54 protein-coding genes, 1 tRNA gene and 2 pseudogenes (2 of these 57 cut by a window edge) are annotated in these 54,723 nt (G+C 72.8%); 32 read left to right on the top strand and 25 right to left on the bottom strand.

Translation table 11 applies throughout. From position 1 onward, the window contains the following. Both ACIPK4_RS01620 and ACIPK4_RS01625 read right to left on the bottom strand, forming a co-directional pair. Window positions 1–423 carry the 5' end (the start) of an MFS transporter gene (locus ACIPK4_RS01620; protein ID WP_402308455.1) on the bottom strand. Its footprint begins 912 nt before the window's first position, so only the first 423 of its 1,335 coding nucleotides appear in the window; the start codon lies at window positions 421–423; its stop codon lies off the left edge, out of view. 464 nt (window positions 424–887) lie between these two features. After that, a complete protein-coding gene (locus ACIPK4_RS01625) occupies window positions 888–2,441 on the bottom strand; it encodes a potassium/proton antiporter (RefSeq protein ID WP_402308456.1) in 1,554 nt (517 codons plus the stop codon). Between the two features lie 193 nt (window positions 2,442–2,634). Here ACIPK4_RS01625 and ACIPK4_RS01630 point away from each other — a divergent pair, with 193 nt between their 5' ends. Continuing rightward, on the top strand, window positions 2,635–5,487 hold the full coding sequence (locus tag ACIPK4_RS01630; protein WP_402308459.1) for a penicillin acylase family protein: 2,853 nt from the start codon (window positions 2,635–2,637) through the stop codon (window positions 5,485–5,487). Between the two features lie 31 nt (window positions 5,488–5,518). On the opposite strand, the gene ACIPK4_RS01635 is transcribed toward ACIPK4_RS01630, so the two are convergent. Further along, complete coding sequence (locus tag ACIPK4_RS01635) at window positions 5,519–6,097, bottom strand: 5-formyltetrahydrofolate cyclo-ligase (protein ID WP_402308461.1); 579 nt, start codon at window positions 6,095–6,097, stop codon at window positions 5,519–5,521. Between the two features lie 131 nt (window positions 6,098–6,228). Here ACIPK4_RS01635 and galU point away from each other — a divergent pair, with 131 nt between their 5' ends. The 7 genes from galU (at window position 6,229) to ACIPK4_RS01670 (ending at window position 11,669) form a co-directional block, all read left to right on the top strand. Further along, entirely contained in the window at window positions 6,229–7,131 is a 903-nt protein-coding gene (galU, locus tag ACIPK4_RS01640; RefSeq protein ID WP_054226649.1) for a UTP--glucose-1-phosphate uridylyltransferase GalU, read from the top strand. A 4-nt stretch (window positions 7,132–7,135) separates the two neighbouring features. Beyond that, window positions 7,136–8,476, top strand: coding sequence for a gephyrin-like molybdotransferase Glp (gene glp, locus ACIPK4_RS01645; protein ID WP_402308463.1), 1,341 nt, complete (start codon window positions 7,136–7,138; stop codon window positions 8,474–8,476). Between the two features lie 74 nt (window positions 8,477–8,550). Continuing rightward, the gene (moaC, locus tag ACIPK4_RS01650) at window positions 8,551–9,063 is read left to right on the top strand and encodes a cyclic pyranopterin monophosphate synthase MoaC (protein ID WP_054226651.1); all 513 of its coding nucleotides are present in this window, start codon (window positions 8,551–8,553) and stop codon (window positions 9,061–9,063) included. A 77-nt stretch (window positions 9,064–9,140) separates the two neighbouring features. After that, window positions 9,141–9,686, top strand: a complete 546-nt coding sequence (locus tag ACIPK4_RS01655) for a molybdenum cofactor biosynthesis protein B (RefSeq protein WP_402309058.1) — start codon at window positions 9,141–9,143, stop codon at window positions 9,684–9,686. A gap of 17 nt (window positions 9,687–9,703) precedes the next feature. Further along, window positions 9,704–10,312, top strand: coding sequence for a GNAT family N-acetyltransferase (locus ACIPK4_RS01660; RefSeq protein ID WP_054226652.1), 609 nt, complete (start codon window positions 9,704–9,706; stop codon window positions 10,310–10,312). Between the two features lie 155 nt (window positions 10,313–10,467). Next, window positions 10,468–11,520, top strand: a complete 1,053-nt coding sequence (locus ACIPK4_RS01665) for a hypothetical protein (protein ID WP_402308468.1) — start codon at window positions 10,468–10,470, stop codon at window positions 11,518–11,520. A 75-nt stretch (window positions 11,521–11,595) separates the two neighbouring features. Continuing rightward, window positions 11,596–11,669, top strand: a tRNA-Ala gene (locus tag ACIPK4_RS01670). A 134-nt stretch (window positions 11,670–11,803) separates the two neighbouring features. On the opposite strand, the gene ACIPK4_RS01675 is transcribed toward ACIPK4_RS01670, so the two are convergent. The 4 genes from ACIPK4_RS01675 to ACIPK4_RS01690 are packed head-to-tail and all read right to left on the bottom strand — an operon-like array spanning window position 11,804 to window position 18,150. Continuing rightward, the gene (locus ACIPK4_RS01675; protein ID WP_402308469.1) at window positions 11,804–12,535 is read right to left on the bottom strand and encodes a hypothetical protein; all 732 of its coding nucleotides are present in this window, start codon (window positions 12,533–12,535) and stop codon (window positions 11,804–11,806) included. After that, the gene (locus tag ACIPK4_RS01680) at window positions 12,528–17,177 is read right to left on the bottom strand and encodes a putative T7SS-secreted protein (RefSeq protein ID WP_402308472.1); all 4,650 of its coding nucleotides are present in this window, start codon (window positions 17,175–17,177) and stop codon (window positions 12,528–12,530) included. The genes ACIPK4_RS01675 and ACIPK4_RS01680 overlap by 8 nt, the downstream gene beginning before the upstream one ends. Further along, complete coding sequence (locus tag ACIPK4_RS01685; protein ID WP_054226656.1) at window positions 17,177–17,740, bottom strand: hypothetical protein; 564 nt, start codon at window positions 17,738–17,740, stop codon at window positions 17,177–17,179. Before ACIPK4_RS01685 ends, ACIPK4_RS01680 begins: the two co-directional genes overlap by 1 nt. Next, window positions 17,740–18,150 carry an SseB family protein gene (locus ACIPK4_RS01690; protein ID WP_402308475.1) on the bottom strand — a complete coding sequence of 137 codons (411 nt, stop codon included), beginning with the start codon at window positions 18,148–18,150 and terminating at the stop codon, window positions 17,740–17,742. The genes ACIPK4_RS01685 and ACIPK4_RS01690 overlap by 1 nt, the downstream gene beginning before the upstream one ends. Before the next feature lie 127 nt (window positions 18,151–18,277). Here ACIPK4_RS01690 and ACIPK4_RS01695 point away from each other — a divergent pair, with 127 nt between their 5' ends. Beyond that, window positions 18,278–19,636, top strand: a complete 1,359-nt coding sequence (locus ACIPK4_RS01695; RefSeq protein ID WP_402308478.1) for a CoA transferase — start codon at window positions 18,278–18,280, stop codon at window positions 19,634–19,636. 18 nt (window positions 19,637–19,654) lie between these two features. On the opposite strand, the gene ACIPK4_RS01700 is transcribed toward ACIPK4_RS01695, so the two are convergent. Further along, the gene (locus ACIPK4_RS01700) at window positions 19,655–20,149 is read right to left on the bottom strand and encodes a GNAT family N-acetyltransferase (protein ID WP_402308480.1); all 495 of its coding nucleotides are present in this window, start codon (window positions 20,147–20,149) and stop codon (window positions 19,655–19,657) included. A 38-nt stretch (window positions 20,150–20,187) separates the two neighbouring features. Here ACIPK4_RS01700 and ACIPK4_RS01705 point away from each other — a divergent pair, with 38 nt between their 5' ends. Beyond that, complete coding sequence (locus ACIPK4_RS01705) at window positions 20,188–20,991, top strand: exodeoxyribonuclease III (RefSeq protein WP_402308482.1); 804 nt, start codon at window positions 20,188–20,190, stop codon at window positions 20,989–20,991. Here ACIPK4_RS01705 and ACIPK4_RS01710 read toward each other — a convergent pair. Continuing rightward, window positions 20,973–21,635, bottom strand: a complete 663-nt coding sequence (locus tag ACIPK4_RS01710; protein ID WP_054226661.1) for a MerR family transcriptional regulator — start codon at window positions 21,633–21,635, stop codon at window positions 20,973–20,975. The genes ACIPK4_RS01705 and ACIPK4_RS01710 overlap by 19 nt on opposite strands. A gap of 203 nt (window positions 21,636–21,838) precedes the next feature. Here ACIPK4_RS01710 and ACIPK4_RS01715 point away from each other — a divergent pair, with 203 nt between their 5' ends. The 5 genes from ACIPK4_RS01715 (at window position 21,839) to ACIPK4_RS01735 (ending at window position 26,624) form a co-directional block, all read left to right on the top strand. Further along, window positions 21,839–23,482: a flavin-containing monooxygenase gene (locus ACIPK4_RS01715; protein ID WP_402309059.1), complete on the top strand. Its 1,644-nt coding sequence runs from the start codon at window positions 21,839–21,841 to the stop codon at window positions 23,480–23,482. Continuing rightward, the gene (locus ACIPK4_RS01720) at window positions 23,479–24,402 is read left to right on the top strand and encodes an alpha/beta fold hydrolase (RefSeq protein ID WP_402308485.1); all 924 of its coding nucleotides are present in this window, start codon (window positions 23,479–23,481) and stop codon (window positions 24,400–24,402) included. The genes ACIPK4_RS01715 and ACIPK4_RS01720 overlap by 4 nt, the downstream gene beginning before the upstream one ends. Then, window positions 24,399–25,292: an SDR family oxidoreductase gene (locus ACIPK4_RS01725; RefSeq protein ID WP_402308487.1), complete on the top strand. Its 894-nt coding sequence runs from the start codon at window positions 24,399–24,401 to the stop codon at window positions 25,290–25,292. The genes ACIPK4_RS01720 and ACIPK4_RS01725 overlap by 4 nt, the downstream gene beginning before the upstream one ends. Window positions 25,293–25,367: 75 nt before the next feature. Then, the gene (locus ACIPK4_RS01730; RefSeq protein ID WP_402308489.1) at window positions 25,368–25,541 is read left to right on the top strand and encodes a hypothetical protein; all 174 of its coding nucleotides are present in this window, start codon (window positions 25,368–25,370) and stop codon (window positions 25,539–25,541) included. 147 nt (window positions 25,542–25,688) lie between these two features. Then, window positions 25,689–26,624, top strand: coding sequence for a potassium channel family protein (locus tag ACIPK4_RS01735; RefSeq protein WP_402308491.1), 936 nt, complete (start codon window positions 25,689–25,691; stop codon window positions 26,622–26,624). Here the strand turns inward: ACIPK4_RS01735 and ACIPK4_RS01740 are convergent. Next, window positions 26,605–27,006, bottom strand: a complete 402-nt coding sequence (locus ACIPK4_RS01740; protein ID WP_402308493.1) for a peptidase inhibitor family I36 protein — start codon at window positions 27,004–27,006, stop codon at window positions 26,605–26,607. The two genes, ACIPK4_RS01735 and ACIPK4_RS01740, sit on opposite strands and share 20 nt — an antisense overlap. Before the next feature lie 185 nt (window positions 27,007–27,191). Then, window positions 27,192–28,808: an MFS transporter gene (locus tag ACIPK4_RS01745; protein ID WP_054222917.1), complete on the bottom strand. Its 1,617-nt coding sequence runs from the start codon at window positions 28,806–28,808 to the stop codon at window positions 27,192–27,194. 117 nt (window positions 28,809–28,925) lie between these two features. On the opposite strand from ACIPK4_RS01745, the gene ACIPK4_RS01750 reads away from it, so the two are divergent. The 3 genes from ACIPK4_RS01750 (at window position 28,926) to ACIPK4_RS01760 (ending at window position 31,829) form a co-directional block, all read left to right on the top strand. Further along, window positions 28,926–29,594 carry a TetR family transcriptional regulator gene (locus tag ACIPK4_RS01750; protein WP_054222916.1) on the top strand — a complete coding sequence of 223 codons (669 nt, stop codon included), beginning with the start codon at window positions 28,926–28,928 and terminating at the stop codon, window positions 29,592–29,594. A gap of 177 nt (window positions 29,595–29,771) precedes the next feature. Then, window positions 29,772–30,911, top strand: coding sequence for an alpha/beta hydrolase (locus ACIPK4_RS01755; RefSeq protein WP_402309060.1), 1,140 nt, complete (start codon window positions 29,772–29,774; stop codon window positions 30,909–30,911). Window positions 30,912–30,977: 66 nt separating this feature from the next. Beyond that, window positions 30,978–31,829, top strand: a complete 852-nt coding sequence (locus tag ACIPK4_RS01760) for a DUF4429 domain-containing protein (protein ID WP_402309061.1) — start codon at window positions 30,978–30,980, stop codon at window positions 31,827–31,829. 113 nt (window positions 31,830–31,942) lie between these two features. Here ACIPK4_RS01760 and ACIPK4_RS01765 read toward each other — a convergent pair whose 3' ends face one another. Next, entirely contained in the window at window positions 31,943–32,962 is a 1,020-nt protein-coding gene (locus ACIPK4_RS01765) for an aldo/keto reductase (RefSeq protein WP_402308496.1), read from the bottom strand. Next, window positions 32,959–33,354, bottom strand: coding sequence for a MerR family transcriptional regulator (locus ACIPK4_RS01770; protein WP_376194247.1), 396 nt, complete (start codon window positions 33,352–33,354; stop codon window positions 32,959–32,961). The genes ACIPK4_RS01765 and ACIPK4_RS01770 overlap by 4 nt, the downstream gene beginning before the upstream one ends. Before the next feature lie 52 nt (window positions 33,355–33,406). Here ACIPK4_RS01770 and ACIPK4_RS01775 point away from each other — a divergent pair, with 52 nt between their 5' ends. Further along, complete coding sequence (locus ACIPK4_RS01775) at window positions 33,407–34,243, top strand: serine hydrolase domain-containing protein (RefSeq protein ID WP_402308499.1); 837 nt, start codon at window positions 33,407–33,409, stop codon at window positions 34,241–34,243. 45 nt (window positions 34,244–34,288) lie between these two features. Here the strand turns inward: ACIPK4_RS01775 and ACIPK4_RS01780 are convergent, their stop codons facing one another. Further along, entirely contained in the window at window positions 34,289–34,942 is a 654-nt protein-coding gene (locus tag ACIPK4_RS01780; RefSeq protein ID WP_402308502.1) for a pirin family protein, read from the bottom strand. A gap of 81 nt (window positions 34,943–35,023) precedes the next feature. Here ACIPK4_RS01780 and ACIPK4_RS01785 point away from each other — a divergent pair, with 81 nt between their 5' ends. The 5 genes from ACIPK4_RS01785 to fabF all read left to right on the top strand — a co-directional run bounded on the left by ACIPK4_RS01785 (window position 35,024) and on the right by fabF (window position 39,918). Next, window positions 35,024–36,229, top strand: coding sequence for a CdaR family transcriptional regulator (locus ACIPK4_RS01785; RefSeq protein ID WP_054222911.1), 1,206 nt, complete (start codon window positions 35,024–35,026; stop codon window positions 36,227–36,229). An 89-nt stretch (window positions 36,230–36,318) separates the two neighbouring features. Then, on the top strand, window positions 36,319–37,242 hold the full coding sequence (locus ACIPK4_RS01790) for an ACP S-malonyltransferase (protein WP_402308505.1): 924 nt from the start codon (window positions 36,319–36,321) through the stop codon (window positions 37,240–37,242). A gap of 19 nt (window positions 37,243–37,261) precedes the next feature. Further along, window positions 37,262–38,266, top strand: a complete 1,005-nt coding sequence (locus ACIPK4_RS01795; RefSeq protein WP_054222909.1) for a ketoacyl-ACP synthase III — start codon at window positions 37,262–37,264, stop codon at window positions 38,264–38,266. Window positions 38,267–38,324: 58 nt separating this feature from the next. Beyond that, on the top strand, window positions 38,325–38,573 hold the full coding sequence (locus ACIPK4_RS01800) for an acyl carrier protein (RefSeq protein WP_030227178.1): 249 nt from the start codon (window positions 38,325–38,327) through the stop codon (window positions 38,571–38,573). A gap of 79 nt (window positions 38,574–38,652) precedes the next feature. Next, a complete protein-coding gene (gene fabF, locus ACIPK4_RS01805) occupies window positions 38,653–39,918 on the top strand; it encodes a beta-ketoacyl-ACP synthase II (RefSeq protein ID WP_402308508.1) in 1,266 nt (421 codons plus the stop codon). 175 nt (window positions 39,919–40,093) lie between these two features. Here the strand turns inward: fabF and ACIPK4_RS01810 are convergent, their stop codons facing one another. Next, complete coding sequence (locus ACIPK4_RS01810) at window positions 40,094–40,588, bottom strand: DUF3145 domain-containing protein (protein WP_054222907.1); 495 nt, start codon at window positions 40,586–40,588, stop codon at window positions 40,094–40,096. A 249-nt stretch (window positions 40,589–40,837) separates the two neighbouring features. On the opposite strand from ACIPK4_RS01810, the gene ACIPK4_RS01815 reads away from it, so the two are divergent. Beyond that, a complete protein-coding gene (locus ACIPK4_RS01815; protein WP_402308510.1) occupies window positions 40,838–41,734 on the top strand; it encodes an SGNH/GDSL hydrolase family protein in 897 nt (298 codons plus the stop codon). Between the two features lie 78 nt (window positions 41,735–41,812). Here the strand turns inward: ACIPK4_RS01815 and ACIPK4_RS01820 are convergent, their stop codons facing one another. Then, a complete protein-coding gene (locus tag ACIPK4_RS01820; protein ID WP_402308513.1) occupies window positions 41,813–42,463 on the bottom strand; it encodes a hypothetical protein in 651 nt (216 codons plus the stop codon). A gap of 138 nt (window positions 42,464–42,601) precedes the next feature. On the opposite strand from ACIPK4_RS01820, the gene ACIPK4_RS01825 reads away from it, so the two are divergent. Next, window positions 42,602–43,315 (top strand): carbon-nitrogen hydrolase family protein, encoded by a 714-nt coding sequence (locus ACIPK4_RS01825; RefSeq protein ID WP_402308516.1) that lies wholly within the window; start codon window positions 42,602–42,604, stop codon window positions 43,313–43,315. 90 nt (window positions 43,316–43,405) lie between these two features. Here the strand turns inward: ACIPK4_RS01825 and ACIPK4_RS01830 are convergent, their stop codons facing one another. Continuing rightward, window positions 43,406–43,984, bottom strand: coding sequence for a DUF1707 and DUF4190 domain-containing protein (locus tag ACIPK4_RS01830; RefSeq protein ID WP_402308519.1), 579 nt, complete (start codon window positions 43,982–43,984; stop codon window positions 43,406–43,408). A gap of 130 nt (window positions 43,985–44,114) precedes the next feature. Between ACIPK4_RS01830 and ACIPK4_RS01835 the strand changes: the two genes are divergently transcribed. Then, window positions 44,115–44,840, top strand: a complete 726-nt coding sequence (locus ACIPK4_RS01835; protein ID WP_402308522.1) for a hypothetical protein — start codon at window positions 44,115–44,117, stop codon at window positions 44,838–44,840. Between the two features lie 30 nt (window positions 44,841–44,870). Here the strand turns inward: ACIPK4_RS01835 and ACIPK4_RS01840 are convergent, their stop codons facing one another. Further along, window positions 44,871–45,200: a helix-turn-helix domain-containing protein gene (locus ACIPK4_RS01840; RefSeq protein ID WP_054222902.1), complete on the bottom strand. Its 330-nt coding sequence runs from the start codon at window positions 45,198–45,200 to the stop codon at window positions 44,871–44,873. 97 nt (window positions 45,201–45,297) lie between these two features. On the opposite strand from ACIPK4_RS01840, the gene ACIPK4_RS01845 reads away from it, so the two are divergent. Next, window positions 45,298–46,188 (top strand): NAD(P)-dependent oxidoreductase, encoded by an 891-nt coding sequence (locus ACIPK4_RS01845; protein WP_402308528.1) that lies wholly within the window; start codon window positions 45,298–45,300, stop codon window positions 46,186–46,188. 15 nt (window positions 46,189–46,203) lie between these two features. On the opposite strand, the gene ACIPK4_RS01850 is transcribed toward ACIPK4_RS01845, so the two are convergent. From ACIPK4_RS01850 to ACIPK4_RS01860, 3 genes are all read right to left on the bottom strand, one after another. After that, window positions 46,204–47,232 carry an EI24 domain-containing protein gene (locus ACIPK4_RS01850; RefSeq protein ID WP_402308534.1) on the bottom strand — a complete coding sequence of 343 codons (1,029 nt, stop codon included), beginning with the start codon at window positions 47,230–47,232 and terminating at the stop codon, window positions 46,204–46,206. A gap of 64 nt (window positions 47,233–47,296) precedes the next feature. Next, entirely contained in the window at window positions 47,297–47,719 is a 423-nt protein-coding gene (locus ACIPK4_RS01855) for an organic hydroperoxide resistance protein (RefSeq protein WP_054222900.1), read from the bottom strand. A 64-nt stretch (window positions 47,720–47,783) separates the two neighbouring features. Continuing rightward, complete coding sequence (locus tag ACIPK4_RS01860) at window positions 47,784–48,803, bottom strand: NADP-dependent oxidoreductase (RefSeq protein ID WP_402308538.1); 1,020 nt, start codon at window positions 48,801–48,803, stop codon at window positions 47,784–47,786. 114 nt (window positions 48,804–48,917) lie between these two features. On the opposite strand from ACIPK4_RS01860, the gene ACIPK4_RS01865 reads away from it, so the two are divergent. Then, window positions 48,918–49,340 carry a MarR family winged helix-turn-helix transcriptional regulator gene (locus ACIPK4_RS01865; RefSeq protein WP_054222898.1) on the top strand — a complete coding sequence of 141 codons (423 nt, stop codon included), beginning with the start codon at window positions 48,918–48,920 and terminating at the stop codon, window positions 49,338–49,340. Between the two features lie 40 nt (window positions 49,341–49,380). Here the strand turns inward: ACIPK4_RS01865 and ACIPK4_RS01870 are convergent, their stop codons facing one another. Next, a complete protein-coding gene (locus tag ACIPK4_RS01870) occupies window positions 49,381–50,118 on the bottom strand; it encodes a hypothetical protein (protein ID WP_402308541.1) in 738 nt (245 codons plus the stop codon). A 78-nt stretch (window positions 50,119–50,196) separates the two neighbouring features. On the opposite strand from ACIPK4_RS01870, the gene ACIPK4_RS01875 reads away from it, so the two are divergent. After that, window positions 50,197–50,778, top strand: coding sequence for a hypothetical protein (locus ACIPK4_RS01875; protein ID WP_376194271.1), 582 nt, complete (start codon window positions 50,197–50,199; stop codon window positions 50,776–50,778). Between the two features lie 289 nt (window positions 50,779–51,067). On the opposite strand, the pseudogene ACIPK4_RS01880 reads toward ACIPK4_RS01875, so the two are convergent. Both ACIPK4_RS01880 and ACIPK4_RS01885 read right to left on the bottom strand, forming a co-directional pair. After that, a pseudogene (locus tag ACIPK4_RS01880) lies at window positions 51,068–52,090 on the bottom strand (GAF domain-containing protein); the annotation flags it as partial. After that, window positions 52,087–53,124, bottom strand: a complete 1,038-nt coding sequence (locus ACIPK4_RS01885) for a rod shape-determining protein (protein ID WP_054222894.1) — start codon at window positions 53,122–53,124, stop codon at window positions 52,087–52,089. The pseudogene ACIPK4_RS01880 and the gene ACIPK4_RS01885, both read right to left, overlap by 4 nt. Window positions 53,125–53,345: 221 nt before the next feature. On the opposite strand from ACIPK4_RS01885, the gene ACIPK4_RS01890 reads away from it, so the two are divergent. Both ACIPK4_RS01890 and ACIPK4_RS01895 read left to right on the top strand, forming a co-directional pair. Next, window positions 53,346–53,945: an esterase/lipase family protein gene (locus ACIPK4_RS01890; protein WP_402308545.1), complete on the top strand. Its 600-nt coding sequence runs from the start codon at window positions 53,346–53,348 to the stop codon at window positions 53,943–53,945. After that, a pseudogene (locus ACIPK4_RS01895) lies at window positions 53,840–54,400 on the top strand (sensor histidine kinase); the annotation flags it as partial. The gene ACIPK4_RS01890 and the pseudogene ACIPK4_RS01895, both read left to right, overlap by 106 nt. 260 nt (window positions 54,401–54,660) lie before the next feature. Here the strand turns inward: ACIPK4_RS01895 and ACIPK4_RS01900 are convergent. After that, window positions 54,661–54,723 carry the end of an Lrp/AsnC family transcriptional regulator gene (locus ACIPK4_RS01900; protein WP_054222892.1) on the bottom strand. 378 nt of this gene lie beyond the right edge of the window, so 63 of the gene's 441 nt are visible here — the last part of the coding sequence; the start codon falls outside the window, past its right edge — the gene reads right to left on this strand; the stop codon is at window positions 54,661–54,663.

Consider the following 54,723-nt stretch of genomic DNA (forward strand, 5'->3'; position numbering starts at 1 on the left):
GGCGGCCCAGCGGGCCCGGACCATCGGACCGACCTGCGGGACGGACGCTCCGGCGGGGACCGCGGCCAGCCCCAGCGCCCAGACGGGGGCGCCGAGCAGGGCGAACGCCACGAGGGCGCTGACGGCGACGGCGTGCGTGAGGACGACGGGGACCAGGACGGCGCTCTGGCCGTGGCGGTCGGTGAGCTTGCCCATCACCGGGGCGGACAGCGCCATCGAGATGCCGGTGACGGCGGCGACGATGCCGGCGCTGCCGTAGGAACCGGTGGTGTGCTGGACGAGCAGCAGGATGCTGATGGTCAGCATGCCGAAGGGGAGCCGGGCGGCGAATCCCGGGAGAACGAAGCCGAGGGCGCCGGGCGTGCGCAGGAGCTGCCCGTAACCGGGGCGGGCGGACGTGTCGGTCGTGACCGCGGATGTCACGGCCTGGCCTTTCCGCTGCCTGGTAGAGCGTCCCCGTCTGCGGACGGTGTGCCGCCTCGTGAGCGACCGCACCCGTACATGTGGGAGCCCCGAGAGCTGTCCTCTTGCGCAGAACCGAGTGATACCTGGGCGCCCACTGCGGGAGGGTGCCACGGCCGCTTTGCGGTCGCGCCAGCTCTGCGTCAGGCAGAGTTGGTTCGATGTGGTGTGCCTTTATCGTACAGGCAGACCGCTCACGTGTCCTGTGATTCCGGCGACAGGGTGTGCCTTCACCTGCGATTAACTGGAATTTTGCATTCCGCAGGGCGTAAAAGCGGGGTGAAGCGGCCCGCATGCCGCGAAAACACAGATTTAGAACGACGATCTAACGCTCTGTTGAAGTGCGCACGGGCCCGCTCGACCCGGACCCCACCCCGTCCCGGCCCCTGCCGCGCCCCCGGCCCGACGCCCGCGACGGCCCCGGCTCACCCTCCGTTCGAGCCCGTCCCGAGCCATCCCGCCAGCTTGCCGCCGCGCGCCACCGCCCGCAGCCGGGCCTCCGCCGCGTCCCGTACCGGATCCGTGGCCACCACCAGCAGCTCGTCCCCGCGCCGCAGCACCGTCGACGGCAGCGGTACGAAGCTCTTGGCGTCCCGGACCACCAGCGTCACCGAAGCCCCCGGCGGCAGCCGCAGCTCGCTCACCTCGACGCCGTGCATCCGCGAGGCGGCCGGGATGGCGAACGACAGCAGGTGCCCGCGCAGCTTCTCCAGCGGCGCCGACTCGATCCCGAGGTCGGCGGGGCCCGCGTCGGAGTCGCCGAGCTGCAGCTTGCGCGCGAGCCAGGGCAGGGTCGGCCCCTGGACCAGGGTGTAGACGACGACCAGCACGAAGACGATGTTGAAGACGCGGTCGCTGCCCTCGATCCCGGTCACCATGGGGATGGTCGCCAGGATGATGGGCACGGCGCCGCGCAGGCCCGCCCACGACATCAGGGCCTGCTCCTGCCACGGGATCCGGAACGGCAGCAGGCTGATGAAGACCTCCAGGGGCCGCGCCACCATCGTCAGCACCAGCCCGATGACCACCGCGGGCCAGAAGTCGTTCACGAGCTCGTGCGGGGTCACCAGCAGGCCCAGCAGCACGAACATGCCGATCTGGGCGATCCAGCCGAGCCCGTCCGCGAAGCCCCGGGTCGCCGGCCAGTGCGGGAGCTTGGCGTTCCCGAGGACCATGGCGGCCAGGTAGACGGCGAGGAAGCCGGAGCCGTGCGCCATCGCGCCGGCCGCGTACGCCGTCACGGCGATGGCCATCACGGCGATCGGGTAGAGGCCGGAGGCGGGCAGGGCCACGTGCCGCAGCCCGTACGCCCCCAGGAAGCCCACCGACAGGCCGATCGCGACGCCGATCGCCAGCTCCAGGGCGATCTTGGCGACGAGGACGTACCCCGGGTCCACGGGGCCCACGGTCGCGAAGGCGACGACCAGGATGACGACGGGGGCGTCGTTGAAGCCGGATTCCGCCTCCAGCACGCCCGTTATCCGGGCGGGCAGCGGCACCTTGCGCAGGACCGAGAAGACGGCCGCGGCATCGGTCGAGGAGACGACCGCGCCGATCAGCAGCGCCTGCCGCCAGTCCAGCCCGACCAGGTAGTGCGCTCCGGCGGCCGTGACCCCGACGCTGATCGCGACGCCGACCAGTGACAGCACGATCGCGGCCGGCAGGGCCGGCCTGATCTGTTTCCACTTGGTGCCCAGACCGCCCTCGGCGAGGATCACGACGAGCGCGGCGTACCCGATGACCTGGGTCAGCTCGGCGTTGTCGAAGACGACGTTGCCGATCCCGTCCTGTCCTATGGCGATGCCTATGCCGAGGTAGATGAGCAGGCTGGGAAGGCCGCTGCGTGAAGAGATGCGTACCGCCGCGACGGCGACGAGCAGCACGAGCGAGCAGACCAGCAGGAGCTCATTGAGCGTGTGGACGGTCAGCGGGCGGCCCTTTCCTCGAGTCGCCAGGCGGAACGTTCCTCCGGGCGACAAGTCCGGCAAGATCGGCAGGTACTTCGTTACCTTACCTAATATTTGACGAGCCCTTTACGCGATAACCACATTGTGAAACGCCTGATCGGCCCTGTCCTCGTCACCTCGACCCCTGGCGGATCAACGGACCCGGTCCTGCGCCTATGGTTGCTCCCAGCACTCCCAGGACCACCCTGCCCCTCTAAGGACAGCGATGCCCGCCAACGAAACCGCCCCTTCCGTCAAGAAGAAGGGACGACGCGCCCGTCTGATCGTGCTCGTGCTGGTCCTGGCGCTCCTCGTGGGCTTCGGGTACGGGACGTACTGGAGCATGGACAACATCCGTGCCTCCTTCCCGCAGGCCACCGGCACCCTCAAGGTCCCCGGCCTGACCGGGACCGTCGAGGTCAAGCGCGACTCCCACGGGATTCCGCAGCTCTACGCCGACAACGACGACGACCTCTTCCGCGCCCAGGGCTTCGTCCACGCCCAGGACCGCTTCTGGGAGATGGACGTCCGCCGCCACATGACCTCGGGCCGCCTCTCCGAGATGTTCGGGGCCGGCCAGGTCGAGACCGACGCCTTCCTGCGCACGCTCGGCTGGCGCCAGGTCGCGCAGGCCGAGTACGACACGAAGCTCTCGCCCGAGACGAAGAAGTACCTCCAGGCCTACGCCGACGGGGTCAACGCGTACCTGAAGGGGAAGTCGGGCAAGGACCTCTCCGTCGAGCACGCCGCCCTCAAGCTCAGCGACGACTACCAGCCCGAGCAGTGGACGCCGGTGGACTCGGTGGCCTGGCTCAAGGCGATGGCCTGGGACCTGCGCGGCAACATGCAGGACGAGATCGACCGCGCGCTGATGTCCAACAAGCTCACGCCGCAGCAGATCGACGAGCTCTACCCGCCGTACCCCTTCGACCGGAACAAGCCGATCGTCGACGCGGGCAAGATCGAAGGCGGGAAGTACACCCCCGGCACCGCGGCCGCCGGCTCCCCGGGAACGGGAACCGGCAAGGCGTCCGGCGGTACCGGCACCGGCTCGCAGGCCTCCACCGCGTCCACCACCCCGGCCGACCTCGCACCCTCCAGCGGTCTCGCGGACGACACCACCGCCCAGGGCGCGACCGTGGGCCTGCGCACCTCGCTGACCTCCCTCGCCAAGACCCTGGACCAGGTCCCCGCGATCCTCGGCCCCAACGGCAGCGGCATCGGCTCGAACTCCTGGGTCGTCTCGGGCCAGTACACGACGACCGGCAAGCCGCTGCTCGCGAACGACCCGCACCTGTCGCCGCAGATGCCCTCGGTCTGGTACCAGATGGGCCTGCACTGCCGCGCGGTCTCCAGCCAGTGCAAGTACGACGTCGCCGGCTACACCTTCTCCGGCATGCCCGGCGTGGTCATCGGCCACAACGCCGACATCGCATGGGGCATGACCAACCTCGGCGCCGACGTCACCGACCTCTACCTGGAGCAGGTCAAGCCCGAGGGCTACGTCTACGACAACAAGGTGGTCCCCTTCACGACCCGTGAAGAGGTCATCAAGATCGCGGGCGGCAAGAGCAAGAAGATCACCGTCCGCACCACCAACAACGGCCCGCTGATCTCCGACCGCAGCGAGGAGCTCGGCACGGTCGGCAGCCGTGCCCCCGTCTCGAGCTCGGCCCCCGACCGCGGCAACGGCTACGCCGTCGCCCTGCGCTGGACCGCGCTGGACCCGGGCAAGTCGATGGACGCGGTCTTCAGCCTCGACCGGGCCAAGGACTTCGCGGGCTTCCGCGCCGCGGCCCGCGACTTCGAGGTGCCGTCGCAGAACCTGATCTACGCGGACAACAAGGGCCCCGTCGGCAACATCGGCTACCAGGCCCCGGGCCGCATCCCGGTCCGCGGCGCCGGCGACGGCCGCATGCCGGCCCCCGGCTGGGACTCCAAGTACGCCTGGAAGGGCGGCAAGGACGGCAACGCCGGCTACGTCCCGCAGGACGAGATGCCGTACGACTACAACCCGGCGCGCGGCTACATCGTCACCGCGAACCAGGCCGTCGTGGAGAGCGGGACCGGTGCGGGCAAGTACCCGTACGTGCTGACCACCGACTGGGGCTACGGCGCCCGCAGCCAGCGGATCAACGACCTCATCGACGCGAAGATCAAGGACAGCGGCAAGATCTCCACGGACGACATGCGCGGCATGCAGATGGACAACAGCAGCGAGATCGCCGCGCTGCTGACCCCGATGCTGTCCAAGATCGAGGTCTCGGACCCGGACGTGCGCTCCGCGCAGAAGCTGCTGGAGGGCTGGAACTACACGCAGGAGCCCGACTCGGCGGCGGCCGCGTACTTCAACGCGGTCTGGCGCAACGTCCTCAAGCTGGCCTTCGGCGACAAGATGCCGAAGGAGCTGCGGATCGAGGGCAGCTGCATGAACGTCCGGGAGACGAGCAGCGGTCCGGTCGACGACCTGGCCAAGACGGTCCGCGAGTGCGGCACGCGCGGCCCCGACTCGGCGCAGCCGGACGGCGGAGACCGCTGGTTCGAGGTGGTCCGCCGCCTGGTCAAGGACGAGAAGTCGGCCTGGTGGCAGACGCCGGCCGCCCGCAACCAGCCGGCGACCGCCACCCGTGACCAGCTGTTCGCGCGGGCCATGAAGGACGCCCGCTGGGAGCTGACCGCCAAGCTCGGCAAGGACCAGTCCACCTGGAGCTGGGGCCGCCTGCACCAGCTGACGCTGAAGAACCAGACCATCGGCACCGAGGGACCCGGCTTCCTGCAGTTCCTCCTCAACCGCGGCCCGTGGAACCTGGGCGGCGGCGAGGCCACCGTGAACGCGACCGGCTGGAACGCCTCCAGCGGGTACGGGGTCACCTGGGTCCCGTCGATGCGGATGATCGTGAACCTCAGCGACCCGGACAAGTCCCGCTGGATCAACCTGACCGGGGCCTCGGGCCACGCCTACCACGACAACTACTACGACCAGACGGACCTGTGGGCCAAGGGCGAGCTGCTGGACTGGCCGTTCGGCAAGGAGGCCGTGGACAAGGCGACGGTGGAGACGCTGACGCTCAAGCCGTGACCCTCACGCCGTGACCTTCACGCCGTGACCCTCACGCTGTGAATCTGACCACCCCCGACGGGGTGGCCACCGCCTGAACGGGGTGGTCGTGCGGTTCCTCCGGGACCCGCGCGACCACCTCTTCGTCGTAGAGGAGCACGACCAGTGCGGGATGCGCCCCGGCCCGTGCCAGGCGCGCCAGCACCCGGTCGTACGAGCCCCCGCCGCGGCCCAGGCGCATCCCGCGGCCGTCGACGGCCAGCCCGGGCAGCAGGACGGCGTCGGCGGCGGTGACGGCGTCCGGCCCGAGCCGCGGCCCGGCCGGCTCCAGCAGCCGCATCCTGCCGGGGTGGGCGGCCTCGGTGAGGCTGCCGGGGCCTTCGTACCCGGCCCAGTCGAGATCGTTGTCGGGCAGCAGGAGGGGCAGCAGCACCCGCTTGCCGGCCGCGCGCAGGGCGTCGAGCAGATCGCGCGTGCCGGGTTCGGAGCCGACGGAGACGTACGCGGCCACCGTTCGCGCATCGGCGAGTTCGGGCAGTTCGAGGGCGGAGCGGGAGAGCGCGAGGGCCGACGTACGCAGGGATTCGGGGGACAAGGCGCGGCGGGCGGCGAGCAGTTCTCGGCGCAGCAAGGCCTTTTCGGACGGGTTCGGCGGGTTCCCTACCAAGCTGATTCTGATTTCCTTTCAAACCGGTGCATTATCGGATCTACTTACCGGAAACAAACCCGGAGTGGTCTGCGCGACCCACTATCGTTCTGCCCATGACTCAGTTGCACCCTGTGATCAAGAAGGCCGTGATCCCGGCCGCAGGTCTCGGTACCCGCTTCCTTCCGGCGACGAAGGCGACGCCCAAGGAAATGCTCCCGGTCGTGGACAAGCCGGCCATCCAGTACGTCGTCGAGGAGGCCGTGTCGGCCGGCCTGGACGACGTCCTCATGATCACAGGACGTAACAAGCGCGCCCTCGAAGACCACTTCGACCGCAACTACGAGCTGGAGTCGGCGCTCATCGCCAAGGGCGACGACGACCGCCTCAAGAAGGTCCAGGAGTCCAGCGACCTGGCCACCATGCACTACGTCCGCCAGGGCGACCCCCGCGGTCTGGGACACGCCGTCCTGTGCGCCGAGCCGCACGTCGGCAACGAGCCCTTCGCCGTCCTCCTCGGCGACGACCTGATCGACCCGCGCGACCCGCTGCTGCGCCAGATGACCGACGTCCACGCCCGCACCGGCGGCACCGTCATCGCCCTCATGGAGGTCGACCCCGCCAACGTCCACCTCTACGGCTGCGCGGCAGTGGAGGCCACGGACGAGGACGACGTCGTCAGGATCACCGGCCTCGTCGAGAAGCCCGACCCGGCGGACGCCCCCAGCAATTACGCGGTCATCGGACGGTACGTACTCGACCCGGCGATCTTCGACATACTGCGGGAGACCGAGCCGGGCCGCGGCGGGGAGATCCAGCTCACCGACGGCCTGCAGAAGCTGGCCGCCGACGAGTCCGTGGGCGGCCCGGTGCACGGCGTGGTCTTCCGGGGCCGTCGCTACGACACCGGGGACCGCGGGGACTACCTGCGGGCCATCGTCCGTCTCGCGTGCGAGCGTGAGGACCTGGGCCCGGAGTTCCGCACCTGGCTTCACCGTTACGTCACGGAGGAGATGTAGGACCTTGAGCAGCCGCGCACCGCAGGACACCGGCCACGGCACCCAGCGCCTGTGGTCGGTCGACGAGCACCTCGCGGACGTCCTCGCCGCGATCCGGCCGCTGGAGCCCATCGAGCTCCAGCTGCTCGACGCCCAGGGCTGTGTCCTGGTCGAAGACGTCACCGTGCCCGTCGCGCTCCCGCCCTTCGACAACAGCTCCATGGACGGTTACGCCGTCCGCACGGCCGATGTCCAGGGTGCGAGCGAGGAGTTCCCCGCGGTGCTCACGGTGATCGGGGACGTGGCGGCGGGCAGCGGCGAGCTGCCCACCGTCGGCCCCGGCGAGGCCGCCCGCATCATGACCGGCGCCCCGCTCCCGCCGGGCGCCGAAGCCGTCGTCCCGGTCGAGTGGACCGACGGCGGTACGGGCGGCGGCGCGGCCGCCGGGATGACCCCGGCCAGCGCGGCCCCCGAGGGCGCGGCCGGCGAGGTGCGGGTGCACCGCGCCGCCGAGGCGCGGGCCCACGTCCGGGCGCGCGGCAGCGACGTCCAGGCCGGGGACCTCGCCCTGGCCGCCGGGACGGTGCTCGGCCCGCCGCAGATCGCGCTGCTCGCCGCCATCGGGCGGGGCGCCGTACGGGTCCGCCCCCGTCCGCGCGTGGTCGTGATGTCCACCGGCAGCGAGCTCGTCCAGCCGGGCGAGTCCCTGGCCGCCGGGACGATCTACGACTCGAACAGCTTCGCCCTGGCCGCCGCAGCGCGCGACGCCGGGGCGATCGCCTACCGGGTCGGAGCCGTCTCCGACGACGCCGAGACCCTGCGCTCCACCGTCGAGGACCAGCTGATCCGGGCCGATCTGCTCGTCACGACGGGCGGCGTCAGCGTCGGCGCGTACGACGTGGTCAAGGAGGCGCTGTCCTCCGTCGGCGGCGACGAGGACGGGTCCGGCGGCGGGCGGATGGACTTCCGCAAGCTCGCGATGCAGCCCGGCAAGCCGCAGGGCTTCGGCACCATCGGCCCGGACCACACCCCCCTGCTGGCCCTGCCCGGCAATCCGGTGTCCTCGTACGTCTCCTTCGAACTGTTCGTACGGCCCGCGATCCGCGCCCTCATGGGCCTGCCGGACGTCTCCCGGCCCAGCGTGCGGGCGACCCTGGCGGCCGACAAGGCGCTCGGTTCCCCGGCGGGCCGCCGCCAGTTCCTGCGAGGCGCGTACGACCCGGAGAGCGGCACCGTCCGCCCGGTCGGCGGATCCGGCTCCCACCTGATCGCGGCGCTGGCCCACGCCGACTCCCTGATCGTCGTTCCGGAGGACGTCACCTCGGCGGAGCCGGGGGCCGACCTCGAAGTGGTCCTGCTCGGCTGAAGTCCGGCCGGTGCGGGTAGCGTGTTGCACCACACAGGCCCTTGCGGGGCCCGGAGCGGGAGCGGCACGAACCTATGGCAGCGTTTTCCCGGGGGGAGACCCCCGGAACCCCTGAGCACAGCAGGCTGACGCACATCGACGAGGCCGGCGCGGCCCGCATGGTGGACGTCTCGGAGAAGGACGTCACGACGCGGACGGCGCGGGCCAGCGGGCGCGTGCTCGTCTCCGCCCGGGTGATCGAACTGCTGCGGGGCGAGGGCGTGCCCAAGGGCGACGCCCTCGCCACCGCGCGGATCGCCGGGATCATGGGCGCGAAGAAGACCCCCGACCTGATCCCGCTCTGCCACCCGCTGGCCGTGTCCGGGGTGAAGCTGGACCTCTCCGTCGCCGACGACGCCGTCGAGATCCTCGCCACCGTGAAGACGACCGACCGCACGGGCGTCGAGATGGAGGCGCTGACCGCCGTCGCGGTCGCCGGGCTCACCGTCGTCGACATGGTCAAGGCCGTCGACAAGGGCGCTGTGATCACGGACGTCCGGGTGGAGGAGAAGACCGGCGGCAAGTCCGGCGACTGGACGCGCGCGTGAACGCCCCGCGCGGCGGCGACGCCTTCAGCCACGTCCCCGCATCCGCCCCGGAACCCGCCGCCCCCGCCCCCGCACCCGTGCGGCAGGGGGCCGACGAGGCCCGGGAGCCCGGGCGCGCCCCGCGCGGGCTCGTGGTGACCGCCTCGAACCGCGCCTCGGCGGGCGTTTACGCCGACCGGGGCGGTCCGCTGCTGGCCGAGGGCCTGGAGAAGCTCGGGTTCACGGTGGACGGGCCGCGGGTCGTCCCGGACGGGGACCCGGTCGAGCAGGCGCTGCGCGAGGGCGTGGCCGCCGGGTACGACGTCATCCTCACCACCGGTGGCACCGGCATCTCGCCGACCGACCGCACCCCGGACGCCACCGCGCGGGTGCTGGACTACGAGATCCCCGGCATCCCGCAGGCCATCCGCGCCGAGGGCCTGGCGCACGTGCCGACCGCGGCGCTGTCCCGGGGGCTGGCGGGCGTGGCCGGCCGTACGTTGATCGTGAACCTGCCCGGCTCCACGGGGGGCGTCCGCGACGGCCTCGCGGTCCTCACGCGGATCCTGCCGCACGCGGTGGACCAGATCCGCGGCGGCGACCACCCCGCGCCCGCGAACAGATCCGCCGGGAGCCCGAGCTGAACGGACCCTCCTGGCCCGTGGTGCTGACCGACGGCGACGTCACGCTCCGGCCGATAAAGCTGCGTGACCAGAGCGCCTGGCGCGAGGTCAACCGCCGCAACCGCGACTGGCTCCGGCCGTGGGAGGCGACGATCCCGCCGCCCGCGCCGTGGGGGCCGGTGATCCAGCGGCCGACGTACCGGCAGATGGTCCGCCATCTGCGGGCCGAGGCGAACGCGGGGCGGATGCTGCCCTTCGTCATCGAGTACCGGGGCCGCCTCGTGGGCCAGCTGACGGTCGCCGGGATCACCTGGGGCTCCATGTGCGCGGGCCACGTCGGGTACTGGGTGGACCGCGAGGTGGCGGGCCGGGGCGTGATGCCGACGGCGGTCGCGCTCGCCGTGGACCACTGCTTCACCAAGGTCGGACTGCACCGGATGGAGGTGTGCATCCGGCCGGAGAACGGGCCGAGCCGGCGGGTGGTGGAGAAGCTGGGCTTCCGCGAGGAGGGGCTGCGGCCGCGCTACCTCCACATCGACGGCGCCTGGCGCGACCACCTCGTGTACGCGCTGACGGCGGAGGAGGTCCCGGAGGGGCTGCTGCGCCGCTGGCACCGGTCCCGCGCGCAGGGCACCACACCCCCGTAAACGAATAACTGTTCGAATTATCGGGGGGCGGGAACCGATTCGCCCATAATCTGATCCGAAGAATCACAAAAAAAGTCCGTGATATCAGCCAGTTCGTGCGACACACCGGTCCAATTGGCGGATCCGCCCGGCCGCGCCCCTCTACGGTGTGAGGTGTGAGCAGCAGCGGCCTCATCTACGCAGTCATTGTCGGGGCCTGGGCCGCCTACTTGGTGCCCATGTGGCTCCGGAGGCAGGACGAGCTGAACGAAGCCCGTCCGACGGAACGCTTCTCCACTGCCATTCGGCTGCTTTCCGGCCGGGCGGGAATGGAGCGCCGTTACGCCAAGGGGCTGCGTGAACGCGGCGACCAGGAGGCCGGGCCCCAGTACCGCGCGGACCCGGACGCCGCGACGGAAACGGTGAATTCCGTGGACGCCGACGGCCGGGTCATCGGCGTGCCCCCGACCAGGGCGGAACCGAGGTCGGCCGTGGTGGAGCGGCACCGGCGCGAGCAGCGCCTCCAGGTGCTCGCACGTCGCCGTCGCACCACCGCACTCCTCTTCCTGATCTTCACGCTCGGCGCGGTCGTCGCCGCCGTCGGCGGTTTGGGCTACCTCTGGGCCCCCGCCGTGCCGGCCCTGCTGCTGAGCGCGTACATCGTGCACCTGCGGGTCCAGGAGCGGCGCCGCTACGAGTTCACCATGGACCGGCGCCGCGCCGAGGCCGCCGCGCGGCAGCTGCGCGAGAACCGCCCGCGCCGCCGCGAGCCGGAGGCCGCCGCCGGATCCGAACCGGACCCTGCGCCACCGGTCTCCCCGCAGGAGGCCGGACGGCGCGCGCTGGTCGAGCAGACCGACCACGCCGAGTGGGTGGACCAGCAGCGCGAACGCGAACGCGGCCCCGCCCGCGGTGACAGCTGGGAACCGGTCCCGGTCCCGCTGCCGACGTACGTGACGGCCCCCGTCGCCCCCCGCGCCACCGGGCCGGTGGCGCCGGACGCCTGGAGCGCGACCCGCTCCAGCGCCGCCGAGCCGACGGACCCCCGCCTGCGCGCCCAGCCGGGGCCGACGGGCCCGAAGGCCGAGCCGAAGGCGGATCAGAAGGCCGAGCAGAAGCCGGACCAGAGGGCCCATCCGAACGGCCGCCTGCGCGGCCAGGGCCGCGGCCGCACGCCCCTGTTCGACCAGTACGAGAGCGACGACCGCCCCCGCGCCGCGAACGAATGACCGACCTGCGCGGACGCTCCCCGGTATCGGTTTTGGAGCACCCGCGCGGGGATGCTAATGTTTCACACGTCGCAAGGGCCTGTGGCGCAGTCTGGTAGCGCACCTCGTTCGCATCGAGGGGGTCTGGGGTTCAAATCCCCACAGGTCCACAGACGACAGTTCGCGAGTAGCTCTCGGGAACGTCACGAGATCCCGCCCGGTCGAAAGACCGGGCGGGATCTCGGCGTTTGAGGAGCCTTCCCCGGTGCGGGACCCGAACGGGCCCTGCACCGGGGTGCTTTGATCAGCCGGCCGCCCGGTCCAGCAGCGGAGCCGCCCAGGCCGGCAGGGCGGACGCCGCCGGGCGGGCCGGGCGCGGGTCCGCCGTGATGCCGATCCCGCCCGCGGGATCGCCGTACGTGAAGCTCGCCGACCACCACAGCCAGGAGCGGACGAACAGGTTGGCGCTCCACGCCAGGGCGAGGGCGCCGCGCTGCTCCGGGGTCTCGTACCAGTAGCTGGTGAGCACCACCGCGCGGGAGACCGCCACGTCCGTGTCGGCCGGGCGCGAATCGGCGGAGAGCCCGGCCCCCAGTACGGACGCGGTGAACCGGTTGTCCGTGAGCAGCCCGCCGGCGTCGCGGACGACCGCGTCCACGAGGTCCGGCGGCAGCTCCAGGGCGTACCGCTCCAGCCGTGCCGGCACCTCGGACAGCGCCGGGTCGGCGGCCGTCTCCGGTCCCGGGACCACGCGCAGGTCGCCCAGCAGCCGGGCATCCGCGGCCCCGGCGGCCAGCGCGTGCACACAGGCCAGCGCGCGCAGGGTCTGCCAGCGGCACATCGTGTCCAGCAGGGCCATCCGCGAGGCGCGGAAGGCCAATCGCACCGGCCAGTCGGCCGCCCGGACCTCCTGCCCGAGGGCCCGCAGCTCCGCGGGCACCGGGCCGGGGAAGACCAGGCTCTGGCCGGGGTCGTAGGACGGCTTCGAGCGGTAGCCCGGCCACTGCCCGGCCCCGGTGGGGTTCTCGCTACTCATTGATCTCATCCGGTTTCGGGGTTCGCCACTTCGCCGCGTCCTTGCCGTCCCGCGGGGTGATGTAGTTCGAGATGTCCTTCTCCTCGACGTGGTAGGCGTGGATCATATGGTCCTGGCGGATGATCACCACCGGGTTGCCGTTCCCGTCCCTGAGGCTGCGGTCGATGACGATCCGGGCCCCCGACGCATCGTCCACGTAGTTGGCCGGTGCGCGCAGCTGGCTGTTCAGGTACTTCTCCAGCTTCGCCTCGTCGCCCCCGATGCCGGACAGGTAGTGGTTCGCCTTGCCGCTCTCCGCCTCGTTGAGCTGGTGGTCGACGCCCTGCGCCGTCCGGGTGCTGTCCGAGTACGGAGCCAGCCCGAACGGGTCGCACCAGCGGTGCGGGTTCGAGACGTACGCCGCCGGGTTCTGCGCCGGCGCGAGGCCCAGCGGGTCGGGGCTCAGGTAGCGGGCGGTCTCGGGGTCGTACGTGCGGAAGTAGTTGTGGTGCAGACCCGATTCGGGGTCGAAGTACTGGCCGGGGAAACGCAGCGGGGTGTAGGCGGTCGCGTCCCGGTTCCAGGCCGTGGACCCCCACAGCGTCGACCGGCTGCGCCAGGCCAGGCCGCCCTGCTCGTCGACCAGCTCGGTGGGCGCGCCCACCAGGTCGGTGACGATGGCGTAGAACCGTTCGTCGACCACCTCCTGGGCCGCCGTCAGGATCCGTTCCGTCTGGGCCAGCGGGTGCAGGCCCCGGTGGTCCCAGGTCACGGCGACCTCGTGGGCGCCGTCCGCCGTGGTGGTGGCCTGCTCGCACAGCACGTTCCCGTCCCAGGTGAAGACCGTGCGCTCGGCCACCTCCAGGCCGTCGGCCGTCATCCGCTCCTTCGCCGTGCGCCGGCCCAGCGCGTCGTAGGCGTACCGCCATCGCGTGCCGTCGGGGGTGGTCACGGCCGTGATGCGGTCGTCGGCGTCCCACTCGTACCGCCAGGTCTCGGGCTTGCGCGAGAGCCGTGCCCTGCGGCGCAGCACGACCCGCCCCAGGGCGTCGTACTCGTGGCGCACCCGGCCCGCGGTGAGCAGCCGGGTGCCCTCGTAGGCGCGGGGGCCCGTGGCGTCCTGGCCGCCGGGGTGGGAGCCGGGCCAGGAGGCGGAGGACTGGTTGCCCGCCTCGTCGTAGGCGTAGCGCTCGGTCCAGTTCTCGGCCTGCACGGCCGTCACCCGGCCGCGCGGGTCGAGACCGAAGGTCCGCGGGCCGGCCAGCAGGTCGTCGATCGCGGTCAGCGCCCCGTCGGCCCGGTAGGTGTACCCGCGGCGCTGCAGGACGCTGCGGCCGGAGCCGGTCAGCAGCTGGTCCGTCAGCCGGCCCGCCTCGTCCCAGCCGCTGCTCAGGGTGATCACGTCGCCGTAGGTGCGGGTGAGCTCCCGGCCCGCCGCGTCGTGGGTGAAGCCGATCCGCCGCCCCGCGGTGGTCAGGGTGCCCGGGCGGCCCGCGTCGTCGTACGACCAGGTGGCGGTGGCCCCCGTCGGGGTGGTCCGGCCGGTGCGGCGGCCCGCGGCGTCGTACGCGTAGGTGAGCGTGCGGCCGTCGACGGTCTCCTCCAGCAGGCGGCCCGTCCGGTCGCGCAGCCGGGTCAGCACGGAGTCCCCGCGCACCGCGACCGCGAGCTGGTCGAAGACGTCGTACTCGAACGTCGTCACCTCGCCGGCCGCGTCCTTGCGGACGGTCTGGCCCAGCGCGTTGCGCTCGTACGCGATCGTCTGCCCGAGACCGTCGGTCCGGCCGGTGAGCCGGTCCGCGGCGTCGTACGCGTACCGCAGCGTCCGCCCGTCGAAGTCCGTCTCCGTGACCAGCCGCCCCGCCGCGTCGTAGACGTACTCCCAGGTCAGGCCCTGGGGGTTGCGTACCCCCGTGAGCCGCAGCGCGGCGTCGTACGTGTACTCGTGGCGCGTGCCGTCGGCGTCGGTACGGGCCGTGAGGACGTCGAAGTGGCCGTACTCGAAGCGCACCGGTCCGCCGCCGTGGGCATCCGTACGGGACAGGCAGTTGCCCTCGCCGTCGTAGGTCCAGGAGCGCCGGCCGCCGTCCGGGGCGGTGCGGCGCAGCGGTTTCCCCTCCACCGACCACTCGGTGCGCGTGACCGCACCGAGCGGGTCGGTGACCGCGGTCGTACGCCCGAAGGCGTCGCGTTCGTACGTCGTCGTGGCACCGTGGCGGTCGGTGACCGCGAGCGGCAGCCCGGCCCGGTCGGTGCGGACCCGGGTCACCGCGCCCAGCGGGTCCGTGACCGCGCTGAGGTGGCCCCGCTCGTCGTACGCGAAGCGGGTGACGGACCCGTCGGCCCGGGTGACGGACGTACGGTTGCCGCGCTCGTCGAAGGTCTGGCGGGTGACGGTGCCGTCCGGGGCGATCACCCGCACCGGGCGGCCGAGGCCGTCGTACTCCGCCCGCGCCTCCCGGCCGTCCGGGCGGACCACCGAGACGAGCAGGCCCCGGTCGTCGTACGTGCTGTGCGTGGTGTGGCCGAGCGGGTCGGTGACCGACGTCCGCCGGCCCCGGGCGTCGTACCCGTAGCGGGTGACGGCACCGAGCGGGTCGGTCTCGGCGACGACGCGGCAGCGCTCGTCGAACAGGTAGCGGCGGGTGTGGCCGTCGGCGGTGGTCATGCGCGTCGCCCGCAGGCCGGTCGCCGCGTCCGGCTCGTCGTAGCCGAAGGTGAGGGCGTAGTGGCCCGCCTCACCGGCCTCGGCGACACAGCGGTCCAGGTCGTCGTACGCGTACTCGTACCGGCTGCCGTTGGTGTCGGTCCAGGAGGTGATGCGCCCACGGTCGTCGTAGGTGAGGCGCAGCGGCAGACCGGAGGAGTTGGTGACCTCGGTCAGGTGCCCGTCGGTGTAGCCGTAGGCGAGGATCCGGGGGCCGCCGCTCAGGTGCAGGGCGGTGATCCGCCCGCCGGCGGTCTCGAAGCGCAGGTGGTAGCCGCCGGAGTGGGCGATTCCCAGGGGGGTGCCGTGGACGTCGTACTCGAAGGTGATCAGGTTGCCGTTGCGGTCCTCCAGCTGGGACACCGGCGCGATGCCGTCCTCGGCGCCGTCCACCGGCGGGGCGAAACGGCGGGTGTGGCCCGTGGCCGGGTCGGTCAGCGTCCAGTCGCCGTCCGGGGTGCGCTCCAGCGGGTGCTGCGGGGCCGACGCGGACAGGGGCGCCACCGGAAGGCCGGGCGCCGGGTGCGGGTAGGCGACGACCAGGCCGTCCTCCGTCACCAGGACGACGCCCTCGGCATCGACCTCCAGGTGCTGGTCGACCGTGGACGACCAGGCCGGTCCGAACCATCGGCCCGCCGTGTAGCCGGATTCCGCGCGGCGCGTGAAGACGAGCGGCAGCGCGCCGGGCAGGACCACGTCCGTCTGCGGCAGGTACATCCGGCCGGTGGCGAGGTCGACGGGGTCGGTGTACTTGCTGGGCTTCTCCAGGTCGGGCCGCTCGCCCGGGTGCGGTCCGTGCTCGCCCAGACCGGTGCGGCCCGGGCCCTTCTTGACGTCGTCGAGGTGTTCGAGGTCCCTGACGCCCTTGGCGCCCGCGCCGAGTTCGCCCAGGCCCTTGTCCGCGAGGAGCTGGGGGATCAGCTTGCCGACGCCCTCCGAGGGGTCCTTCATGAACTCGTCGAGCATCTGCTTGCCCGCACCCCAAGGATCGTTGACGGCGGTGACCAGGCCCGCGGCCGTGGAGTTCAGGTTCGTCAGGTACTCGGCGGGGTGGGTGATGTTGTAGATGTCGTATGGGTTCAGCGCCCGGGCGAAGTTGACCATGTCGGCCGTGCCCTTGACGACACCGCCCGCGAGGTGCGTCTGGGCGAGGTCCAGATAGTCCAGGCCGTCGCCGAGCTGCTTGGCGTACGAGGGTTTCGGCGGAGCGGCGTCGCGGGCCGCGCGGACGGCCGCACTGGCCGTCTGTGCGACCTCGTTGCGCTGTTTGCGTGCGCGGTCGAGCTTGTCCTGGGCGGCCGTGGCCATGGCCTTGCCGGGATCCTGGAAGTCCCCGGTCGGCTTCGGCGGCAGCGGGTCCTTCTTCGCCTTGACGGCGTCCTTGTAGGCGTCGATCTCGTTGTTGTGCGCGGTGCGGGCGTCGGTGGAGGCCTTCTTGGCCTTCTCGTAGTCCTCCAGGGCCTCCTTGGCCTGGCCCTGCGCCCACTCCACCGTGTCCGCGAACCGGCTCATCGCGTCCGCGGCCTTCCCGAAGGACTCCGCCGCCTTGAACCACCGCGGCGGCTCCTTGGCCACCTTCTCCCGGAAGGTGTCCGCCGTCCTGCCCTTGAGGCCGTCGGGCTCCGCGATGCCCTTGAGACCGTTGCCGACCAGCGTGAACGAGCGCTCGAAGTCGCTCAGGTGCGAGACCTGGGCCCGGATCTTGGAGACACTGCCGTAGACGAGCTTCTTCGGGTCGTCCGTCTGCCCGAGCTCCAGCTCGGAGACGTCCGCCCCCAGTTGGTTGGCGGCCGAGCGGCTCTTGTCGCGGATCCAGTCGCCCGCCTCGTCCAGGCCCACCTTGTCGGCCAGCCCGGCCAGTTTGTCGCCGGTCCACTCGATCGCGTCGCCGACGTCCTCGACGCGGTCCTCGACCCAGTCCTCGACCGGATCGGGTATGAAGTCGCCCAGCCCCATCAGCCGTTGCCCCCCTTGCCGTCGGCCTGGTCCAGCAGGTCCTTCAGCGAACCGATCTTCCCGGTGGACGTCACGGTGTCCTTCGTGTCCGACCAGGTCTTCCTGATGTCCTCGGCACCCTTCTCGAACGACTCCGCGCTGTAGTCCGGCTTGTAGACGTCGGCCGAGAAGATGTCGCCCCAGCCCTTCTTCGCGATCTCCTCGTCGGAGGCGTGCGGATTGCCGTACGCGGCGTTCACGGCGACCTTGAAGGCGCCCTGGACGTACTGGTCCTCCTCCCACACCGTGCCGGCCGCGATGCCGAGGGACTGCGCGAGGGTGCTGGCGTTCTGCACGAGGCTGCGCACGCCCCACTCCCAGCGCTCGCAGAAGTCCTCGAAGTCCTTGGACAGGCCCATGTGGCCCGCCTCCATGCCCGTCATGGCCAGGTCGCTGAAACCCGCGCCCTGCGAGGCGCCCGCGGCGTCCGAGGACTCGCGCAGCTCCGAGATCGCCGCGCGCAGGCCGTCCTGCACCGCCTTGACCGCTTCGGGGGAGACCTCGAGGTCCCCGTCCCCCGCCATCAGGCCGCGCCCGTACGGTCGATGTCCACGGCGTACGCGTCGGGGACGATGCCCGAGACGGGCGGGAAGAACATCGAGCCGTCCTCGTCGGCCACGTTGACGGCCACGCCCGCCGGTCCGTCGACCGTCGGGACCACGGCGTCGGTGAGACGGGCGCCGAGGATCGCGAGGTACTCCCACGAGCGGTCGGCGTCCTGGCGCGCCACCGCGAACCGGGCCAGGGCCTGCTCGTCGGTGAAGGCGTAGAACCAGCGGATGCCGCCCATCACGGCCGACATCAGGCCGTCGTGGGTCCCGTCGTCACCGACGGCGAGCGGGACGAACAAGACGGCACGGCGGAACTCGCCCACCAGACGCGCCGGGTCACCCCGGCCTCCGCGGATCGCGGCGATCTCTGCGGTCAGTTCCACGACGTAAGCCCCCTTCGTGAGATCCGATCTCTGTGTAGGACACGTTCCCCGCCCCACGGCCGGTTCCTCGCGCCGGCCGGACCTCCCCGGCCGTGCGAGCGGTGAGCGTACTGCGGAGAATGGGCCCATGACGGTCGTCGACGGTGGGACGCGGCAGGCGTGGGGTGCGCTCGGCGGGCCGGACGGGCCGGACGGGCCGCCGGGCCGGGTGGCCTACCGGGGCGCGAGCGGCCTGGGGGAGGGGCCGCTGCCCGTACGGGAGCTGGCGCGGGCCACCGTCGGGGTGTGCGCGCTGGCCGCCGCCGAGCTGGCTGCCGTACGGGCCGGGCGCCCTGCGGAGGCGGTGGAGCCGCTCGTGGTGGACGAGGGGGCGGTGGCCACCGCGTTCGTCAGCGAGCGGCACCTGCGGGTGCAGGGGCGCGAGCCGGTGAACTTCGCCCCGCTGTCGGGGTTCTGGCGGGCGGCGGACGGCTGGGTGCGTACGCACGCCAACTACCCGCACCACCGGGCCGCCCTGGTAAGGGCGTTGGGGCTGCGCTCCGCGAGCCCCGCGGAGCTGCGGGACGCCGTGGCGCGGCGCACGGCCGCCGAGGTGCAGGAGGCGGTGTACGCGGGGGGCGGGCTGGCCGTCGCCGTGGCGCAGGCGTACGGGGATCCGCAGCCGCTGGTGGAGGTGCGGGCGTCCGGGGGCGCCGGGCGGGAGCTCGGGCCGGGGGCGCTGCCGGCCGCCGGGGTGCGGGTGCTGGACCTGACCCGGGTCATCGCGGGACCGGTCGCGACGCGCACGCTCGGGCTGCTGGGGGCGGACGTGCTGCGGATCGATCCGCCGCGGCTGCCGGAGTCGGACGACGCGTACGCGGACACCGGGTTCGGGAAGCGGTCGGCGCTGCTGGACCTGGCGGACCCGGCGGACCGGGCCGTCTTCGAGCGGCTGCTGGCCGGGGCCGACGTGGTGGTGAGCGGGTACCGGCCGGGGGCGCTGGAACGGTACGGGCTCGGGGCGGACGAGCTGCTGGAGCGCCGGCCGGGGCTGGTGGTGGCGCAGCTGTGCGCATGGGGGTGGAGCGGGCCGTGGGCGCCGCGGCGCGGGTTCGACTCGCTGGTGCAGGCGCGCTACGGGCTGGCCGCGGCGTACGGCGACGGAGGGGTCCCCGGCGTGCTGCCGGCGCAGGCGCTGGACCACGGGACCGGGTACCTGGTCGCCGCGGGCGTGCTGAGGGCGCTGGCCTGCGGGGGCGGGCGGTCGCTGCGGTTCTCGCTGGCGGGGACGGCGTCGTGGCTCGTACGGGACGTGCCGCGGGCCGGGCCGGCAGCCGCGCCGCCGCCCGCCGGGGCGGGGTACGCGGCCGCGCCGTGGCTGAGGGAGACGGATTCGGGGTACGGGGCGCTGCGGTACGCGGCGTCTCCGCTGCCGTTCGGGGACTGGCGGCGGGGCCCGTCGCGGTGGGGGACGGACCGGGCGCAGTGGCTCCCGCACCCGCGGTAGGGCGCGGAGCGGGGTGCGCTACGGCTTGAGCGGTTTGGCCATGCAGCGGCTGGACTCGTACGTGCGGTAGTGGCCGAACTTCGCCGCCGGGGTGTAGCCCGACGAGAGGTAGAGGGCTATGGCCTCCGGCTGCTGGTCCCCCGTCTCCAGGGCCATGCGGGTGCGGCCGGCCGCGCGGGCGTCGGCCTCCAGTGCGGCCAGGATGCGGCGGGCCAAGCCCAGCCCGCGGGCCTCGGGGACCACGTACATGCGCTTGAGCTCGGCGTCGCCGTCCGAGTAGCCCTCGTCGTTCTCGTCCTGGCTGCGCCAGCCGCCGCTGGCGACCGGCGTGCCCGAGGCGTCGTACGCCAGCAGGTACAGGCCGTTCGGCGGGGCGAACATCGCCGGGTCGAGGAATGTGACATCCCCCTCACCGCCGTAGCGCGCCTGGTACTCGAGCTGGACCCGGTCGTTGAGTTCGACCGCGTCCGGGTGGTCGTAGGGCATGACGCGGAGCTGTATCCCGTGAGACATCGGGACATCGTACGGAAGGCTCCCGTTATGGTGCGGGGATGCTCACCGTGACCTCCGTGAATGTGAATGGGATCCGCGCCGCGGCCAAGAAGGGGTTCTCCCCGTGGCTGGCCGGGTCGGATGCCGATGTGGTCTGCCTCCAGGAGGTGCGGGCCGAGGAGGGCCAGATTCCGGACGAGGTGCGCACGCCCCAGGGCTGGCACACGGTGTTCGCGCCGGCCGCCGCCAAGGGGCGGGCCGGGGTCGCGCTGTACACGCGCCGTGCGCCCGAGCGGGTGCAGGTGGGGTTCGGGAGCGACGAGTTCGACGCCGCCGGGCGCTACCTGGAGGTGGATCTTCCGGGTGTCACCGTCGCCAGCCTGTACCTGCCGTCCGGGGAGGCCGGGACCGAGAGGCAGGACGAGAAGTACCGCTTCATGGCGGAGTTCCTCCCCTACCTCGTCGGGCTGAGGGCGCGCGCCGCGGGTGAGGGCCGGGAGGTCGTCGTGTGCGGCGACTGGAACATCTGCCACCGTGAAGCCGACCTCAAGAACTGGAAGACCAACCGCAAGAACGCCGGCTTCCTGCCCGAGGAGCGGGAGTGGCTCGGGAAGGTGTACGAGGAGGCCGGGTACGTGGACGTGGTCCGCGAGCTGCACCCCGACACCGAGGGGCCCTACTCCTGGTGGTCCTACCGCGGGCGGGCCTTCGACAACGACGCCGGCTGGCGCATCGACCTCCAGGTCGCCACGCCGGGGCTGGCCGCCAGGGCCGTCAAGGCGTTCGTCGAGCGGGCCGGGACGCACCCGGAGCGCTGGTCCGACCACGCGCCCGTGACCGTGGTCTACGAGTCGGCGTCCTGAGCCCCTGAGGCCAGGAGGCGGTCCATGGCCATGCCGAGCTCGGCCTCGACCACGCTCTTGGCGAGGGGGCGCAGCCGCGGCAGGGCCTCCTCCGTCAGGTGCGCGGAGATCAGCTCCGTGAACAGGGCCGCCATGGCGTCCGCGTGCTCGCGGACCCGGCGGCCCGTCTCCAGCACGGCCGAGAGCGGGACCCCCTCGCGGACCAGTGCCGAGGAGACGTCGAGCAGCCGGCGGCTGACGTGCACGATCTCGTCGCCGTCGGTGGCGAGGTAGCCGAGGTCGAGGGAGGCCGCCAGGTTCTCCGGGGTGACCTCGCCCTCGAAGTAGTCGGCGAGCGCCTCCGGCGTCAGGCGCACGGGGGTCTCCTCGGACCAGCCGATGCCGAGCAGTTCGCCGAGCTGGCCGACGTCGCGCCCGTTCTCGAAGGCCGCGGTCAGCTCGGCGATGCCGCCGAGGGTGTGACCGCGTTCGAGCAGGGCGGCGATGGTGCGCAGCCGGGCCAGGTGGTGGTCGTCGTACCAGGCGATCCGGCCTTCGCGGCGCGGCGGCGGCAGGAGCTTGCGCTCGCGGTAGAAGCGCAGGGTGCGGACGGGGATGCCGGCCGCCTCGGCCAGTTCCTCCGTACGGTATTCGCGCACTGTCATCCCCGCTCCCGTGTCTGCCACACGCGCAGCCTATGGCGTACCGGCAGTAACTTTCCGGCCGCGACCTCTACCCATGAGTACGGAGCTGCTCTACCCTCCCGATTGTGCCAGTGATTGCTGGCAGCTTTGAGCGTGGTTGTGGTTGTGGTTGTGACGGGCTTGGCTTGGCTGGACTGCGGAGGGCGGCGGGCATGAGTGGTGGCATGGGCGAGCGCGAGCACGTACGAGTGGCGGTGATCGGGTCCGGTTTCGGCGGGCTGGGCGCGGCCGTGCGGCTGCGCCGCGAGGGGATCACGGACTTCGTCGTACTGGAACGGGCCGACTCCGTCGGCGGGACCTGGCGCGACAACAGCTACCCCGGCTGCGCCTGCGACGTCCCCTCCCATCTGTATTCGTTCTCGTTCGCGCCCAACCCCGACTGGCCGCGGACGTTCTCCGGGCAGCCGGCCATCCGCGCGTACCTGGAGCACGTCGCCGACACCTTCGGGCTGCGCCCGCACATCCGGCTGAACTCCGAGGTCAGGACGGCGCGCTGGGACGCCGACCGGCTGAGGTGGGAGATCGCGACCGCGACCGGGGACCTCACGGCCGACGTGGTGGTCTCGGCCACCGGACCGCTGTCCGACCCGAAGACGCCGCAGATTCCCGGGCTCGCCGAGTTCCCCGGCAAGGTCTTCCACTCCGCGCGCTGGGACCACGACTACGACCTGCGCGGCAAGCGAGTCGCCATGATCGGCACCGGCGCCTCGGCCATCCAGATCGTCCCGGCCATCGCGCCCGACGTGGAGCGGCTCACGCTGTTCCAGCGGACCCCGCCGTGGGTGATGCCGCGCACCGACCGCGCCATCAGCGGCGCGGAGCGCTGGCTGCACCGTCAGCTGCCGTTCACCCGGGCGGCCCGGCGCGGGCTGCTCTGGGGGATCCGGGAGCTCCAGGTCAGCGCGTTCACCAAGCGGCCGAACCAGCTCGGGCTCATCGAATCGCTGGCCAAGGCCAACATGGCCCGCTCGATCAAGGATCCGGCCCTGCTGGCCAAGCTGACGCCCTCGTACCGGATCGGCTGCAAGCGGATCCTGCTCTCCAGCGACTACTACCCGGCGCTCGCCCGGCCGAACGTGGATGTGGTCGCCTCCGGGCTCGCGGAGATCCGCGGCTCGGTGCTGGTCGCCGCCGACGGGACGGAGACCGAGGTCGACGCGATCGTCTTCGGCACCGGCTTCCACGTCACGGACATGCCGATCGCGGACCGGGTGGTGGGCGAGGAGGGCCGGACCCTCGCCGACCACTGGAAGGACGGGATGCAGTCGCTGCGCGGGGCGACCGCGGCCGGCTTCCCGAACTGGATGACGATCATCGGTCCGAACACCGGACTCGGCAACAGCTCGATGATCCTGATGATCGAGTCGCAGCTGAACTACATGGCGGACTACCTGCGCCAGCTGAGCGTCCTGGGCGGGCGCGTCGCGCTCTCGGCCCGGCCCTCCGCCGTGAACCGGTGGAACCGGCAGGTCCAGACCCGCATGGAGCGGACGGTGTGGAACACCGGCGGCTGCACCAGCTGGTACCTCGACGCGCAGGGCCGCAACACGACGGTCTGGCCGGGCACCACCGGCGAGTTCCGCAAGGAGACGCGGAGCGTGGACCTCTCCGAGTACGAGGTGGTCCGCCTGCGGGAGGGCGACCGCGAGCGGGTCCCCGTCCAGGGCGCGGGGGCCGCGGCGAAGGCCGCGGGCAAGGCCGGTGCAGGCACGGCCGGTGCGGGCACGGCCGGTGCGGGCACGGCCGGTGCGGGCACGGCCGGTGCGGGCAAGGGTGCCATCGCCACCGCCGAGGGGGACGCCGCGTGAGCCGGACCGCGTACGTCACCTCCGGGCGGTACGCCCCGCCCGCCGCCCGGCGGGAGCTGGTGGCGGTCTCCGCCGACGGCGCCCGCCTGCACGTGGAGGAGCACGGGGACGAGAACGCCCCGGCCGTGGTGCTGGCCCACGGCTGGACCTGCTCCACCGCCTTCTGGGCCGCGCAGATCCGCGAGCTCGCCCGGGACCACCGGGTCATCGCCTACGACCAGCGCGGGCACGGCCGCAGCCCTGCAGCCTCCCGTTACGACACCACCGCCCTCGCCGACGACCTGGTCGCCGTCCTGCGGTCCACCCTGGCCCCGGGCGAACGCGCGGTCGTCGCCGGGCACTCCATGGGCGGAATGACGATCATGGCCGCGGGAGGGCGGCCGGAGTTCGCCGAGCACGCCGCCGCGGCGCTGCTGTGCAGCACCGGCAGCGCCCGGCTGGTCGCGCAGGCGCTGGTCGTGCCGCTGCGCCCCGGGCGCGCGAGGACCCGTATCACCGGCGCGGTACTCGGTGCGCGCGCGCCGCTCGGGCCCGTCACGCCGGTCGCCAAGCGGGTGCTGAAGTACGCGACGATGGGCCCCGGATCCGCGCCCGACAAGGTCGAGGCCTGCGCCCGCATCGTGCACGGCTGCCCCACCGGTGTCCGGCACGCCTGGTCCGAGGTGCTCGCCTCGCTGGACCTGGAGGCGGACCTCGCGGCGCTGACCGTGCCCACCGCCGTCATCGGCGGCAGGAACGACCGGCTCACCCCGATCGCGCACGCCCGGGGGCTCGCCGCCGCGCTGCCGCACTGCGTGGGACTGACCGAGCTGACCGGCATGGGGCACATGACCCCGATCGAGGCGCCCGAGGCCGTCACGAACGCCGTGCGCGAGCTGACCACCCACTTCCTCGAGGACCTGAAGGAGAAGACGCCGTGAGCGCGAGCAGGAGTCTGGAAGGCCAGGTCGCCGTCATCACCGGGGCCGCACGCGGGGTAGGCGAACTCCTCGCCCGCAAGCTGTCCGCGCGCGGCGCGAAGGTGGCCTTGGTGGGCCTGGAGCCGCAGGCCCTCAAGGAGGTCTCCGAGCGGCTGCACACCGACAGCGACCACTGGCACGCCGACGTCACCGACCACGAGGCCATGGCCCGTGTCGCCGAGGAGGTCAAGCAGCGCTTCGGCAAGGTCGACATCGTCGTCGCCAACGCGGGCGTGGCCGCCGGCGGGCCGTTCGCCGGCTCCGACCCCGACGCATGGCGCCGGGTGATCGAGGTCAACCTGATCGGCGGGGCCGTCACCGCGCGCGCCTTCCTCCCCGTACTGGCCGAGAGCCGCGGCTACTTCCTCCAGATCGCCTCGCTCGCCGCGATCACGCCCGCCCCGATGATGAGCGCGTACTGCGCCTCCAAGTCCGGCGTCGAGGCCTTCGCGCACTGCCTGCGCGCCGAAGTCGGTCACAAGGGCGTCAGGGTGGGCGTCGGCTACCTCTCCTGGACCGACACCGACATGGTGCGCGGCGCCGACCAGGACGAGGTGATGCGGGAGCTGCGCCAGAGACTGCCCTGGCCGTCGAACCGCACGTACCCGCTGGGCCCGGCCGTGGACCGGATCGTCGCCGGGATCGAGCGGCGCTCGCCACACGTGTACGCGCAGTGGTGGCTGCGCGGGATGCAGGGGGTGCGCGGCTACCTGCCCGGGATCATCGCGACCGTCGGACGGCGGGAGATGGCGCGCTTCGAGCCCAGGCTGTCGCACGTCTCCCGCGGACTGGTGGGGGCCGGAGGGGCCGCCGACGAGAAGGAACGGGCACGGGACACGGAGCGTCACTGATCGAAATGCGAGCTTTGTCCGGTCGTGCAAATCTGGTCGAGCCCCGTCCCCTACACCCCTCCAGGAGTGAACAGCATGGGCATCAAGGACCAGTTCCAGGACAAGGCGAACGAGCTCAAGGACAAGGCGAGGACGGGCCGGCAGGGCGCCCGGGACGAGGCGTCCGAGCGCGCTGCGCAGGCCCCCGAACAGGCCAAGAGGAAGAAGGCGAAGGTCCACGACGAGCTCGACGACAACTGGGACTTCTGAGGCCCGCACACCCCGGACACCCGAGGGGGGGGGGGGGGGGGGGGGGGGGGGGGGGGGGGGCGCCCCCCCCCCCCCCCCGCCGTTGCCCCGGCCGCTGCGGCACTGCGCCGACCCGTTCCGCTTTGCCTGTTCCTTACGATGATCCGTATGAAGGAACCCTCCCGCCAGCTGCGGTGGGAGCGGCGGAGCCAGACCCCGCTGCTCGTGCTCGCCGTGGCCTTCGCCGTCGCCTACGCCGTGCCGATCGTCGTGCCCGACGCGAACACGCGGGTGCACCGGGCGTGCACGGTCACCGAATGGGTGGTGTGGGGGGCGTTCGCCGCGGATTACCTGATGCGGCTGGGCCTGTCGACGGCGAAGAGGGCGTTCGTGCGCACGCACTGGCTGGACCTGGGCGCGGTGCTGCTGCCGATGTTCCAGCCGCTGCGGCTGCTGCGGCTGGTGTCCACGCTGCTGCTGGTGGGCCGGCGGGCCCGGATGGCCCCGCAGATCCGGCTGACCACGTACGTGGCGGGGGCGGTGGTCGGGCTGCTGATGTTCGGCTCCCTCGCCGTGCTGAGCGTGGAGCGGGACGCCCCCGGGGGGAACATCAGGAACCTGGGCGACGCCGTGTGGTGGAGCTTCACCACGATGACGACGGTCGGGTACGGCGACCACTCGCCCACCACCGGGCTCGGCCGGATCATCGCCGTGGGGCTGATGCTGTCGGGGATCGCGCTGCTGGGTGTGGTGACCGCCAACATCGCGGCTTGGTTCATCTCCCGTTTCGAGCTGGACGACCAGGTGGAGCGGGCGCAGACCGCCGCGATCGCCGAACTGTCCGCGGAGGTACGGGCGCTGCGCGCCGAGATCGGGCGCCTGGGCGGGACGCCGGCGGTGGCCCCCGAAGCCCGGGCGGCCGCCCCGGAGGCGGGAGCCGCCGCCCCCGCCCCGGAAGCGGGAGCCGCCTCGGCTCCGGGAGCCGACCCGGGCGCGGAAGTGACCCCGGGCGCGGAAACCGCTCCGGGCGCGGGGGCCGGCGTACCGGCCCTGGTGCCCGGAACGGCCCCGGCTGCGGGAGCCGCTAGCGCTCCCACACCTTGAAGGCCCGGATCAGATAGGGCGATTCGGGCAGCCAGACCCCGTCGCCGGGGTAGGTCTGGAACTCTCCGGTCTCCTGGCACTCGGCCGACTGGTAGGTGGTCACCGGCCGCCCGATGCGGTTGATCAGCGACTGGGCGCTGGTCCCGGCGGGCAGCGCCGTACAGCTGTTGATGTCGATGGTGCTCAGCTCGTGGGCCTGCCGGGTGCCCTTGAACTCCGGCTTCGCCCACAGGCACAGCTGCCCGGTGGCGCAGACGGGGGCCTTGCCCGGCGGAGCTCCGGCGGCGTGTGCGGCGGTCGCCGTGCTCGGGATGAGCGCGGCGAGCGCCAGGAGGGCCGTGGCGAGGAAGGTGGTGGACCGTGCGGGTGAACTCGTACGCATGACAGGTCAACTCCTTGTGGACCAGGGCGTCCGGACCGGTTCCGGGGCGCCTCGGACACCACGCTGACCTGCGAGGACGGCCCGGCGGAAGGGGTCTGGGGCGGGTCCACCCGGATAGGCGACGGCCCCGCCGGAACCGTCCGGCGGGGCCTTCGTGCGTACGGGGTTGACGCCCGGGGGCGAACTCAGACGTGGGCCGCGCCCGCCCCCGCGGCGGCGTTCTCGCCGCGCTTGGTGAAGCAGGCGACGACCGCGGCGAGCACCGCGACGCAGCCGGCGACGGTGAAGGCGGTGCTCATGCCGGACACGAACGTGTCGTGCGCGACCTTGGTGATCGCCTCGGCGACCGGGGCCGGGGCCTGCGGCGGGACCGGGGCGATGCCGACCTGGACGCCCTTCTCGGCGAGGTCCAGCTGCTCCGGGGTGAGCGGGGGCAGCTTCGCCTGCTCCCAGTTGTCCCCGAACGAGTTGCCGACGGTGGTGGCCATGACCGCGCCGAGGACCGCGGTCCCGAGGCTGCCGCCGACCTGCATGGCGGCCTGCTGGAGCCCGCCGGCCACGCCGGAGAGCTCCAGCGGGGCGTTGCCGACGATGACCTCGGTGGCGCCGACCATGACGGGCGCGAGGCCGACACCGAGGAGGGCGAACCAGAGCGACATCTCCAGGGTGCCGGTGCCCGGGGTCAGCGCCGACATTCCGAAGCAGGCGACGGCGGTCGCGACCATGCCGGTGACCAGCGGGATCCGCGGGCCGACTGCGGTGATGGCGGCGCCGGCCAGCGGCGAGCCGATGATCATCATGCCGGTCAGGGGCAGCAGGTGCAGGCCGCTGTCGACGGGGCTCATGCCGTGCACGTTCTGCAGGTAGAAGGTGACGAAGAACAGGCCGCCCATGAAGGCGAAGGCCATCAGGACCATCAGCACGGTGCCCGCGGACAGCGGCACCGAGCGGAACATGCCGAGCGGGATCAGCGGTTCGGCGACCTTCGACTCCCAGACGGCGAAGAGCACGAAGCAGACGACGGAGGCGATCAGGAACAGGATGGTCCGGGTGTCGCCCCAGCCCCATTCCGAGGCCTTGATCAGCGCCCAGATCAGCGAGAACATCGCGGCCGACAGCAGCAGGATGCCGACGGCGTCGAAGGACTTGGGGGCGTTCTCGGCCCGGTGGTCGACCAGGATGAACAGGCCGAAGGCCAGGGCGATGATGCCGACGGGCAGGTTGATGAAGAAGACGGACTGCCAGTTGACGTTCTCCACGAGCAGGCCGCCCACGATGGGCCCGGCGGCGGTCGAGGCGCCGATGACCATGCCCCAGATGCCGATGGCCATGTTGAGCTTCTCGGCGGGGAAGGTGGCGCGCAGCAGGCCCAGCGCGGCGGGCATCAGCAGGGCGCCGAACAGGCCCTGTGCCACGCGGAAGGCGATCACGTACTGGACGCCGGAGGAGAGGCCGATGGCGGCGGAGGCGGCGGCGAAGCCGGCGATGCCTATGAGGAAGGTCTGGCGGTGCCCGAAGCGGTCGCCGAGCTTGCCCGCGGTGATCAGCGAGACGGCGAGGGCGAGCAGGTAGCCGTTGGTGATCCACTGGACGTCGGCGAGCGAGGCGTCGAGGTGCTGCTGGATCGCGGGGTTGGCGACGGCGACGATCGTGCCGTCCAGGGTGACCATCATGACGCCGATCGCCACGGCGAAGAGGGTCAGCCAGGGGTGTCCGCGCAGCCCGGACCGGTCCGGCCCGGGGCCGGTCTCCTTGACGGGCACCTGTTCGCCCCGGTCGTCGGTGGTGATCTGACTCGTCATGCGGACAGGCTAGTGACAGCGACTGACACTTCACAAACGGGTTAACGAGGCAGCGGCTGTCAGCTCGGTCACAGGTACCCTGTCCGCTCACTCAGCGTCAGATTCGGCCTGCGGATCATGCGGAAAGGACACCCCTCTGTGAGGACCGACGAGCGGCCGGCGCCCGCGCCCGGACTGCGCGAGCGCAAGAAGCGGCGCACCCGGGACGCGCTGCTGCGCGCCGCCCTGCTCCTCTTCGTCGCGCAGGGGTACGAGCACACGACCGTCGACGAGATCGCCGATGCCGTGGACGTCTCCCAGCGCACCTTCTTCCGGTACTTCGCCAACAAGGAGGAGGTCGCCTTCGCCGTCCAGGACCTGGTCGAGACGCACTTCCTCGCCGCGCTGGGCGCGCGGCCGCCGGCCGAGGGACCGCTCCAAGCCCTGCGGGGCGCGGTGCTCGGCGCCTGGGACACCCTCGACGAGGCCCTGTCCGACGTGGTCCCGGTCGACCTCTACATGCGGACCTACCAGCTCATCGAGTCGACCCCGGCGCTGCTCGCGGTGCACCTGCGCCGCTCCACCGAGCTGGAGGAGCGGATCGCCCGCCTGATCGCCGAGCGCGAGGGACTGGACGTGGACGCGGACCCGCGGCCCCGGGTGGCGGTCGCCGCGTTCTCCGGGGTGATGAGGGTCACCGGCCGGCTGTGGGGGCAGGGAGAGGACGCCAGCGTGGCCTCGATCCGGCGGATGACGGAGGCGTGCCTTGACCAGATCGGCCCCGCGCTGGCCGCGGACTGGCGCTGAACGCCCGTACCGGGTCCCACGGTCGGCCGTGAACCCGGTCACCCCGGGCACCGTGGCCGGATCCGGTCTCCTACGCTGGTCCCAGTGAACCTGCCCGGCCTCGCCCACTCCCCCGTCGGCGCCGACCCGCGCCCCGCCGCCCTGCGCACCCTGCTCGCGCTCGCGGTGGTCTTCATCATGCTGGCGACCACCGGCTGGACCGCGGTGCACCGCCCCGACGCGGGCACCTCGCTGCGGACCGCCGCCCTCGCCTCCTGGGCCGCGGCCCGGATGGACGGCCGGCCGCTGCCGGCCGCCGACGCCTCCGTGCGGACGGTGGCCCGGTTCTTCGCCGGTCTGGACGGAGCCCAGCGGGCCCGGCTGGCCGAGGGGCACCCGCTGGTCGTCGGCAACCTCGACGGGGCGCCCGCCGCGCTGCGCTACCGGGCCAACCTGCGCGGCCTGGAGCAGGCCGAGCGGGTGGAGGACGCCCGCAGCCGGGACGTCAGCCTGACCCCGGCCGACCGCGCCACGGCCGGCCGGCGGGCCCACCGCTTCGCCTCCCTGGCCGAACCCGGCCGCCAGATCCTCGCGTTCGACCCGACCGGCAACGGGCGCGTGGCCGAGGTGTTCGGCGACCTGGACCGCGCTGAGCGGATCTCGGTGGTCGTCCCCGGCGTCGACACCGACGTACTCACCTTCGAGCGCACCACGCGCCGGCTGACCGCCCCCGTCGGGATGGCGCAGTCGTTGTACGAGGCCCAGCGCGCGCAGGCTCCCGGCAGCCGCACCGCCGTCATCGCCTGGGCGGGCTACACCGCGCCCACCGGGGTCGGCATGGACGCGGCCACGGGCCGGATGGCGGTCGACGGCGCGGTCCGGCTGGAGGCCCTGACGGCGGCGCTGCCGGGCGATGCGGACGTGGCGCTGTTCTGCCACAGCTACGGGTCGGTGGTGTGCGGGGTCGCCGCGCACGCGCTGCCGCAGCGGGTGACCGACGTGGTGGTGGCCGGCAGCCCGGGAATGCGCGCGGAGTCGGTGGCGGGCCTGCACACGTCGGCCCGGGTGTGGGCCACGCGGGACGCCGGGGACTGGATCGCGGACGTACCGCACCTGGAGGTCGGCGGGGTCGGCCACGGGGCGGATCCGGTGTCGCCGGAGTTCGGGTCGCGGCTGTTGTCCTCGGCCGGGGCGAAGCTCCACACCGGCTATTTCGAGCCAGGCACCGGATCCCTGGACAACTTCGCCAAAATCGGAACAGGCGCGTTCGGTTCCGTTGTGTGTGCAACGGGCGATGCTGCGTGCCGCCGCGGAATTTCCGGGACAGACGGGGACTGACACGTGTAGAGCCTCGGAAAACGGGCTCGGCATCAAGGGGGACGCACGGGGGTGCGTCCCTTTACCATGTGCCGCATGGGTGACGTACTGGCCGGAAACCATGCCGTCTGGGAGTTCGACACGGACTCGGTGGTCATCCGCTTCGCACGGGGGATGCGAACGCCACGTCTCTGGCACGCCCTCGGGGTGCGGCGGATCCCCTTCGAGGCGTTGTCGGGGGTGACCGTGAACGCGACCGGGTCCGGGGGGAGACGGGACGCGGTGGTCCTGCACGCCGTGCCGCGGACGGGCGCGGATCCGCTGATGGAGGTCGCGGCCGGGCAGCTGCGCGAGGCCTGCGACCCGTACCGGCTGGTGCTGCCGGGCGGCCGGGCCGGGCAGGCGGCCGAGTTCGCGGACGCCGTACGGGCCCGGCTGGGCCCCGGTCGGGACGAACCGGCGGAACGATTCCTCGTCCAGGTCCCGGAGCCGCCGCTGCAGCTGAAGGCGTACGACGCACGCCTGGGGTTCGACGGCTCGGCCGTCACCTTCCACTGGTCGCGCACCGGCGCCACGAGCACCAAGTGGAAGGCCGGCGACCAGCGTTGCCCGCTGTCCGGGCTGACCGGAGTCGAGTGGCGCACGCCCGAGGGCCCCGGCGGCCATCTGCGGCTGCTGCGCAGGGACGCCACCGCCGACCCGCGGCCCGACCACGACCTCGCGTCCGCGGTCTTCGGCCTCGGGTACGGGTCGGTGCACGAGTCGCTGCCCTTCGCCGCGGCCGTCCTCGCCGCCCTGCGCGGCCGCACCCCGGTGGCCTCGGTCCCCGCGGCGCGCACCGACGAGCGCCTGCACCACCTGAGCGAGCTGCACGGCGCGGGCCTTTTGACCGACGCCGAGTACACGGCGCTGCGCGACCGCTTCACCGCCGGCGCCTGACCTGAGCGGCCGGGCCGGGCCCCGGCCCCGCCGCCGGGGGACGCCGGCACCCCGACGGCGGTGGATCCGTACGGACCGGCCGGCACCGTCCTCGCGGGCCGCGGATGGCCGGCTCAGTCCTCGCGGGCCGCGGACGTCCAGGTCATGTCCGGGTAGCGGTCGCCGGCGACCTGGCCGGCGATCGGCTCCAGCAGGGCCAGCTCCGCGGGCGTCAGGGTGATCCGGGTCGCCGCGGTGTTCTCCGCGAGACGGCCGGGCTTGCGGGTGCCCGGGATCGGGACCACCGTCAGCCCGTGCACCTGCGCCTGCTGGTGCACCCAGGCGAGCGCGATCTGCGCCGGGCTTGCACCGTGCGCCTCCGCGATCTCCCGCACCGGCGCCAGCAGCGCCGCGTTGGCCTTGGCGTTGTCGCCGGTGAACCGGGGCTGGAAGCGGCGGAAGTCCGCCGCCGACAGGTCGGCCGCCGCGTCCGCGAACGCGCCGGTCAGGAAGCCGCGTCCGAGCGGGGAGTACGGCACGAAGGCCACGCCCAGCTCCGCCGCCGCGCCCACCGCGCTGCGCTCCACGTCCCGGCTGAACAGCGACCACTCCGACTGGAGCGCCGCGATCGGGTGCACCGCGTAGGCCTCGCGCAGCTCGGCGCCGGTGACCTCGCTGAGCCCCAGGTGGCGCACCTTGCCCTCCTGCACCAGCTCGGCCATCGTGCCCACCGACTCGGCGAACGGCACGGCCGGGTCGCGCCGGTGCATGTAGTAGAGGTCGATCACATCGGTCCCGAGCCGCCGCAGGCTGTCCTCGACGGCCTGGCGGATGTACGCGCGGTCGTTGCGGATGCCCCGGTACTGCGGGTCGTCGCTGCGCGCGATGCCGAACTTGGTGGCGAGGGTGATCTCGTCGCGGCGCTCGGCCACGAACGGCGCGAGGAACTCCTCGTTGGCGCCGCGCCCGTAGGTGTCCGCGGTGTCGAAGAGGGTGACCCCGGCGGCCAGGGCCGCTTCCAGGGTGTCGCGGGCGCGGGCCTCGTCGGTCTCGCCGTAGAACTCGCTCATGCCCATGCAGCCGAGGCCCTGGACGCCGACCAGCGGGCCCCCCTTGCCGAGTTCGACCTGCTCGATGGTGGTGTTCTGCGTCATTGCTGTGTCGCCTTCCCCGCGGTCGTTCCCATGGCATACATGTCGATCTTGAAGTCCAGTACGGCGAGCGCGTCGGTCAGTTCAGAGATCCGCGCGCGGACCTCGCGCCGCGTCTGTTCCAGCAGTTCGCGGCGCTGGTCCACGGTGTGCTCGCCCTCGCGCACGAGTTCGGCGTAGCGGACCATGTCGGCCACCGACATCCCCGTGGCGCGCAGCTTGCCCACGAAGGCGAGCCAGTGGAGGTCCTGGTCGCTGAACCGGCGCTGTCCCGAGTGCGAGCGGTCCACGTGCGGCATCAGGCCGATCCGTTCGTACCAGCGCAAGGTGTGCTGGGTCAGACCGGTCCGGGCCTCGACCTCGCTGATCGTGTACCGCGTCTGCGTCAGGCTCATGGCGACCACGCTAAAACCCTGGAGTGCACTCCAAGCAAGTAGGCTCGGCCACATGGAGAGCGTGGAAACCCTGCACAGTCTGCGAACCGTCGAAAACTGGCCGGTACCGACCGCTGCGGCGGCCGTCGTGCACGCCGACGGGAGCCTGGCCGGCTCCCACGGCCCCGTCGACCACCGCTTCGCGCTGGCCTCGGTCACCAAGCCGCTCGCCGCGTACGCCGCGCTCGTCGCGTACGAGGAGGGGGCGGTCGAGCTGGACGAACCGGCCGGGCCCGAGGGCTCGACGGTCCGTCACCTGCTCGCGCACACCAGTGGCCTGGCCTTCGACGAACACCGTGCGATGGCCGCGCCCGGGACCCGCCGGCTGTACTCGAACGCGGGCTTCGAGGTGCTCGGCGACCACATCACCAAGGCCACCGGCATTCCCTTCGCGGAGTACGTGCACCAGGCGGTGTTCGAGCCGCTGGGCATGACGTCGACGACGCTGGAGGGCTCGCCCGCCAAGGACGGCGTCTCGACCGTGTCCGACCTTGTCCGGTTCGCCGCGGAGCTCCAGGCGCCGCGGCTGCTCGACGTGCGCACGGTCGCGGAGGCCACCTCCGTCGTGCACCCGGGCCTCAAGGGCGTGCTTCCCGGGTACGGGATCCAGTCCCCCAACGACTGGGGGCTCGGCCTGGAGATCCGCGACGGCAAGGCCCCGCACTGGACGGGCGCCTCGTCCTCGCCCCGCACCTTCGGCCACTTCGGGCAGGCCGGCACCTTCCTGTGGGTGGACCCGGACGCCCGCGCCGCGTGCGTGGCCCTGGCCGACCGCCCGTTCGGCCCGTGGGCCGTGGAGGCCTGGCCCCCGTTCACCGACGCGGTCCTCGCCGAGCTCGCCGGCCGCTGACCCGCACGTCGCCGGGCGGGGTGGCCGCGGCGGCCAGGACAGCTCTTAGGGCAGCTCCCAGATCAGCAGTTCCCCCGGGGAACCGGCGAAGAGCTCCAGGCCCTGTTCGCCGGTGATCCGGGCCGCGTCCCCGGGTCCCAGCTCCTCCCCGTCCAGGCGCAGGTCCCCGCGCACCACGTGCAGGTAGACCCGCTCCGCCGCGGGTACGGCGACCCGCTCGCCCGCCCCGGGCCTGCGGACGTGCAGGACGGCGCCGGCCGCGGGGACCTCGTACGGGGTGCCCTCGGCGAGCTGCGGGACGAGCGTGTACGAGGGCTCCCCGCCGGGTGCGGACGGCGCGAGCCACATCTGCACGAAGCGCAGCGGAACCGCGCCGTCGTTGCGCTCGATGTGCCGGGCCCCGGAGCCGGCGGCGAGGTGCTGCACGTCGCCGGGCCGGACCAGGGTGCTCTCGCCGGTGCTGCCCTTGTGCGTGAGCTCGCCCTCGACGACCCAGGTCACGATCTCGGTGTGGCTGTGCGGATGCTCGTCGAAGCCGGCGCCCGGGGCGAGCGTCTCCTCGTTGCAGGCGAGGACCGGGCCGAAGCGCAGGTTCTCCGGGTCGTAGAACCCGCCGAAGGAGAAGGCGTGCAAGGTGGTGATCCCGGTGTCCGGATCCCCGCCCCCGTACCGGTCGGTCCCGCGGCGTACGTCAATCATGAGTGCCACCGTAGCCCCCCGGCGGACGGCCGCCGCGGGACCGGACTCCGCGCCGCCGTCCCGATAAGGCAGTCTTGTCCCGTGCCCCAACCCGAACGTGAGCATTCCCCCGCGCATCCCGCTCCCGCCCACCCGCACGCCGCGACGCTGCGCCGCCTGGAGAAGTCCTCCGGCCGGCTCGCCGCCAACGCGATCGCCCGCATGGACGAGACCCTGCCGTGGTACCGGGCGATGCCCCCGGAGAACCGGTCCTGGATCGGCCTGGTCGCGCAGGCCGGTATCGCCGCGTTCACGGAGTGGTTCCGGCACCCGGAGACCCCGCAGGCGATCTCGACGGACGTCTTCGGGACGGCTCCGCGCGAGCTGACCCGCGCGATCACCCTGCGCCAGACCGTGGAGATGGTCCGTACGACCATCGAGGTCATGGAGACCGCGATCGAGGAGGTCGCGGCGCCGGGCGACGAGTCGATCCTGCGCGAGGCGCTGCTGGTGTACGCCCGGGAGATCGCGTTCGCGACCGCCCAGGTGTACGCGCAGGCCGCCGAGGCGCGCGGGGCGTGGGACGCCCGGCTGGAGTCCCTCGTGGTGAACGCGGTGCTGTCGGGGGAGGCCGACGAGGGCGCGCTGTCGCGGGCCGCCGCACTCGGGTGGAACTCGCCGGAGCACGTGTGCGTGGTGCTCGGCACGGCGCCGGAGGGCGACAGCGAGCTGACGGTCGAGGCGATCCGGCGCGCGGCCCGGCACCACAAGCTCCAAGTGCTGACGGGTGTGCTGGGCGACCGGCTGGTGGTGATCGCCGGCGGCAGCGACAACCCGATCCAGGTGGCGAAGTCGCTGATCGGACCGTTCGCGGCGGGTCCGGTGGTGGCCGGTCCGGTGGTTCCCGATCTGCTGAACGCGACCAAGTCCGCGCAGGCCGCGGCGGCCGGGCTGAAGGCGTGCACGGCCTGGCAGGACGCTCCCCGGCCGGTGCTGGCGGACGATCTCCTGCCCGAGCGCGCGATCGCCTCGGATCCCTCCGCGCGGGAGCAGCTGGTGGAGGAGATCTACAGACCGCTGGAAGAGGCGGGGTCGGCGTTGCTGGAGACGCTGAGCGTGTATCTGGAGCAGGCGAGCAGTCTGGAAGGGGCCGCCCGGATGCTGTTCGTACACCCGAACACGGTGCGCTACCGGCTCCGACGTGTGACCGACGTCACCGGTTGGTCACCGTCCGATGTCCGCTCGGCGTTCACGCTGCGGATCGCCTTGATCCTCGGGCGTCTGGCCGACGGCGATCCGCAGTCCTAGACTTTTGTCGGACATCAACAATTACCCCGACGGTTCTTGGTCCCTGTCCCCACGGGCGGCAGGGACCATCCACAAGAGAGAGTGTGAGGGTGCTCGTACTCGTCGCTCCCGGCCAAGGCGCACAGACGCCCGGCTTCCTGACTCCCTGGCTCGACCTCCCCGGTGCCGCTGACCGCGTCGCCGCCTGGTCGGACGCCATCGGGCTCGACCTTGCCCACTACGGCACGAAGGCCGACGCGGACGAGATCCGCGACACGGCGGTGGCCCAGCCGCTGCTGGTGGCCGCCGGTCTGCTCTCCGCTTCCGCGCTCGGCGCAGGCTCCCGCGCGGCCTTCGGTGCCGTCGCGGGCCACAGCGTCGGCGAGATCACGGCCGCCGCCTACGCCGGTGTGCTGTCCGACGCGGACGCGCTGTCGTTCGTACGGACCCGCGGTCTGGCCATGGCCGAGGCCTCTGCCGTCACCGAGACGGGCATGGCCGCGGTGCTCGGGGGCGACCAGCAGGTCGTCGTCGCGCACCTGGAGAAGCTGGGTCTGACCCCGGCCAACATCAACGGGGCGGGCCAGATCGTCGCCGCGGGCACGATGGAGCAGATCGAGGCCCTGGTCGCCGAGAAGCCCGAGGGCTCCATGAAGGTCGTCGCCCTCAAGGTCGCGGGCGCCTTCCACACGCACCACATGGCTCCCGCGGTCGCCACGCTGGAGAAGGCCGCGCAGGCCCTCGCCCCGGCCGACCCGGAGCTGAAGTACGTCTCGAACAAGGACGGCCACGTCGTCGCCACGGGCGCCGACGTCGTCGCCCGCCTGGTCGGCCAGGTCGCCAACCCGGTCCGCTGGGACCTGTGCATGGAGACGTTCGGCGCGTTGGGCGTCACCGGGATCATCGAGCTCAGCCCGGGTGGCACGCTGACGGGTCTGGCCAAGCGCGCGCTGAAGGGCGTTCCGACCGTGGCCCTGAAGACGCCGGACGATCTCGAAAAGGCCGCCGCGCTCCTCGCCGAGCACGCGGCCTGAGAGAAGGAGCCCACACAGCATGTCGAAGATCAAGCCTGCCAAGGGCTCCCCGTACGCCCGTATTCTCGGCGTCGGCGGCTACCGGCCGACCCGCGTGGTCTCCAACGAGGTCATCCTGGAGACGATCGACTCGTCCGACGAGTGGATCCGCTCCCGCTCCGGCATCGCGACCCGGCACTGGGCCTCGCCCCAGGAGACCGTCGCCGCGATGTCGGTGGAGGCCTCCGGCAAGGCGCTGGCCGATGCCGGCATCTCGCCCGAGCAGATCGGCGCCGTGATCGTCTCGACGGTCTCGCACTTCAAGCAGACGCCTGCCGTCGCGACCGAGATCGCCCACCGGATCGGCGCTGTCAAGCCCGCCGCGTTCGACATCTCCGCGGGCTGCGCCGGCTTCGGCTACGGCCTGACGCTGGCCAAAGGCCTGGTCATCGAGGGCTCGGCCCAGTACGTCCTCGTCATCGGCGTGGAGCGGCTGTCGGACCTGACCGACCTGGAGGACCGCGCGACGGCCTTCCTGTTCGGTGACGGCGCGGGCGCCGTGATCGTGGGTCCCTCGGACGAGCCGGCCATAGGCCCCACCGTGTGGGGTTCGGAGGGCGACAAGTCCGAGACGATCAAGCAGACCGTGCCGTGGGACGAGTTCCGCAGCACGGACAGCGCACAGAAGTTCCCGGCCATCACGCAGGAGGGCCAGGCGGTCTTCCGCTGGGCCGTGTTCGAGATGGCCAAGGTGGCCCAGCAGGCGCTGGACGCGGCCGGGATCACCGCCGAGGACCTGGACGTCTTCATCCCGCACCAGGCGAACATGCGGATCATCGACTCGATGGTGAAGACTCTCAAGCTGCCGGAGCACGTCACGGTCGCCCGTGACGTGGAGACCACCGGCAACACGTCGGCCGCCTCGATCCCGCTCGCCATGGAGCGGCTCCTGGCGACCGGAGCGGCGAAGAGCGGCGACACCGCGCTCGTCATCGGCTTCGGGGCGGGGCTCGTCTACGCCGCGACGGTCGTTACCCTCCCCTAGGGCTCCGGATCCGTATCCAGCCCTGTTTCACCCCAGTTAGCTAGAGAAGGAGCGCCACATGGCCGCCACCCAGGAAGAGATCGTCGAAGGTCTCGCGGAGATCGTCAACGAGATTGCCGGCATCCCGGTCGAGGACGTCGAGATCGGCAAGTCCTTCACCGACGACCTGGACGTCGACTCGCTGTCCATGGTCGAGGTCGTCGTCGCCGCCGAAGAGCGCTTCGACGTGAAGATCCCGGACGAGGACGTCAAGAACCTCAAGACGGTCGGCGACGCCGCTGACTACATCCTGAAGCACCAGGCCTGAGCCTGACGAGCGTTTGTCGCCACCTGGCGGTGGCGCCGTGACAATTCAGCACCCCCTGAGACGTGGAGAAAGAATTCCTGTGAGCCCGACCAATCGCACCGTGGTCGTCACCGGTATCGGCGCAACCACTCCGCTGGGTGGCGACAGCGCTTCGACCTGGGAAGGTCTGCTCGCCGGTCGTTCCGGCGTCAAGCCCCTCGAGGGCGAGCGGTTCGCCGAACTCCCGGTCCGTATCGCCGCCCCGGTCGCCGTGGACCCCAGCGAGGTCCTTCCGCGCCCGCTGGCCCGCAAGCTGGACCGCTCGGCCCAGTTCGCCGTCATCGCCGCCCGTGAGGCCTGGGCCGATGCCGGCTACACCGCCCCGGCGGGCGAGGACGCGTCCATCGCGCCCGAACGCCTGGGCACCGTGATCGCCTCCGGTATCGGCGGCGTCACCACCCTGCTCGACCAGTACGACGTACTGAAGGAAAAGGGCGTGCGCCGGGTCTCCCCGCACACCGTCCCCATGCTCATGCCGAACGGCCCGTCGGCCAACGTCGGCCTGGAGGTCAACGCCCAGGCGGGCGTGCACACCCCGGTCAGCGCCTGCGCCTCCGGCGCCGAGGCCATCGGCTACGCCGTCGAGATGATCCGTACCGGCCGCGCCGACGTGGTCGTCGCGGGCGGCACCGAGGCGGCGATCCACCCGCTGCCCATCGCCGCGTTCGCCAACATGATGGCGATGTCCAAGAACAACGAGAACCCCGAGCAGGCCTCCCGCCCGTACGACAAGGCCCGTGACGGCTTCGTCCTCGGCGAGGGCGCGGGCGTCGTCATCCTGGAGTCCGCCGAGCACGCCGCCGCGCGCGGCGCCCGGGTCTACTGCGAGGTGCTGGGCCAGGGTCTGTCCGCGGACAGCCACCACATCGCGCAGCCGGAGCCGACGGGCCGCGGTGTCGCGGCCGCGGTGCAGAACCTGCTCGACAACACGGGTCTCGACCCCGCCGAGCTGGTCCACGTGAACGCGCACGCCACCTCGACCCCGCAGGGCGACACGGCCGAGCTGAAGGCCCTGCGCAAGGTCCTGGGCGACGACCTCGACCACATCGCGATCTCCGCGACCAAGTCGATGACCGGTCACCTGCTGGGCGGCGCCGGCGGTATCGAGACCGTCGCGACCGTGCTCGCGCTGTACCACCGGCTGGCCCCGGCGACCATCAACGTCGACGAGCTCGACGAGGACATCGACGCGGACATCGTCGTCGGCGAGCCGCGCAAGCTGCCGGCCGACGGCCGGATCTCCGCGATCAACAACTCGTTCGGCTTCGGCGGCCACAACGTCACCCTGGCGTTCCGCAGTGTCTGACGTCTGACGCCCGCCCGCACATGCACGAGGCCCACCCGGAGTCCACCGGGTGGGCCTTCTGCATGGGCCCGGGCCGAGGGCGGAGCGTGGGTCGGGGCCGAGGGCTGTGCGTGGGTCGGGGCCGAGGGTCGTCCCGCGATCCCCGGCGGGTGCGCGGCGGATTGCGGGACAGCCCTCAGACCACCTGGTGCAGCCAGCGGACCGGGGCGCCCTCGCCCGCGTAGCGGAAGGGCTCCAGCTCGTCGTCCCAGGGCTTGCCGAGCAGTTTGGCGATCTCCGCCTCCAGGTCGGTCTCGCCGAGCGCGGACCGGGCCAGGGCGGCACGCAGCCGGTCCTCGGGGATCAGGATGTCGCCGTGCATGCCGGTGACGGCGTGGAAGATGCCGAGCTCCGGGGTGGAGCTGTAGCGCTCGCCCTCGGCGGTGGGGCAGGGTTCCGCGGTCACCTCGAAGCGCAGCAGGTGCCAGCCGCGCAGCGCGGAGGCGAGCTTCGACGCGGTGCCGGCTTCGGCCTGCCAGGAGAACTCGGCTCTCCAGGTGCCGGGTGAGGCGGGCTGCCGGATCCAGTCGAGGTTCACCCGCACCCCGAGCACGCCCGCAACGGCCCATTCCACGTGCGGGCAGAGCGCGCGCGGTGCGGAATGCACGTACAGAACTCCACGTGTCGTCACCGGGACCTCCAGTGTGGGACGAGGTCGGGAATAAACTCCAGAAAACGGACAGAATGTGACGTGATGTAATGTAACGGAAATTTTTTGACATTGCGCAACGGGACCTGCGGCCGAAACGCCACGGGAAAAAGCTACCGTGCGCCAGGGGTCATGGTGTGACGTACGGTCGGTCCGAGGCCGCCAAACACCGAGCTTTCACTCAGCAGGACGCCCCCGGAGGACGTGGGGCGACGAGGAGGGAACCACCCGATGCGCACCACCGCCCCGCGACGCCGCGCGCGCCGGTCACTCGCCGGAGCAGGCGCGACGATCGTCGTCCTGGCCGGGGTGCTGACCGGGTGTCAGTCGGGCGGGTCGGCCACGGAGGGTGAGCGGGGGGCGCAGGCCGGGCCGCGCTGGAACACCGCGCCCACCTCGATCGCCGCCGTCGGCGACTCCATCACGCGGGGTTTCGACGCCTGTTCGGTGCTGGCGGACTGCCCGGAGGTCTCCTGGGCCACCGGAAACGACCCCGCGGTGCGATCCCTCGCCGCACGGCTGCTCGGGGAGGCCGGGGTGCCGGAGCGCAGCTGGAACCTCGCGGTGACGGGCTCCCGGATGGCGGACCTGGCGGGGCAGCTGGCCGCGGCCTCGGAGCACAAGCCCGACCTGGTCACGGTGATGGTGGGATCGAACGACGCCTGCCGCCCGCTGGCTTCGTCGATGACGCCGGTGGCGGAGTTCCGGGCGGGGTTCGAGAAGGCCCTCGCCGGCCTGCGGGCGGCCTCGCCCGCGTCCGAGGTGTACGTCTCCAGCGTGCCGGACCTGCAGCGGCTGTGGGAGCAGGGCAAGGACAGCCCGATGGTGCGGCAGATCTGGAAGCTGGGGATCTGTCAGTCGATGCTGGCGGACCCGCTGTCGGCGGCGACCGGGGCGACGTCCCGGCGCGAGCAGGTGCGGGCGCGTGTCGTCGAGTACAACGAGGTGCTCCGTGAGGTCTGCGCCAAGGACGCGCTGTGCCGCTACGACGGCGGCGCGGTGTTCCAGTACCCCTTCTCCGCGGACCAGTTGAGCCGCTGGGACTGGTTCCACCCGGGCAAGGACGGACAGGCCCGGCTCGCGGAGCTGGCGCACCGCCAGGTGACGGCGGCCGAGCCGCCCCGCTGACGGGGAGGGCCATGGGGACCGTGGGCTGGTGTCCGGGCGCCCCCGGTCCGGTTCATGGCTCCGCGGGCCGCAGGCACCTCAGGGGCGCCCCAGCAGGGCGTCGTGGACGGGGCAGGGCGGGCGGCGGGACGGGCCGGGGACCCGGTAGTAGACGCGGTCGCGCAGGCGTCCCGTCCAGGGCTCCCGCTCCGAGCGCCGCTTGACGAGGAGGTGGCGGCTGCTGCCCGCTCCCAGATGGGTGCGGTACGCGGCGAGCAGCGGGTCCGCCGGGCCGAGGAAGTCCCGGATCTGCTCCTCCACCAGGCAGAACGGGCAGTCCCCCCCCGGCGGCAGGTGGAACTGGCGGCCCTCCGGATGGGCGTCGTCGGCGAAGGCGGTCAGCGCCAGCGAACCGCTGAACATCACGCACACGCCCAGGACCTGCGGGCCGGCGGCGTCCGCCGCCTGCCGGATCAGCCCCCGGAGGGTTTCGGTGTCGACCCGCCTGATCCCGGCCACCAGGGTCCGCATCGCCGTCAGCAGACCGTGCACCGCGGCCGCCAGGGAGACGAGGGCGACCGCCGCGACGGTCCACGGCGGCGCGGTGGACGCGAGCAGCCACAGCACGCCCGCGTTGAGGGCGGCCATGAGGAGCACCGCCACCCGCAGTCCGGCGCCGCTGGTGCGCACCACGCGGTACGACACGACCAGGAAGGCAGCGGCGAGGACCGGTCGGATCCAGTCGGGCATCAGCCGGCCCTCCGTCAACTCCGGCGAATACGCGGGCTGTTACAGCATCACTCCGCTGCGCCGCCACGTCGAGCCCCCTGCCGGCTCCCGCCCCGGGCCGCCCACCGGGGGCCCCGGCCGCGCTGGCATGCTGAGGTCGTGAAGATCGCAGCAGCGCAGCTCACCTGCGTCCCGGCCGACGTCCACGCCAACACGCGGCGCAGCGTCGCGCTCGCCGCCGAGGCCCGGGCGCAGGGCGCCGAACTCGTCGTGTTCCCCGAGTTCACGCTCACCGGCTACGAGCTGGAGGCCCTGGCCGCCGACCCCAGTCTGTGGATGGCGGACGCCGACGACACCCGGCTGGATCCGCTGCGGTCCGCCGGCATCGCCGTCGCCGTCAACGTCGCGCTGCGGACCCCCGGTCCGCTGCCCGCCATCGCGACGCTGGTGTACGGGGCGGACGGCGCGCATGTGACGACGTACGCGAAGCGGCACCTGTACCGGCACGAGCAGGGGGCCTTCACGGCCGGGGAGGGCCCGGGCCGCTTCACGCTCGGCGGGATCCGCTTCTCGCTCGGCGTCTGCTACGACAACCACTTCCCGGAGCTCACCGCCGGCGCGGCGGCGGACGGCTGCCGGGTCCACCTGGCGAGTTCCCTGTACGGGACGGGCGACGGGATCCGGGAGCGGGCGACCGTGTACCCCGGGATCGCCGGGGAGCACGGCCTGTACGTCGTCCTCGGCAACCACGTGGGTCCGTCGGGCCCGTGGACCGGCTGCGGGCGCGCCGCGCTGTGGGCCCCGGGCGGCGCGCTGCTGGCCGAGGCGGACGACCGTACGGCCTGTGTGGTGACGGCGGACGTCGCCCCCTGACGGCCGCGGCGCCGCCGGCCCGCCATTCGCCCGTCGTCCGCCGCCGGTCGTCCGCCGGCCGCCCGTCTGTCCGCCGCCCGTCGTCGGTCGTCAGTCGAGGACGCCGAACCCGGCGAGGACGAAGAGCAGCACCCAGCCTCCCAGCGACAGCCAGCCGAGCACCAGGCCGATCGTCGCGGGAGCGGTGCCCTCGTCACCGCGGGCGCGGATCTGCGCCTTGGCGATGTGCCCGGTGATCACGGCGCCGAGGCCCGCGAGGCCGAGCGTCGGCAGGCTCAGCACGCCGAGCGCGAGCGAGGCGATCGCCATCCCGTTGACCGGACGGTGCGGTACGGGCATCGGCATCGGCGGTGGCCCGTAGGCCGGTGGCAGCGCGGGCACGGCCGCGCCGAAGGGGACCGCCACCGGCCCGGCCGGCAGGTCCGCGACCAGCTGCGCGAGCTGGCCGTACGTCTGTGCCCCGTACACCGCGTCGAAGCGCTGCCCGTACTCCTCCCGGGTGAGCCGGCCCTCCGCGTAGGCGGCCTTGAGCACGTCCACCGTCCGGTCGCGGTCGGTGTGCGAGGCGCGCATCGCGGACTGCGGCATGTGCGCGTGCTGCCACGGCTGCCCGTACGGCTGCTGCTGCGGGCGGACCGGGTACGGCTGCCCCCAAGGCTGTTCGGCCATCCGGCCACCTCCGAAACCCCTGCGCGCGGTGCGCTCCTCCAGGATGGAGGACGACCGGGCGGCCGCGATAGTTGCGGGCTCCCGCGCCCAGCCCTGTGCCGCGGACGGCCCGTGTGATGAGGTGGCGGGCATGACCGACTTCGAGACGATCACGGTTCCGGCCCACCTCAGCGGATATCCCGGGGTGGCCTTCGGCGGCTACGTGGCCGGGGTGCTGGCGGCGCGGGCCGCAGCGAAGACCGTACGGGTGGACTTCCGCCGGCCGGTGCCCACCCAGGCGCCGGTCCGGCTCGTCCCGACGGCGGGTGGCGGCGTGGAGCTGGTGGACGGCGAGCTGCTGCTGGCGGCGGCGAGCCCCGCCGAACCGGCCGTGGAGGCTCCCGCGGCCCCGTCCTGGGAGCAGGCTTCGGCGGCGGCCGATGCGTACCGGGCCGTCCCGCCGGACGGGATGGTCGACTGTTTCGGCTGCGGCCTGCACCGCACGCCCGACACCGGGCTGCGGCTGCACTGCGGCCGGGTGCCCGGCAGCGCGGTCGTCGCCGCCGCCTGGACCCCCGGTCCCGGACTCGGTGACGCGGAGGGGCTGTTGCCGCCCGAGCTGGTGTGGGGCGCCCTGGACTGCCCGGGCAACGCGGCCGGCAGGCTGCTCGACGACCGGCGGCCCGGGGCGGTCACCGCCGCCCTGACCGCGCGGCTGCTGCGGCCGGTGCCGGTGGGCGAGGGCCTCGTCTCGTACGCCTGGCTGCTGGGCAGCGAGGGCCGCAAGTACCGCGTGGGCACCGCCCTGGCCACCGCCGACGGTGACCTGTGCGCCCTCGCCGAGGCCCTCTGGGTGGAACCTCGCGCCCAGGGCTAGGGATGCCCTGCCGATCAGGCCGGGAGGCGATCAGGCCGGGAGGCGGTGCTTGGTGCCCCATGCGCCGAGCGACGTCAGCGCCGTGTTCAGTTCCCGGCCCAGCGGGGTCAGCGAGTACTCGACGCGCGGCGGGACCTCGTCGTACACCTCACGGTGGACGATGCCGTCCGTCTCCAGCTCGCGCAGCTGGGCCGCGAGCACCTTCTCCGAGATGCCCGGAACCAGGCGGCGCAGTTCCCCGAATCGGCGCGGCCTCTGCTCCAGCTCCCAAAGGAGCGAGACCTTCCATTTGCCGTCGATCACGGCCATCGCCGCTGCCACACCGCAGTGGTCCGCCCCCGGCCTCCGCGTCACCTGCATCACGCACCCCTCCCCGCCTGCTCGCTCACCTGGGGGTAACCACCCACTCCCAAGTGCGTACTTGAGCACCACACATCCTGCCACCAGGCTCAACGCCATGACCTACGACAACGTTCCGAAGCGTCCGCTCACCCTCCTCGGCCTCGGCGACATGGGCACCGCGCTGGCCCGCACCTGGCTCGCCGCCGGGCACCCCCTCACCGTCTGGAACCGCACGCCCGCAAAGGCCGCAGCCCTCGCCGCCGAAGGCGCCGTCGTCGCCGCGAGCCCCGTCGAGGCGGTGGCGGCGGGCGACCTCGTCGTGCTCTGCCTGCTGGACGACGCGAGCGTCGGCCAGACCCTGGAGGGCGTCGACCTGACCGGCAAGGACCTGGTCAACCTCACCACCGGGACGCCCGGCGAGGGCCGGGAGCGCGCCGCCTGGGCACAGGCGCGCGGAGCCCGGTTCACGGACGGCGGGATCATGGGCACCCCGGTGATGATCGGCGTCCCCGCGTCCGGCGCGTACGTGTTCTACAGCGGCTCGCGAGCGCTGTTCGACGCGCACCGCAGCACCCTGGAGGTCCCGGCCGGAGCGCGCTTCGTCGGCGAGGACCCCGGCCACGCCGCGCTGTACGACGTGGCCCTGCTGAGCGGGATGTACGGGCTGTTCGCCGGGATCTCGCACGCTTTCGCGCTGATCGAGGGCGAGGACATCGCCCCGAAGGACCTGGCGCCGCTGCTGTCGGAGTGGCTCGGCGCGATGGGGTTCTTCGTGGACAACGCGGCCGACCGGCTGACCTCCCGCGACTTCACCACCGGCGTCGTGTCGAACCTGGCCATGCAGGTCGCCGGCAGCGGCACCCTGCTGCGCACCGCCGCGGAGCAGGGCGTCAGCGCGGAGCTGCTGACCCCTTACCTGGACCTGATGCGGCGCCGGCTGGACGCCGCCCCGGAGGCCCACTCCGGCGAGGACACGGCCGGGGCGATCACCCTGCTCAGGCGCTAGACGCGGGACAGCGGGTCACCGGTACGGGTTCGACGCGGGACCGGGGCCGCCGGCCGCTCCGCCGCCCGGATACTGCGGGGGCTGCTGCGCGTACGGGTTCTGCTGCGGCGCGGGGTACCGGGGCCCGGCGGCGTACGGCCCCGGGTGGGCGGACCCGCCCTGCGGCGCCGCGTACGGGGGCTGCTGGTACGGGGACTGGGGGTGCGGGGACTGCTGGTACGGGGACTGCTGGTGCGGCTGCGCCGGATGGCCGGGCCGGGCCGCCCCCTCGGGCTCCTCGGACCCGTCCCCGGCGGCCTGCTCCTCGTCCTCGCCGCGCAGTTCGCGGACCATGAGCGTGGCCCCGGCCACGGCACCCGGCATCAGGAACACCGCGACCAGCGGCACCAGGAACGCCAGCACCAGCGGTACGCCGAAGCCGAGCGCCATCGCGCGGCGTCCGCGCAGCAGGGCGAGCCGGTCCTTCAGCTCCACCTCGCGGCGCTGGAGCGCCACGGCGGTGAGTTCCTCGGTCAGGAAGAAGCCGGACACGCAGAACCCGATCGCCGGGATCACGGTCTGTCCGACGACGGGGATGAAGCCGAGCGCGAAGAGCAGGACCCCGTACAGCAGCACCCGGACGAGCACCTTGATGCTGTCCCGCGCCGAGATCCACAGCTCCCGGGCCAGCGGCAGCCCTGATTCGGGGGCGTCACCGCCGACGCTGCGGTCGACCTGCTCCGAGAGGGACTCGTAGAACGGCTGGCCGATGAGCAGGGTCACCGCGGTGAAGGTGATCACGGCGACGAAGAGGCCCAGGCAGAAGACGAGGGCGGTCAGGAAGCCCCGGAAGAGTCCGAGCCAGGGGGATCCCCAGTCGTCCGCGAAGGGCGTCGCCCAGGCCGTCAGGTCGTCGGCGCCGTAGCCGAGCCCGACGAGTGCGCCGGCGTACAGCACCAGCGCGAGCAGCCCGGGCAGCAGGCCGAAGCCCAGCCACCGTCCGTTACGGAACACCCACCTCTGTCCGGCCAGCAGATGGCCGAATCCCCCCGCAAGATCACGCATGGGCACAGCTTACGGCGAAGGCCGCCCCCGGACCGGGGGCGGCCTCCGCTGAGCGCGAGCCGGATCAGACGGCGAGCTCGACCGTGATGTTGCCGCGGGTCGCCTTGGAGTACGGGCAGACCTGGTGGGCCTTCTCGATCAGGTCCTTGGCGGTGGCGGCGTCCACGTTCGGGATCACGGCGGAGATCTTGACGATGATGCCGAAGCCCTCGTCGTTCTTGCCGATGCCGACCTCGGCGGTGACCGTCGCACCGGAGACGTCGGCGTTCTCGTTGCGGGCGACGACACCGAGGGCGCCCTGGAAGCAGGCGCTGTAGCCGGCGGCGAACAGCTGCTCCGGGTTGGTGCCGGCGCCGCTGCCGCCCATTTCCTTCGGCGGGTTCACGACGACGTCGAGCTGACCGTCGTTGGTGGCCACACGGCCGTCACGGCCGTTCTCGGCGGTGGCGACAGCGGTGTAGACGACGTCGGACTGCTGGATGGACATGTGAAGAGATCCTCCTGGTAGTCGCCGTGACTCGCGCCCACGATCACGACGGTGTGCAGTGAGCCTAACCGGTGAAGGAAACGATCATCTTTCCGGTGTTCTCACCGCGCAGCATGCCGAGGAAGGCCTCGGTCGCGTTCTCCACGCCCTCGACCACCGTCTCGTCGGCCACGAGCTCACCGGAGCGCAGCCAGCCGGCGACGTCCTGGACGAACTGCGGCTGGAGCCCGGCGTGGTCGCCGACCAGCACGCCCTGCAGGCGCAGCCGCTTGCCGATGACCAGGGCCAGGTTCCGCGGGCCGGGGGTCGGCTCCGTGGCGTTGTACTGGGCGATCGCCCCGCACAGGGTGGCGCGGCCGTGCACGTTCAGGGAGGAGATGGCGGCCTCCAGGTGGTCGCCGCCGACGTTGTCGAAGTAGACGTCGATGCCCTCGGGGGCGGCTTCCTTCAGCTGCTCGCCGACGGGGCCGTTCTTGTAGTTGAAGGCGGCGTCGAAGCCGTACTTCTCCGTGAGGAGCGTCACCTTCTCGTCCGAACCGGCGGAGCCGATCACCCGGGAGGCGCCCTTGATCTTCGCGAACTGGCCGACGAGGCCGCCGACCGCGCCCGCCGCGCCGGAGACGAAGACGGCGTCGCCCTCCTTGAAGGAGGCCACCTCGAAGAGGCCGGCGTACGCGGTCAGGCCGGGCATGCCGAGCACGCCGAGGTAGGCGGAGAGCGGCGCGAGCGAGGCGTCGACCTTGGTGGCGTGCTTGGCGTCCAGGTCGGCGTACTCGCGCCAGCCCAGGCCGTGCAGGACGTGGTCGCCGACCTCGAAGCCCTCGGCGGCGGAGGCAACGATCTCGCCGACCGCGCCGCCGTCCATCGGCTTGTCCAGCTGGAAGGGCGGGATGTACGACTTCACGTCGTTCATCCGGCCGCGCATGTAGGGGTCCACGGACATGTGGAGGTTGCGCACCAGGATCCGGCCCGGAGCCGGGGCCGCGACCTCGACCTCGCGCAGGGCGAAGTCCTCGGCCACGGGCCAGCCCTGCGGACGGCGGACGAGGTGCCACTCGCGGCTGACGGCGGGGATCTGAGACATGGGGGCTCCCGAATCGAGGGTGCCGGCACCGGGGCGCCGACGAATACTTCATCAAGTGAAACAACCATGCGCCTGGATATTTCATGTTGTCAAGCAAATGGGTACGCTGGATCCATGCCCAGTCGTCGCGCAGATCCCCTGACCCTTGAGGTTGTCGAGCTCATCGGCTCCGTCGTGGCCCGCTACCACGAGGAGTACGAGCACGCGGCAGCCAGCCACCAGCTCACCGGCGCCCAGGCCCGGGTGCTGAACCTGCTGTCCCTGGAGCCGATGCCGATGCGCCGGATCGCGCAGCAGCTGAAGTGCGAGCCCTCGAACATAACGGGCATCGTGGACCGGCTGGAGTCACGCGGCCTGGTCGAGCGCAGGCCGGACCCGGCCGACCGCCGGGTGAAGCTGGCCGCCCCGACGGAGGAGGGCCTGCAGACCGCGGACCGGCTGCGCGAGTCGCTGGACTTCGCGCGCGAACCGCTGGCCGGGCTGTCCACGGCCGAGCGGGCGGTCCTTCGGGACCTGCTCAAGCGGATGCTGGGCTGACGCCACCCCGGCCCGTCCCCCGCCCCCGGCGGGAGCTCCGTCAGCAGAAGATCCAGAGGATGCAGCCCTTGGTCGGCGTGGGGCTCGGGCTCGGCACCGGAGCGGGCGGCGGCTGCGCCGTCCCGGAAGCGCTCGGCGAGGCAGACCCCGACTGCCCCGGCTTCACGGACGGACCCGGACCGGGGGCGCCCTTCGTCGGCCCCGTCCTGCCCGGCGCGGAGGCCGACCCCGAGGGACCCGGCTCCGTCGTCGGCCCCTCGGTGGACGTCCCGGGCGCGGCCGGCTTCGTCCCGCCCGCACCGGCCTTCGCGGCCCCGGAGGCCTTCACCGGCTTCAGCGCCGAAGGCGCGGCGGGAGTCCCGTGGCCACTCGGCAGCGGGGCCGGATCCTGCGGGCCGTCCCCGTCGGTGAGCACGACCTCGGCGGCCCGGTCGGTCTTCTGCCCCTCGGTGACGATCCGGGCCAGCGCGACCGTGCCGCCGACGGCGAGCGTCAGTCCCAGGCCGATGGTCAGCAGGGTCCGCCGGCGCCGGCGGTGCGTGGCACGGCGCCGCGCGCCGGACCGGCCGTGGTGCTCGCCGGCCAGCACGACGATCGAGTCCGCGAACGGATCGGCGGCCTCCGGCCCGGTGGAGCCGTACGGGGCGGAGCCGTACGGAGCGGCGGGCACGGCGGGCCCCCCGGGCACTACGGGCGGCAGGTACTCGACCGGGGTTCCGCACCCGGCGCAGGCCAGGGCGCCGTTGAGGTGCCTCCGGCACGCGTGGCAGTAGTCCATGACGTCCGCACGCTACGCGGTTCCCCGCAACATCCATGTCGCGGGTTCGTGGAGGTCCTGTGTGGAATCGTGGTTTCCATGACTGCGCCCACGCCTTCGGTGCCCTTCGGTCCGGCCGCCTTCCAACTGGTGCTGCTGCGCCGCATGGCGGACTTCCGGCCGGACCTCGCAGAGGCGGCCCGGCAGCGGCTGGGCGCCTCGCTCGCGGAGCAGCGGGCGGCGAACAAGCGCTGGCAGGCGATGGTCCGCTCGCCCCGCTCGCGCGGAGCGCTGGCCCGCTACCGCTCGGTGCTCGGGCCGCCGGAGTCGACGGCCGCACGTACGATCGGCGACCTGGAGTGCGAGGCCCTGCTGTGGCCGGTGCCGCTCTGGCCCGACCTGCGCTTCGAGGTGCTGGCCGCGCCGGACGGGGCGGTGTGGAACGAGTGGCTGGTACGGGCCCCGGGCGCGCCGGGACCCGTACTGGAGACGGTGCAGGACCTGCGGCCCTGGTCGGCCACGGTGGACGAGGTGGCACGGGCCTTCGCCCCGGCGCGCCCGATGGAGGGCACGGCGCCGACCCGGTGGCGCCTCGCGTTCACCGCGCAGGGGCGGCCGTGCGTGGCGGAGTTCACGTACGGCCTGCTCCAGCGCGTCGCGGTCGACGGCATCGAGATCTGAGGCCGCGCAGGCCCCCGGGCTTCCCGGCCCCGGGGCAGGGGCAGAGGGCGGGGGCCGGGGCCGGGGCTGGGGGCGGTGGCGGTGGCGGGGCGGGCGACAGGGCCTAGGAGGCGAGGAAGGACCGGATACCCGCAGAAGTGGCGTCGTCCCCCAGCAGGTCGTTGTGCTTGAGGCAGCCGACCGGCGTGTTGGCCGCCCCGGCGAGCGGGACGCTGTCGTCCGGGTTGACGACCTCGTCGCAGTTCGACCAGAACGTCGCGTACTTCACCGCCCCCGGGGTCTCGTCACCGGAGTTCGCCAGTACGAGGGCCAGTGCGGCCTGGGAGGCGAACTGCGAGGCCAGCAGCCGGTCCACCGCGTCGTACGGGCGACCGCCGCGGGCCCGCGGCAGGGCGAGGGTGCCGATCAGCTGGCCGCCGCTCTGGAGCGGGAGCATCATGCTCGGGCCGAATCGTTCCCGCACGTGCGTGGTCATCCGCGGGTCCGTCGCCGAGTCCTCGATGAAGACCGGTTCGCCGCCGAGGAGTTGTTCCAGGACCGCCGAGCCGGGAGCGATGGCCGTGCCGATCAGGTCCCCGGCGTCCCCCTGCGTGGAGGCGGCCACGATCTCCATGCCGCCCTCCGGGGTCGGCTGGAGCACCACTCCCGCCGCCGCGTCGGCGAGCAGCCGGGCCCGTTCGGCCACGCACATCAGCGCGTCGGCGGCCGGGCGGCCGGCCAGCAGGGTCGTGGTGACCGCGGCGGCGCCCTCGATCCAGCGCTCCCGGCGGCGCGCCGTCTCGTACAGCCGGGCGTTGCCGATCGCTATCCCGGCCTGGGCGGCGAGCACCCGCACCAGTGCGAGGTCCTCGTCGGTGAACGGGCCGCCGCCCCGCTTCTCGGCGAGGTAGAGGTTGCCGAACACCTCCGTGTGGACCCTGATCGGCACGCCCAGGAAGCTGCGCATGGGCGGATGGCCCGGCGGGAACCCGGCCGAGCGCGGGTCCTTCGACAGGTCCTCCAGCATCAGCGGGCGCGGATCGGTGATCAGCGCGCCGATCACGCCCGTACGCCCGTCGGGCAGGCGGGGGATCGCGGCACGCTCCGCCGCGCTCAGCCCGGCCGTGTACAGCTCGGTCAGCCGCAGGCGCTCGGGGTCGACGACCCCGAGCGCCCCGTACCGGGCCGTGCACAGCTCGGCCGCCGATTCCACGATGTGCTGGAGGGTGGTCTGCAGCTCCAGTTCGGAGCCGACGCTGAGCACCGCCTCCAGGAGTACGGGCAGGCTGGCCCGTTCCGCGGGGTCGGCGGGCTCGGTCGCCGCGTCCGTCATTCGGCCAGCGGGTTGAGGACCATCGGGGCGATCTTCCCTTCGAGCATCATGCCGAGACCGAGGACGGCGCACACGTCCGGCCGCTCCGCGATGGCGACGGGCATTCCGGTGGCGTCGCGCAGCATCTGGTCCAGGCCCGGCAGCAGGGCGCTGCCGCCCACCATCATGATCCCCCGGTCCGTCAGGTCGGCGACCAGGTCGGGCGGGCAGGCGCGCAGCACCTTGCCGATGCCGTCGAGGACGGCGGTCAGCGGGGTGTGGATGGCGTCGCGGACGGCGGCGGTGTCCACGTGGACGGAGCGGGCCAGTCCGGTGGCCACGTCGCGGCCGTGGATGAGGGTGGAGGCGGGGCCCCCGTCGGTGATGCCGTTGCCGTGCAGGGCCAGCTGGAGCGGCCGGACGGCCTGGCTGGGCAGCATCAGCTCGTGGGCGTGGCGCAGGTGCTGGACGACGGCGTGGTCGATGGCCTCGCCGCCGACGGGGATCCGCTGCGCGGTGACGATGTTGCCGAGGGAGAGGACGGCGACCTGGGTGGCGGCGGCCCCGCACACCATGATCATCGTCGCGGTCGGCTGCTCCACGGGCAGTCCGCAGCCGACGGCCGCCGCGATCAGGGTGTCGACGAGCTCGACGCGCCGGGCCCCGAGCCCGACCATCGTCTCGACGGCGGCCCGCTGGGCGAGCGGGTCGGCGTCGTGCGGGGTGCAGGCGGCGGCCCGCAGCCGCGGCTTGCGGCGCAGGGCGCGGCGCAGCTTCTCGCCGAGCAGGTGGCGCAGCATCCGCTGGGCCATCTCGATGTCGACGACGGTGCCGCCGGAGACGGGGCGCACCACGCGGATGTAGTCGGGCGTGCGGCCCGTCATCCGTTCGGCGAACGTCCCGACCGCGATGAGTGCACCGGTGCGGGTGTTGACGGCGGCGACGCTGGGCTCGTCGACGACCAGGCCGGCGCCCTTGACGTAGACGCGGGTCCTGGCGGCTCCCAGGTCGACGGCGACGTGGCAGCGGCGCAACTGCTCAAGACTGACGGTCACGGCAGATCCTCCCGAGAGCGCTGACGCAAGAAGACCGGCGGCTGCCGGTTGCATTTCATATCTTCTCGGGCGAATGGGGCATAGCGCCCGTTGGGCTGCTCCGGCTGGGTGTGCCGCACGGGGCGGGAGGTGCTGCACGGGGGTGGATTTCTGTACCGACAGGCACCACGATGCGCGCACCATCCGCGCTACTCGCGCGTAACACGGTAAGGGGGGACCCCATGCTGACGCCCCGCCAGAAATTGTTCGCGCTCCTCGCCCTGTGCCCGGCGCTCCTCGCACCCTTCCCCGCCCGTGCCGCCACACCTGTGCAGCCGCACAACCCGGTCGTCCTCATCCACGGCTACAACGCCGACCCGGGTGTCTGGGGCGGCCTGCGCGAGGACCTGCGCACCGCCGGGTACACGGACGCGGAGCTCTTCTCCTGGGGTTACGACACGCACCGGTCCGTCAACGAGGTCCTGTCCGGGCAGCTCGGCGCGTACGTCGACCAGGTCCGCCGGCAGACCGGCGCCGCCCGGGTCGACATCGTGGCGCACTCCCTGGGCTCGCTCGTCGGCCGCTGGTACGTGAAGTTCGGCGGCGGCAGCGCCGCGGTGGACCACTGGGTCTCGCTGGCCGGGCCCAACCACGGCACCGCCACCGCGTGGGCCTGCGCCCTGTGGGACCAGGCCTGCCGGGACATGACGCCCGGTTCGTACGTCGTGAAGAACCTGACGCGCAGCACGACCGGGAACAGCTGGCCGTCTACGAGGACCGCGACCGGATCGCGCGGGACCTGCACGACCTGGTGGTCCAGCGGCTGTTCGCGACGGAGATGATGCTGGAGAGCACGAAGAAGCGCTCGGCGGCCGCGCCCTCCGGGGACGGGGACGACGTCGGCGACGAACTCGGCCGGGCGGTGGACGAACTCGACTCCACCATCCAGGAGGTCCGCACCGCCATCTTCGCCCTCCAGCAGCCGCCGACCGACGCCCCGACGACGTTCCGCGGCCGGGTCCTGCGGGAGACGGGCGGGGCTGCGGTCCTGCTGGGCTTCCAGCCCTCGGTCCACTTCGCGGGCGCGGTCGACGTCCTGCTCCCGGAACCGGTGGCGGGCGACCTCCTGTCCGCCCTGCGCGGCGCCCTGGCCGCGGCCCACCGCCGCCCGGGGGTCACGTCGATAGAGGTCCACGTGGACGCGACCCCGACCCGCGTCCGCCTGCGGGTCACCGACGACGGCCGCACGCAGACGGGAGCCCGCGGAACGACCCTGCGCTGGCAGTCGGCCCTCTAGGCCCTGTCGTCAAACTCCCGTCGTCGCCCGGAGGGCGGCCCCGCGGCGTCTGGTGCGTGCTCTCGGCGCGCCGGGCGGAAGACCGCGTACTGGACGTACTTGGCTTTCGCCCGGTGCGGCGAGAGCGCGTGCCAGGCGTCGCGGGGCAGACGGCAGTTTGACGACAGGGCCTAGGGAGGGTCGTCAAGGGCTGTCCCGTCCCGTAAGCCCCGGTGGATCAGCGCGCGGCGTCGGATGCGGTGCAGCGCAAGGCGGAGCCCTCAGGCACCGGCCGGGCGGTGGGCGGCCCGGAGCGCGATCCGGGTGCTGGACTGGGCCACCCC

The sequence above is a fragment of the Streptomyces sp. NPDC086989 genome (assembly GCF_044745505.1).
GTDB lineage: Bacteria > Actinomycetota > Actinomycetes > Streptomycetales > Streptomycetaceae > Streptomyces.

Bases quoted from the DNA above. Each gene is read 5' to 3' on its own strand.
- ACIPK4_RS01800 (WP_030227178.1), top strand. From the start codon at position 38,325: ATGGCCGCCACCCAGGAAGAGATCGTCGAAGGTCTCGCGGAGATCGTC.
- ACIPK4_RS01675 (WP_402308469.1), bottom strand. From the start codon at position 12,535: ATGAGTAGCGAGAACCCCACCGGGGCCGGGCAGTGGCCGGGCTACCGC.
- ACIPK4_RS01770 (WP_376194247.1), bottom strand. From the start codon at position 33,354: ATGAGCCTGACGCAGACGCGGTACACGATCAGCGAGGTCGAGGCCCGG.
- ACIPK4_RS01845 (WP_402308528.1), top strand. From the start codon at position 45,298: ATGACCTACGACAACGTTCCGAAGCGTCCGCTCACCCTCCTCGGCCTC.
- ACIPK4_RS01730 (WP_402308489.1), top strand. From the start codon at position 25,368: ATGGGCATCAAGGACCAGTTCCAGGACAAGGCGAACGAGCTCAAGGAC.
- ACIPK4_RS01755 (WP_402309060.1), top strand. From the start codon at position 29,772: ATGCTGGCGACCACCGGCTGGACCGCGGTGCACCGCCCCGACGCGGGC.
- ACIPK4_RS01870 (WP_402308541.1), bottom strand. From the start codon at position 50,118: ATGGACTACTGCCACGCGTGCCGGAGGCACCTCAACGGCGCCCTGGCC.
- ACIPK4_RS01705 (WP_402308482.1), top strand. From the start codon at position 20,188: ATGCTCACCGTGACCTCCGTGAATGTGAATGGGATCCGCGCCGCGGCC.
- ACIPK4_RS01815 (WP_402308510.1), top strand. From the start codon at position 40,838: ATGCGCACCACCGCCCCGCGACGCCGCGCGCGCCGGTCACTCGCCGGA.
- ACIPK4_RS01890 (WP_402308545.1), top strand. From the start codon at position 53,346: ATGCTGACGCCCCGCCAGAAATTGTTCGCGCTCCTCGCCCTGTGCCCG.
- ACIPK4_RS01875 (WP_376194271.1), top strand. From the start codon at position 50,197: ATGACTGCGCCCACGCCTTCGGTGCCCTTCGGTCCGGCCGCCTTCCAA.
- moaC (WP_054226651.1), top strand. From the start codon at position 8,551: ATGGCAGCGTTTTCCCGGGGGGAGACCCCCGGAACCCCTGAGCACAGC.
- ACIPK4_RS01760 (WP_402309061.1), top strand. From the start codon at position 30,978: ATGTGCCGCATGGGTGACGTACTGGCCGGAAACCATGCCGTCTGGGAG.
- ACIPK4_RS01710 (WP_054226661.1), bottom strand. From the start codon at position 21,635: ATGACAGTGCGCGAATACCGTACGGAGGAACTGGCCGAGGCGGCCGGC.
- ACIPK4_RS01680 (WP_402308472.1), bottom strand. From the start codon at position 17,177: ATGGGGCTGGGCGACTTCATACCCGATCCGGTCGAGGACTGGGTCGAG.
- ACIPK4_RS01685 (WP_054226656.1), bottom strand. From the start codon at position 17,740: ATGGCGGGGGACGGGGACCTCGAGGTCTCCCCCGAAGCGGTCAAGGCG.
- ACIPK4_RS01855 (WP_054222900.1), bottom strand. From the start codon at position 47,719: ATGTCCATCCAGCAGTCCGACGTCGTCTACACCGCTGTCGCCACCGCC.
- ACIPK4_RS01775 (WP_402308499.1), top strand. From the start codon at position 33,407: ATGGAGAGCGTGGAAACCCTGCACAGTCTGCGAACCGTCGAAAACTGG.
- ACIPK4_RS01820 (WP_402308513.1), bottom strand. From the start codon at position 42,463: ATGCCCGACTGGATCCGACCGGTCCTCGCCGCTGCCTTCCTGGTCGTG.
- ACIPK4_RS01765 (WP_402308496.1), bottom strand. From the start codon at position 32,962: ATGACGCAGAACACCACCATCGAGCAGGTCGAACTCGGCAAGGGGGGC.
- ACIPK4_RS01860 (WP_402308538.1), bottom strand. From the start codon at position 48,803: ATGTCTCAGATCCCCGCCGTCAGCCGCGAGTGGCACCTCGTCCGCCGT.
- ACIPK4_RS01695 (WP_402308478.1), top strand. From the start codon at position 18,278: ATGACGGTCGTCGACGGTGGGACGCGGCAGGCGTGGGGTGCGCTCGGC.
- galU (WP_054226649.1), top strand. From the start codon at position 6,229: ATGACTCAGTTGCACCCTGTGATCAAGAAGGCCGTGATCCCGGCCGCA.
- ACIPK4_RS01850 (WP_402308534.1), bottom strand. From the start codon at position 47,232: ATGCGTGATCTTGCGGGGGGATTCGGCCATCTGCTGGCCGGACAGAGG.
- ACIPK4_RS01835 (WP_402308522.1), top strand. From the start codon at position 44,115: ATGACCGACTTCGAGACGATCACGGTTCCGGCCCACCTCAGCGGATAT.
- ACIPK4_RS01865 (WP_054222898.1), top strand. From the start codon at position 48,918: ATGCCCAGTCGTCGCGCAGATCCCCTGACCCTTGAGGTTGTCGAGCTC.
- ACIPK4_RS01830 (WP_402308519.1), bottom strand. From the start codon at position 43,984: ATGGCCGAACAGCCTTGGGGGCAGCCGTACCCGGTCCGCCCGCAGCAG.
- ACIPK4_RS01840 (WP_054222902.1), bottom strand. From the start codon at position 45,200: ATGCAGGTGACGCGGAGGCCGGGGGCGGACCACTGCGGTGTGGCAGCG.
- ACIPK4_RS01795 (WP_054222909.1), top strand. From the start codon at position 37,262: ATGTCGAAGATCAAGCCTGCCAAGGGCTCCCCGTACGCCCGTATTCTC.
- ACIPK4_RS01780 (WP_402308502.1), bottom strand. From the start codon at position 34,942: ATGATTGACGTACGCCGCGGGACCGACCGGTACGGGGGCGGGGATCCG.
- ACIPK4_RS01745 (WP_054222917.1), bottom strand. From the start codon at position 28,808: ATGACGAGTCAGATCACCACCGACGACCGGGGCGAACAGGTGCCCGTC.
- ACIPK4_RS01715 (WP_402309059.1), top strand. From the start codon at position 21,839: ATGGGCGAGCGCGAGCACGTACGAGTGGCGGTGATCGGGTCCGGTTTC.
- ACIPK4_RS01735 (WP_402308491.1), top strand. From the start codon at position 25,689: ATGAAGGAACCCTCCCGCCAGCTGCGGTGGGAGCGGCGGAGCCAGACC.
- ACIPK4_RS01630 (WP_402308459.1), top strand. From the start codon at position 2,635: ATGCCCGCCAACGAAACCGCCCCTTCCGTCAAGAAGAAGGGACGACGC.
- ACIPK4_RS01750 (WP_054222916.1), top strand. From the start codon at position 28,926: ATGCGGAAAGGACACCCCTCTGTGAGGACCGACGAGCGGCCGGCGCCC.
- ACIPK4_RS01700 (WP_402308480.1), bottom strand. From the start codon at position 20,149: ATGTCTCACGGGATACAGCTCCGCGTCATGCCCTACGACCACCCGGAC.
- ACIPK4_RS01740 (WP_402308493.1), bottom strand. From the start codon at position 27,006: ATGCGTACGAGTTCACCCGCACGGTCCACCACCTTCCTCGCCACGGCC.